Origin of the sequence: Janthinobacterium sp. SUN206 (assembly GCF_030587305.1) — a bacterium.
GTDB lineage: Bacteria > Pseudomonadota > Gammaproteobacteria > Burkholderiales > Burkholderiaceae_D > Janthinobacterium > Janthinobacterium kumbetense.
In genome coordinates this window covers 340,422-395,578 of sequence record NZ_JAPWIB010000003.1, presented here as the reverse complement: position 1 = coordinate 395,578, position 55,157 = coordinate 340,422, and the positions used below count along the sequence as shown (strand labels likewise).

Sequence of the window (55,157 nt, the reverse complement as noted above, 5' to 3'; positions counted from 1 at the left end):
GCCAGCGGCGCCAGGTGGGCGGCCAGGGCCTGCGCCGCCTGCTCGCCGGCGCGCATGGCGCGCGCATAGTTTTCAAAGTCGAGGAAACTGACGCCCGTCAAATCCGGCGCCACCAGGATATCCTGCGGCTGCAGCTCCTTGAGCGAGCGCTGCACGTTCTGTTCCGTGAGGATTTGCAGCATCTGCTGCGCCACGCCGATGGCGCTGCCCAGCTCTTTTTCCGGCGCCAGCGGCGTGCCCACGTTGACGGCGATGATGATGTCGGCGCCCATGGCGCGCGCCATGTCGACGGGCAGGTTGCGCACCAGGCCCCCATCGACCACCAGCCGGTTATTCACGCGCACGGGGGCAAACACGCCCGGCACGGCCAGCGAGGCGCGCATCGACAGGAACAGGGGCGTATCGACCAGTTCCACCAGTTCGCCATTGACCAGGTCCGACGCCACCGAGCGGAAAGGCAGCGGCAGCTGGCTGGCGGGGCGGTCGCGCATGCCGGCCGGCAGCAGCCGGTTCAAGGCCATTTCCAGCGCCGCATTGCTGGCCGCCGACGGCGGCGTGGAAATGCCGTTGCGGCTGGTGCCAAACTCGATGCGCGACGGCAGCAACAAATCTTCCTCGCGGCGGCGGAACGCCAGTTCGTCGCGCGGCGGCCGGTCGGCCACCACGCGCGCCCAGTTGGTCTCGCGCGCCATCTTTTCCAGGTCCGCCACGGAGGCGCCGGCCGCATACGCGCCGCCCACCACGCCGCCCATGCTGGTGCCGACCACCATGTCGATCGGCACATGCAGCTCCTGCAGCACTTTCAAGACGCCGATATGCGCTAGGCCGCGCGCGCCGCCGCCCGACAGCACCAGGGCGATGCGCGGACGCGCCGCGACGGGTGCGGGAACGGCCGACGTGGCGGCGGAGGTAGTGGGGGCGGCGGGAACGTCGGCGGCGGCAGCCGGCGGCAAGGCGCACAGCACCGCCACGCAGCCCGCCAGGACGGCACGAATCGAGAACATGAAGACTCCTGTGGCGATGGCGGCATGGCGCCATCGGCAAAATACGATAAAAACAGCGTTAATTCGGCGGCGGCACGCTGCTCACTTGCGGCGCCGGCATCATGGTCGCCGGCCGCTGCTGCTCCATCGGCAGCGGCGGCGGCACCAGGTTCGTGGCCGGCACAGGGGCCGCGGCCGGCGTCGGAGTGGCGGACACCTGCCCCGGCAAGGCCAGCGCCTTGTCGTCGGCCACCAGGTCGATGCGCTTGCTCACGCCGCCGTCGCGCAGCAGCACGTGGCGCGCATGTACTTCCAGCACCGTCACGCCGGGCACCACTTCGGCGCCTTCCGGCAAGGCCACGGAGGGCTTGCCGTCGGTCGAGATGATGGCCACGCTGCCGCGGCCATTGCCGGCGGCCACCACGCCCTTGAGCTGGTAGTTGCTGGCCGTGGCCACGCTGACCTGGCCGCCGAACAGCGAGGCGCCCGCCTCCACGCTGGCATCCTGCACCACCGGATTGGGGGGCGGATTGATGGGGCGCTGCGGCGCCTTGAACAGCTGCATGGCCCAATAGGCCAGCGACACGGACAGCGCCACGACGGCGAGCAAACTTGTAACTTGAGGCAAACGCTTCATGGCTTCCTTGGATACTTATCTTACAAGCTGATTGATTTCGATAATCGGCATCAGCACGGCCAGCACGATCAGCAGCACCACCACGCCCATCGCCAGGATCAGGGCCGGTTCCAGCAGGCCGGCGATGGTGAGCGTGCGGCGTTCCAGGTCCTGCTCCTGCGCGCTGGCGGCGCGTTCCAGCATGGCCGGCAGCTCGCCCGTGATTTCGCCCGCGCGTATCATGTGGATCAGCATGGGCGGAAAATGCTTTTGCGCCGACAGCGCGCGCGCCAGGCTGACGCCCTCGCGCACGGCGCCGCTGGCGTCAGCCACCAGTTCCTGCATCGCCACGTTGGTGAGCGTGTCGCGGCTGGTGTCGAGCGCGCGCAGGATCGGCACGCCGGAACCCGTGGTAATGGCCAGGGTGCTGGCGAAACGCGCCGTGTTCAGGCTGCGCTCGAACTTGCCGTACAGGGGCGCCGTCAGCAGCCAGGTATGCCAGCGCCGCTTCAGAGCAGGCTGCTGCAGCGCGCGGCGCCAGGCGAACCAGGCGCCGACGAGGACAATCGCCACGACGATGCCGTAGTTGCGCACGAAGTCCGACAGCGCCAGCATGATCACCGTCAGCATGGGCAGCTTCTGCTTGGTATTGGCGAATACGGAGACGATCTGCGGCACCACATAGGTGAGCAGGAAAATCACGATGGAAAACGCCACCACCGTGACGATGGCCGGATACGTGAATGCCAGCTTGACCTTCTGCACCAGCGCATTGCGCCGCTCGATATAGTCGGCCAGGCGCGAGAGCACGCGCGACAAATGGCCGATCTGCTCGCCCGACGCCACCAGCGCCCGGTAAATTTCCGCGAAATCGCGCGGATGGCGCGCCAGCACGTCGGAAAACGCGGCGCCGCCGATCACTTCCGAGCGGATCGAGGCGATCAGGTCGCGCAAGTAAGGCCGCTCGGCCTGTTCCAGCAGCGCGGAAAACGCCTGCTCCAGCGGCAGGCCCGCTTCCAGCAAACTGGCCAGCTGGCGCGTAAACAGCGCCAGCTCGGTGCTCGACAGGCGCTCGCCGAAGCCGCGCCGTTTGGTCACGCCGGCGGCGTCGACCTGCGCGGCGATCGGTTCGACGGCCAGCGGCACCAGGCCTTGCACGCGCAACTCGGCGCGCGCGGAACGGGGACTGTCGGCATTGAGCACGCCCTTGCGGGTGGCGCCTTGCGCGTCGACGGCTTCATAGCGGAATGCGGGCATGGTGGCGGGCCTAGTCTTTGGTCACGCGCAGCAACTCGGCCTGCGTGGTGGTGCCGTCGCGCAGCCAGCGTTCGCCGTCGTCGCGCATGCTCGTCATGCCGTCCTGCAGGGCCACGGCGCGCACTTCCGCTTCCGAGGCACGGTTGTGGATCTGCGCGCGGATCTGCTCCGTCGTGCGCAGCAGCTCGTACACGCCCACGCGGCCCTGGTAGCCCGTCTGGCCGCAATGCTCGCAGCCGACCGCCTGCCAGTACTGGCCGTCGAAGGTCTTGCAGGAACCGCACAGCTTGCGCACCAGGCGCTGCGCCAGCACGCCCAGCAGCGACGAGGACAGCAGGAACGGCTCGATGCCCATGTCCAGCAGGCGCGTGACGGCCGCCGAAGCGTCGTTCGTGTGCAGCGTCGCCAGCACCAGGTGGCCCGTCAAGGATGCCTGCACGGCGATCTGCGCCGTTTCCAGGTCGCGGATCTCGCCGATCATGATCACATCTGGATCTTGCCGCAAAATCGCCCGCAGCGCCTTGGCAAATGTCATGTCGATGCGCGGATTGACCTGCGTCTGGCCGACGCCGGCCAGGTCGTACTCGATCGGGTCTTCCACCGTCAGGATGTTCGTGGTGGTGGCGTTGAGCATCGACAGCGCCGCGTACAGGGTCGTCGTCTTGCCCGAGCCGGTGGGGCCCGTGACGAGCACGATGCCGTGCGGCTGCGTGATCAGGCCGTCGAACTGCCCCAGCATGGGCGCGCTCATGCCCAGGTGCTGCAGGTCGAGGCGCCCCGCTTCCTTGTCCAGCAAACGCAGCACGGCCCGTTCGCCATGCCCGGTGGGCAGGGTCGAGACGCGCACGTCGACGGGCTTGCCGCCCACGCGCAGGGTGATGCGGCCGTCCTGCGGCAAGCGCTTTTCGGCGATGTCGAGCTGCGCCATGATCTTGATGCGCGAAATCAGCGAACCGTGGATGGCTTTCCTGGGACGCACGACGTCGCGCAGGCTGCCGTCGATGCGGAAGCGCACGACGGACGTCTGCTCGAACGGCTCGATGTGGATATCGGACGCGCCTTCGCGCAGCGCCTGCGTGAGCAAGGCGTTGATCATGCGGATGACGGGCGCGTCGTCGGACGATTCGAGCAAATCCTCGATGGCCGGCACGTCCTGCAGCAGTTTTGTCAAATCCAGGTCGGCGTCGAATTCATCGGCCATCTGCGACGCGTCGCCGCCACCGCCCGCGTAGGCGCCGGCAATGGCCGCATCGAGGTCGCCGCGCGGCAGCACCGTCAGCTGGATCTGGCCGAAACGGCGCGACACTTCGGCAATCGCCGCCGGCGCCGTCGATGCGGCCACCAGCACCTCGACGGGGGCGCCGTCGACGGCGCCAGGCCGGGCCAGCAAGCCGAAATCGCGCGCGTAGGCGTAGGGAAGCAGATTACTCATGACTGTCCCATCACTTCTGCGGCTGTTGCTGCGGTTGTTGCTGATATTGCTGCAACAGCGACTGCGGCGGCGTGGCCGCGTTGGCCGGCGCGCCTGGCGGCGGCGTCGGCGCCGGCGGCACGGGGCGCGTCACCATGCTGCCGCCCACCGGCTGGCCATCCTGCAGGGCCGGCAGCACGGGCGTGCCCAGGTCTTTCAGCATCAGATTGCCCGATGCCGGCACGGCGGCCGTCTCGGCCGAGCGCATGTAGTCGTAGCGGTCGGCCGCCAGGCTGCCGCTCTGTTCCTTGTTGCGCACGATGACGGGGCGCAGGAAGATCATCAGATTGGTTTTCTTGCGCTCGCGCGTCTGGTACTTGAACAGGTTGCCGATCAGGGGAATGTCGCCCAGGCCGCGCACTTTTTCCGCGTTGTCGCCCGTGCTGTCCTCGATCAGGCCGCCCAGGACGATGATCTGGCCATCGTCGGCCAGCACATTGTTTTCGATCACGCGGTTGTTGATGGTGATGCCGCTGACGGCCGTCGAGGTGGACTTGTCCACGCTCGACGTCTCGTGATAGATGCCCAGCTTGATCGTGCCGCCTTCGGAAATCTGCGGACGCACCTTCAGGGTCAGGCCCACCTCCTTGCGGTCGATGGTCTGGAACGGGTTCGTGTTGGTGCCGGCCGTGCTGGTGTACTGGCCCGTCAGGATAGGCACGTTCTGGCCCACCTTGATGGTCGCCAGCTCGTTGTCCAGGGTGATCAGGTTCGGCGTCGACAGGATGTTCGCGTTGCCGTCCGATTCCAGCGCATGCGCCACGGCGCCCAGGCCCAGCGCGCCGTTGATCTGCTTGAAGATGCCCAGCGTCAGGCCGCCCGTCGGCAGCACCTTGCCGCCGCCCAGCGCCAGCTTGGCGATATTGTTGTCGGTGCCGCCGGCGAACGACTGCAGCGCGCCCACGCGGTAGCTGCTGCTGCTGTCGCCGGAAAGCCCCAGCCACTGCACGCCGAACTCGGAGGCCTTGGCCGACGTCACTTCGACGATCAGCGCCTCGATGTAGACCTGGGCGCGGCGCACGTCGAGCTGGTCGATCACGGCGCGCAGGTTGCGGTAGACGGCCTCGTTGCACGTCAGGATCAGGGTATTGGTGGAAGCGTCGGCCTGGATGAAGCCTGCCGCGCCGCCCGAGGACAGCTGCTGCGGCCCGTTGCTCAGCGAAGCACCGCCCGTGGTGCCGCTTTGCGTATTGCCGCCCAGGCCAGTGGTGTTCATGCCGCCGCCCTGGTTGTTCTGGTTGTTCGTATTCAGGCTGTTGTTGCCCGGCTGCTGCGCCGAAGCGGCCGTGCCGTCCGACGTCACCACCGAACGCAGGGTCTGCGCCAGCTTGGTGGCGTCCGCATTTTTGAGGTACACCACGTGCACGTTGCCCAGCTGCGTGGTGGGCTGGTCCAGCTTGGAAATGAGCGACTTGGCCAGGTTGGCGCGCGCCGCCGACGGCGCGCGCAGCACCAGCGAATTGGTGCGCGGGTCGGCAAGCACGGATACCTTGCCCGCGTCGGCCCCTGCGGCGGCGCCCGCATTACCGCCTTCCATCAGTTTATTCACCATCGAGGCCAGGTCGGAAGCGATGGCATAGCGCACGGGGATCACATCCAGGTCCGTCGAGGCGGGCACGTCGAGCGCGGCGATGATCTTCGCCAGGCGCTTGAGGTTATCCGCGTAATCGGTGATCACCAGCGAGTTGTTGCCCGGGTTGGCATTGATCGTGTTGTTCGGCGAAATCAGGGGGCGCAGCACGGCCAGCAGGTTGGCCGACGATTCGTAGTTCAGGTAAAACACCTGGGTGGCGATCTGGTCGCCCTTCACCTGGCTGCTGCCATTGCCCACCTGGGTCGGCACGGATTGCAGCTTGGCGTCCGCTTCCGGCACCACTTTCGCGTAGCCGTCGCCGGAAACCACCGCATAGCCCTGCAGGCGCAGGGCCGAGGCCAGCAGCGCGAAGGCTTGCGTCTTGCTGATCGATTTTTCCGACACCAGCGTGATCGTGCCCTTGACGCGCGGGTCGATGACGAAATTGATGTTGGTGTAATGGCCCACGGCCTTGATCACGGATTCGATGTCGGCGCCGACGAAATTGAGCGCCGCTTCATCGCCGGGCGCGGCCCAGACGGGCGCCGGCATGCCGGCCACGGAACAGCACAGCAAGGCGGCGGCCGACAGGCGACGCAGCGAAAAGGAGAAGGTATGGGGGCTCACGGATGGTTTTTTCATTGTCTGAACTCTAAGGCGATGATGTTTTTTTCGCTATTGCTACGGCGCTGTCCCAGCAAATTCAACAAACTCGCCAAGGTCTCTTCATATCCTGCTGCGGCCTGGGCCTGGCCGGAAAACTGCATGCGCCCCTGTTGCAGGCTGCCGCTGCCGTCGAGCAGCAGCGGTCCTTTGATGGAGCGCAAGGTCAACGTCGCCTGCTGCCCCTGCCAATCGAAATCGAGCTCGTAACTGCCCAGCGGACGCAAGGACGACAGGCGCGAAGCCATGTCCGTCATCTGCAGGGTCGTGCGGCCGACGGCGGAAAACTGCTGTTTTTCCAGCGCCAGCTGCAAGGTGCTCCACGACAGGCGCATACTGCCCGTCGGCGCCACGGTATTCAAGGGCGCGCCCAGGCCGCCCAGGCCGTCGGCCGGCAGCAGCAAGGCCGCCGGGCTGACTTGCCAGTGCGACCACGAGCCGCGCAAATTGACGGCCTGCGACAGCGCCTGCGCATTCTGCAATTCCACGTCCACCGATCCCCACAGCACGGACGGCGAAATGCGCCAGCTGAAGCGCCCCGGCAGCAGCGGCGTCACGGCGCCATTCGCGCTGGCCGCCCCGCCGATAAAGGCCGAGCCGCGCCACAGGGTACCTTGCGCGTCGCCCAAGGTCAAACGTCCGCCCGTCTGCTTTTCCACGAGACTGGCGACCCAGCCGGCCGGGAAAAACACCAGCAGGGTGACGCAGACGCTGACGATGATGGCCAGCAGCCAGCCTAGCAGGCGCATCATCGCGCCGCGCCCGGGCTCTGGTGCAGGGTCAGGCTGGCATCGACCAGTCCCGCCTTGCCCTGCGCCGTGATCTTCGCTTCCTGCACCGCCACGCGGCCTTCGCGGCGCAAGCCGTCCAGCCACAGCATGACGCTGGCGAACGGCACGCCGTTCAATTGCACGCGCGCGTACTCTCCCGTCAGCGACAGCGATTGCGGCGCCAGGCCGCGCGCCTTCAGGGACGCGTCGAGGCTGTCACGGCTCATGCTTGCCACCTGCACGGGCGCCTGGCGCGCCAGCTCGCCCGCTTCGCGCGCCAGCGCCTGCAGCTGGGCCGCGTTCTGGCGCAGCTCGGGCAAGCTCTTCTGCAAGGCGATGCGGCCCGTCCAGGCCGGCTCGAAGAATACGGCGTAGACGAGGGCCAGCCCCGCCACCACGCCGCCGATGCTCAAGAGCTTGCGCTCCTGCGGCGTGCGCTCGGCCCAGAAGGCCTGCACGGCCTGCTGCTGCCCCGCCCAGGCGGCGCGCGCCTTGTTGACTGCTGCACTCATGTTTTTGCTCCCGTGGCCGGCGTGATCTTCCACACGCCCGGCGCCGTTTCATTCAAGGCCAGCTTGCGCGCGGCCAGGCCGTCGCGCACCTGCGCCTGGGCGCTGGCGTCGACCATGTCCGGTTTCAGCTTGACGATCAGGCTGCGCTCGCGGTATTCCAGCGAGGCCACCACGCCGCGCCCGGCCAGGCCGCCCAGCGCCTCGCCCAGCGCCGCGCTCATGCTGGTGAAGTCATCCATGCTCGCTTGGCCGCCCTGCAGGCGGGCGGCGGCGATATTGCGCCGCATCTGCTCCGCTTCCAGGCCATACACGGGCGTTTCGTTCGGATACGCGGCCTTGAAGGTTTGCTGCATCGAGGTGCGCACGGTGGCGGCCTCGCGCTTCAAGCGCATCCATTCGATATTCATGCCGGCCAGGTTGACGATCACGGCCAGCAGCGCCAGGCGCAGCGGCCAGCGCCAGCGGCGCCATTCGGTGGCCGAACCCGTCGCCGTGCCCATGGCTGCGGCCAGGTCCAGTCCCGCGCCTTTGGCGCCGGCAATCCAGTGCGCCCAGTGGTCCGGTTCCACCGTCACGCCGTCCATGCCGGCGGCCAGTTGTTGATATTGCGCAAGCTCGGCCTGCGCCACGTAGACCGTCAGGGGCACATCGCCGGCAAACGCGCGCGTCGTCAGCAAGGCCTGTTGCGGCTGGGCCGGCAACACCAGGCCCAGGCCCTCTTGCGGCGCCTGGCGCAAGGCCAGTTCCAGGCCATCGCCGCTGGCTTGCAGGGCAGCCGTCACGCTGCCCGGCTGCAAAGGCAGGCACAGCTGCGACGGCAGCAGCGCCACCTTGCGCGCGCCCTGCGCCAGCAAGGCTTTCACGAGTACCTCGGCCCAGGCGCGCTGCGCCACGGCCACCGTGCGCATGCCGGCGGCATCGGGCGCGCCGGCGGCCAGCAGGCAATCCTGGGTGTCGCCGAGGATGTGTTCCTCCACCAGGCCCGGCAAGGCCGCGCGCAAGCGGGCGCCGGCCAGCGGCGGCGTTTTCAGGCGCAGCAGGGTCACGTCGGCCGCCGCCAGCAGCAGCACCACCTGCTTCGCGCCGGCGATCAGCTGGCCCAGGCTGCCCAGCGGCGCGCTGCCCTGCTGCAACAGGGCGCCGCCGTCGCCGGCCAGCACGAAGGAGCAGGCCGGCGCGCTGTCGGTGGAGGCCTTGGCCGGGTGACGGATATACAATATTGTCAAAGTGACTCGCTTTCAGCTGTTAATTTTCCCGCAACCAGACCAGGCTGGTGGTGCGCTGCGGATCCGTTTTTCGATTGATGAGCGCCACGGCATCGAGCGCGGCACGGTCCAGCCGCACGCGGATGACGGTAAGGAAATAGCGGCTCTTCACATCGAGTTCCACGCCTTCAATCAGTTCAGCATTAATATTATTCTGGAAATTTAACTTATCGACAAACTTTTTGCGCGGATTGCTCAAAGTCAGGGCACTGGCCTCGGACAGCGACATCATCGTCACGGCCGCCAGCACCTCGGCCGGGGCCGTGTTCACGTTGACCCCCGTGATTTCGGGCAAGATGATGACGACATCGCGCAGCTGCTCGATCATCTGCGGCGTATAGCCAGGCACGGCCAGCAAATCCTCGACCTGCGTGAACGCCACCGGCTCGCTGCCGCCGCCCGTGGCGGGCGTGGCAGCGGGCGTCTTGCCGTCGGTGCCGCTGGCGGTGCGCGGCTTCGGCCGCGCACGCAGCACGGCATCGGCCGTCGCTTGCGCCAGGCCGCTGTCGAGCTTCATGTTGGACAATAAACGCTGGTAGGCCAGCACCTGCTTCGGATTGATGCTGCCCGTGGCGTCGACCAGGTTGGTGATATTGAAGCGCGCCTGCGCATCGAGCGCGCGGCCCGAGACGGTGGCGTCGAATTTTTCCGTGTCGACCTTTTCGCGGTCCACGTAATCGTCGAGCCGCGCTTCCTCGATGGGAGTGGCCCACACGCCGTCGGCCGCCGTCAGCATGGGATTGTCCTGGCGCAACCAGAAGCGGGCGAAGTCGACCATGCCGCGCATGGCCCACTGCGTCTGCAGGCGCAAGCGCTGGTTTTCCATCGAGCGCACCTGCACCTGCTGCTGCCAGAACAGGCTGGCGACGACGGTGATGGCCAGCGCCGTCAGCAGCAAGGCCGTGATGACGGCCACGCCGCGCTGGCGCGAGGGGAACTTGAAGCGCGTCATCCCGGCCCCAATAAAAAGACTTTGGACAGGCCCGCGTCCTGGCCCGGCATTTGCAAGGTCACTTCCAGGCCCGGCACCTGGGTGGAGATGGTGGCGCCCGCCGTCAGCACGTTCCAGGCGCCATTGCTCCAGCCGCGCATGACCATGCTGTCAACGCCCTGCATCAGGGCCACGTCGGCGCTGGAGGTATCGGTATCGTCGCGCGCCGCCTGCCACAGGGTGTCGAGCACGGCCAGGTCGCGCGTGCCGTTCGACTCGCGCCGCGTCAGCACGCCGCCGCGCAGCCGGTAAGTGACCACTTGCAACTGTTGCGGCTCCTGCTCCGAGGCGGCCAGGCGCACCAGGGTCAGGCGGTCATTTTCCGCCGACAGGTTGATGCGGCCGTTCAGCAGGCTGTTGTTCAGCCCGGCGCCGGCCAGGTGGTCGCAATCGCTCTGCATCTGGGCAAACGCCAGCTGCATGCCGCGCGCCTGCTCCAGCTGGCTGGTCAGCACTTCGCGCGAGCGCATGATGCTGTCCAGGCCGCGCCAGCCCAGCACGGCGACCATGGCCAGGATGCCGATGGCCACGAGCAGCTCGATCAGGGTGAAACCCGCGGCAGGGACAGGGCGGCGCAGCATCAGTCGTTAAAGGAAAGCAAGACCAGGCGCACGATGCGCCGGGCCGGGTACTGTGCGTCATACACGTTGACGCGCACTTGGCGGATGCGGGGATTCGGCGTGGCCACCACTTCCTCCTCGCAAATGAGTTTTAAATCGCCCTGCGGGCAGTCGACCGTGCGCTTGCCCGTCTGCGGGAACGTCTTTGCCAGGCGCAGCCGCACCAAATGGTTTTCCGCCGACCAGGTGGCCATCATGGCGCTGCGCAAGCCGTCGCTGTTCTGCGTCAGGCTGCCGACGGCGCGCAAGGACGCGCCCAGGGCCGTGCCGACGATGACGAGGGCGACGAGGACTTCCAGCAAAGTGAAGCCGCGCTGGCGGCCATGACGTGGGAGCCGCATCATTGCTCGACCGTGAAGTGGCCGATGCCGTCGGCGCGGATGGCCACGCTGCGCTCGCCGCTGGCCAGGGTCAGGACAAAAGGCTTGTCGACCGGTTCGCGGCCGAAGATGATGCGCAGCGGCTGGGCCACGCTGTTCGAGGGCTGCACGCTGAGCAGCATGGGCGTGTTGGCAAACGCGCGCTCGCGCAGCAAATCGTCCTGCGTCACGGGTTGCCACAGCTTTTCATTGAGGACCAGGAAACGGTATTGATTTTCGTCAGCCTCGAACGCCACCTGCCGGCTGCGCACGATGGCTTCATCGCGCGCCAGCTGCAGCAGCAGGGCGATGCGTTCGGCTTCCTTTTGCAAGGCTTGCTGGCCATTCGGCATGGCGTTCAGCGACACCAGGCCCAGGGTCACGCCGATGATGACCATCACCACCAGCAATTCGATCAGCGTGAAGCCGCTGGCGCGTGGCCGGGGCGGTGCGCGACCGGTGGTCATGGCTGGCATGCAATGGAAAACTTACAGTTCCCAGGAACCGATATCGGCATCGTCGCCGCTACCGCCAGGCTGGCCGTCGGCGCCCAGCGAAATGATGTCGACTTCGCCTTTCACGCCCGGCGACAGGAACTGGTACGGGTTGCCCCATGGGTCCTTCGGCATTTTTTCCAGGTAACCGCCTGCCTTCCAGCCATTCGCGGCCGGTCCCGTGGTCGGTTTCTCGATCAGCGCCTGCAAGCCCTGTTCCGTCGTCGGGTAGCGCTGGTTATCCAGGCGATACAGTTTCAAGGCTTGCATCACGGTAGCGATATCGACTTTCGCCGCCGCCACTTTCGACTCGCCCGTGCGGGCGATCAGCTTGGGCACCACCAGCGACGCGAGGATACCCATGATCACCACCACGACCATGATTTCGATCAAAGTGAAGCCGCGCGCGCGGCGCTGGCGTATCGGATGGTTTGCTGCGTTTTGCATAAGAAAGAGAGAAGAAGGTGAGTAATGAGTGCAGAGTATAAAGCGGAAATATGACAAAGCCTGTCATATAGGGAAAAATTTGTGCGGGGGCTGTCAGGCCGGCAAGACCACTTCGCCGCAAACGGCGCAGCCGGGGTCGCGCGCGACGCGCATGCTGCTCCATTCCATGTGCAAGCCGTCGAGCAGCAGCAGCCGTCCGGCCAAGGACTCTCCCACGCGCATAATCAGCTTCAAGGCCTCGGCCGCCTGCATGGCGCCCACCACGCCCACCAGCGGCGCGAACACGCCCATGGTCGAGCACGCCTCGTCCATGAACTGCTGTTCCTGCGGAAACAGGCAGGAATAGCACGGTTGCGTGCCCGTGCGCGGGTCGAACACGCTCACTTGCCCGTCGAAACGGATCACGGCGCCCGACACCAGCGGCACCCTGGCCGCTACGCAGGCGCGGTTGACGGCGTGGCGCGTGGCGAAGTTGTCGGTGCAGTCGAGCACCACCGTGGCGGAGCAGACCAGTTCGGCCAGACGCGCGCCGTCGAGACGCTCCTGCAAGGCGACGATATCGATCTCGGGATTGATCCCGGTCAAGGTTTCGCGCGCCGACAGCACTTTCGGCTGGCCCACGCGCTGCGTGGTGTGGGCGATCTGGCGCTGCAGATTGGTCAGGTCGACCGTGTCGTCATCGACCAGGGTCAGCTTGCCGACGCCGCTGGCGGCCAAATACATGGCCGCGGGCGAGCCGAGTCCGCCCGCGCCGATCACCAGCACATGCGCGTCGAGCAAGGCTTGCTGGCCTTCGATGCCGATCTGGTCCAGCAGGATGTGGCGCGAATAGCGCAGCAGCTGATTGTCGTTCATGGCGGCGACTACGGTTTTTGCACAGGAATCTTCTTGTCGTCCGCCTTGATGTCGGAAGCGATTTCCGGCTTGGCGCCGATCTTCTCCACCTTCGCATCGGCCTTGGCCAGCTGCACCGGCAAGCCCTGGAAGTGGTTCAAGGCTTGCTGCAGCTGGAAATCGTCCTTGGCGCCGTATTCGAGGGGCTTGCGCTTTTTCGCCGTGGCGATCAGGCGCTGCTCTTCTTCCAGCTGATCCTGCATGCCTTCCATCGTCGGCTTGGCCGCTTCCGGCTTGCCATCGTTGCTGCTCAAGTGTTTTTCCAGGTCCGCCTCGCGGATGCGCAGGCTGTTCCAGCCATCGCCTTCGGCCGTTTCATCGACCAGCAAGTCGGGCACGATGCCGCGCGCCTGGATGGCCCGGCCTTTCGGCGTGTAGTAGCGGGCCGTCGTCAGCTTGACGGCCGTGTCGGCCGTGATCTGGCGCAAGGTTTGCACGGAACCCTTGCCGAACGTCTGCGTGCCGATGACGGTGGCGCGCTGGTAATCCTGCAGGGCGCCGGCGACGATTTCCGAGGCGGACGCGGAACCGGCGTTGACCAGCACCACCAGCGGCACGGTTTTCAGGGCGGCCGGCAACTTGGCCAGCGGGTCGGCCCTGGCGCCCGGTGCGGCATAGAATTCGCGGCGGCCATAAAACACCTGTTTCGACTCGGGCAACTGGCCCTTGGTGGAAACGATCACGGAATTGCCCGGAAGAAACGCTGTCGCCACGCCGATGGCGCCTGGCACGACGCCACCAGGATCGTTGCGCAAGTCCAGCACCAGGCCCTTGAGCTTGGGGTCTTGCGCATACAGCGCGTTGATCTTTTTGACCATGTCATCGACGGTCGGTTCCTGGAACTGGGCGATGCGCAGCCAGGCATAGCCGGGCGCGACCATCTTGGCCTTCACGCTTTGCACGCGGATTTCCTCGCGCACGATGGGGAAGACCAGCGGCTTGCTTTCGCCCTTGCGCGACATCGTCAGCACCAGCTTGGTGCCCGGCTGGCCGCGCATCTTCTTGATGACCTCTTCCAGCTGCAAGCCTTTCAGCGGGATATTGTCGAGGCGGGTGATCAGGTCGCCCGCCAGGATGCCGGCCTTGGCGGCAGGGCTGTCCTCGATGGGCGAGACGACTTTCACGTAGCCGTCTTCCATGCTCACTTCGATGCCGATGCCGACAAACTTGCCCTGCACGCTTTCGCGCATTTCCTTGAAGGCATTTTTATCGAGATAGACAGAATGCGGGTCCAGGGACGAGACCATGCCGGAAATGGCTTCCGTCAAGAGTTTCTTGTCTTCCACCTTCTCGACGTAATCGGACTTGATCAAGCCGAAGACGTCGGACAGCTGGCGCAGCTCGTCGAGCGGCAGCGGGGCATTCGTGATTTTTTGCGCCACGGCCGGGAACTGCAGCGACATGCCGATGCCGGCCAGGACGCCCAGACCGATCAGGCCGATACTTTTGACTTTGATACCCATGTATTCTTCGCAATCTACAAATTCGCTGCCGCAGCAATGGTGGGAACTGAATTAAAACTTCACCCAGGTGGCGGGGTCGAAGGCGCGGCCCTGATGACGCAATTCAAAGTATAGCCCCGATTCCTCGTTGCCGCCGCTGTTGCCCGCGCTGGCAATGGCGTCGCCGCCCTTGACGGCATCGCCCACGCGTTTCAGCAGCGACTGGTTATTGCCATAAATACTCATGTACTGGCCGCCGTGGTCGACGATGATCAGATTGCCGAAACCGCGCAGCCAGTCGGAAAACACGACACGGCCGCCGGCGATGGCGTGGATCTCGCTGCCTTCGCCCGTGCGGATGAACACGCCCTTCCAACTGGGGCCGTCACCGCGCTTGCTGCCGAAGCGGGCGGCGATCTTGCCCGCCACGGGGGCGCGCAGCTGCCCTTTCATGCTGGCAAAGGCGCCGGCCGGCGCGGCCGGGCCCAGGCTCGGGCGGTCCGGCTCCGGTTCCGGCTTGGGTTCCGGTTTCGGCGTCACCTTGGCCACTTGCGGCGGCTCGTCGTCGTCGATCGGTTCCAGTTTCACGGGCGGCGGTGGTGGCGTCTGCGGCTTGATCTTGCCCGATTTGTTTTGTTGTTCTTTCGCAAGACGTTCGCGTTCGGCCTGCGCCTGGGCAGCCTTGGCGCGCGCGGCCAGCAGGCGTTCGCGTTTTTCCGCCGCGATCTTGGCGTCGGCGGCCGCTTTGGCGGCGGCGCGTTGCTCGGCCAGCAATTGCTGGCGTTTCTTTTCGGCCGCGGCGGCGGCGGCTTGCTCTTCGATCAGTTTTGCCAGCTTGTCGACCAGGTTGCCCATGCGCTGTTCGTCGCGCTCGACATTGCCCACTTCCTTGCGCTGCGCCACCAGGCGCTGCGACAAGCTCGTCAGCAAGGCGGCGCGGCGCGCCTTCTCCTGCACCAGCAAGGCCTTCTGGTCGCGCTCTTCCTGCGCGATTTCTTCCAGCTCATCCTTGGCGTTCTGCACCTCCGCCTGGTTTTTCTCCACGGCCAGCAAGTTGGCGCGCAAGGCTTCCAGCAGGCGCGCCTGCGCCTGCGACACATACGCCATCAGTTGCAAGTCGCGGTTGATGCGGTTTGGGTTATCGCCCGACAAGAGCAGCTTGATGCGGTCTTCGTTGCCGGCGACATATTGTTCACGCAGCAACTTTGACAGCTGCGTCTTCTGTTTCTCGACGGTGGCCGTCAATTGCTGGTGCTCTTGCCCCAGCGCATTGAGTTTCACGCCCGTCTCGCTTTGTTCCTGCGCCAGGTCGCGCAGGGCGCGGTTGGCGTTGGAAATGGCCTCTTCCGACTCGGCCAGGGTATCGGCCGCGTCATCCTTGGCGCTTTCCGTGCGGCTGATGTCCCGCTTGAGCGCCGTCAGCTTTTGTTGCAATCCAGCACGTTGTGCTTCCGCGGCCGCCTTCTGCTTGCTGCGTTCGGTGGGCTTGGCGCCCTGCGCGGCACCGCTGGAAAGCAGCAGCGCCAGGCACAGCATGGCGCCGGCGCGCCACGCCGGCAGGGGTCGTTCAGCAGAGGGGGCGATGGCTGTGCCGCGGAAGAAAGACGACAAGTTACTTGGCCTTCCCTTGGTTCGCCACGGCAGCTTGCGCTGCCGCAATCGCTGCCGGGTCGCCCAGGTAGTAATGACGGATCGGTTTCAGGTCGGCGTCCAGTTCATACACGAGCGGCTGGCCGTTCGGGATGTTCAGGCCGACGATGTCGCTGTCGCTGATGCCGTCGAGCATCTTGATCAGCGCGCGCAAGCTGTTGCCGTGGGCCGAAATGATGATTTTCTTGCCGGCGCGGATGGCCGGAGCGATTTCCTCGTCCCAGGCCGGCATCACGCGCGCCACGGTGTCTTTCAGGCATTCGGTCAGGGGAATCGACGCTTGCGGCAAGCCGGCGTAGCGCGGATCGTTGAACGAGGCGCGGTCATCGTTCGCTTCCAGCGGCGGCGGCGGGGTGTCGTAGCTGCGGCGCCATACCAATACTTGCTCGTCGCCATACTTGGCGGCTGTCTCGCCCTTGTCCAGGCCTTGCAGGGCGCCGTAGTGGCGCTCGTTCAAGCGCCAGTCGTTCTTGATCGGCAAATACATCATGTCCATCTCGTCGAGCGCCAGCCACAGGGTGCGGATGGCGCGCTTCAGGACGGAAGTGTAGGCCACGTCGAACGTAAAACCTTCCTGCTTGAGGATCTGGCCGGCGGCCTTGGCTTCGTTGACGCCCTTTTCCGTCAGATCGACGTCGGTCCAGCCGGTGAAGCGGTTATCGAGGTTCCAGGTGGACTCGCCGTGACGCATGAAAACGATTTTGTACATAGTTCTATCTTCTCAAGGGGTTCAAATCAAAAAAGCAAAACGTAAAAAGACCTCGTCCAGCTTCTATTTTATAATGCGCGGATTGACTTAAACCATTGGACCCTACGTGAAATTCATTATCGACCACATTTTTCTGTTTGCCATCGTCATTATTTCCGGCGGCGCCCTCCTCTGGCCACTGCTGTCGATGCGCGGCAAGCGCGCGACCGTGCTGGAAGTCACGCAACTGATCAACCGTGGCAAGACTGTCATCGTCGACGTGCGCAGCGCGGAAGAATTCGCCACGGGCCACTTGCCTGACGCAAAAAATATTCCGCTGCCGGAACTGACAAAACGCCTGGGCGAGCTGGAAAAATTCAAAACGCGCCCCATTGTAGTGGTTTGCCAGAAAGGTTCGCGTTCGGCAACCGCCGTCGGCCTGCTGGGCAAAGCCGGTTTCGCTGAGGCAACGAGCCTGGAAGGCGGCCTCGACGAATGGAAAAAGCAAGGTTTGCCATTGAAAACCTTGTCGCTGGCGAAATAAGCCGGCCTTAACTGAAGGAATCATCATGACCGTACCCGTTATTGTTTACAGCACCGCCGTGTGCCCGTATTGCGTGCGCGCCGAGCGCCTGTTGGAAGCCAAGGGCGTCGCCGTGCAAAAGATCCGCGTCGACCTCGACCCGGAAGAGCGCATCAAGATGATGGAACGCACGGGCCGCCGCACGGTGCCGCAGATCTATGTGGGCGATACCCACGTGGGCGGATTCGACGATTTGTATGCGCTCGATCAAGCTGGCAAGCTGGACCCCTTGTTAAATGGCACGGCAGCCTGATATAAAGCGGGTTCGAGAAATTGCTTGGTTTTTTGTCGTATTGTTTTGATACAATTGCCCTCGCACCTGATCTGGCCGCGCCTATCCGGCGCGGTTTGAATACCGCAAGCACCATATTTGAACGGTGTGCCGTTCTTGTCCTTTACAACGAAAGCGTTCCATGTCTGACGAAAATCTGCAACCAGTCTTCCAAATCCAACGCGTCTACCTGAAAGACATGTCGCTGGAACAACCAAATTCCCCAGCTATTTTCCTGGAACAAGAAGCACCAGCCATCGAAGTGGCACTGGACGTGGGCGCTGCGCCTCTGGCCGACGGCATCTTCGAAGCCACCGTGACCATCACCGTCACCGCCAAAGTCGGCGAAAAAGTCGCTTTCCTGGTTGAAGGCAAGCAAGCCGGTATCTTCGAAGCACGCAACATTCCTGCTGATCAACTCGATCCACTGCTGGGAATCGGCTGCCCGAACATCATCTACCCTTACCTGCGCGCCAACATCGCCGACGTGATCACCCGTGCCGGCTTCCCGCCAGTGCACCTGGCCGAGATCAACTTCGAAGTGTTCTACCAACAACGTCTGCAAGCTATTGCTGACGCCGCAGCAGCTGCCCCGGCAGCCGACGCGACGACGCACTAAGCTTCAGGCAAGACCCCGCCAGCCGTCAAGGCTGGCCTGACACGGCGGCCTGGCCGCCGTGTTTCGTTAAGGTTCAAAAATATCATGTTGAAAAGTGCGCTCTTGAGCAAGTTCCGCTGGATGGCCGGCGCCGTGCTGCTGCTGGCGACCGCCGCCAGCCACGCCGTCGATTTCAAAACGGTGGGCGCGGCTCCCGTGATCCTGTACGACGCGCCATCCGCCAAGGGCGGCAAGCTGTACGTGGCACCACGCGGCATGCCGCTGGAAATCGTGCTCAGCTACGGCGAATGGGTCAAGGTACGCGACGCCAGCGGCGAAATGGCCTGGACGGAAGCCAAGGGCCTGTCCGCCAAGCGCAACGTCGTGGCGCGCGCCGCGAACCTCAAGGTTCGCGCCAGCCCCGACGACACCGCCTCCCCCATCATCCTCGTCGACAAGGGCGTGCTGCTGGAAATGAGCGAGCAACCGAGCTCCAACTGGGTCAAGGTGCGCCACAAGGATGGCCAAAGCGGCTACGTCAAGACCAGCGAAGTGTGGGGCCTGTAAGCACCGCCAGATTCATCCGGGCAGCGGCCAGCCGCGCCGCGCCCCTCCCCCTGCCAGACTGAGGTCGCATGCAAGTTTCTCCCGATACATCTCCCGCCGCCACGGCGCTCCCCCGCAAGATCACCATCCTCGGCGCCGGCGCCTGGGGCACGGCCGTGGCCATGGCCCTGGCCGGCCGCCACGACGTGCTGCTGTGGGGCCGCAACGGCGACGCCATGGCCGCCATGGCCGCCAGCGGCGAAAACAGCTATCTGCCCGGCTTCCCCTTGCCGCCGCAACTGCGCATCAGCGCCGATTTCGACGCCGCCGTCGCGCATGCCGGTGGCGAACACGGCATCCTGATCGCCGCCTGCCCCGTGGCGGGCTTGCGGCCCATGCTGCAGCAATTGAAAGACAAGGCCATCGGCAACCTGGTGTGGCTGTGCAAAGGCTTTGAAGGCGGCACGGGCTTGTTGCCGCACCAGATCGTGCAGGAAGTGCTGGGCGACAATATCCCCGGCGGCGCCCTGTCCGGCCCCTCGTTCGCGCAGGAAGTGGCGCGCGGCTTGCCGTGCGCGCTGACCATCGCCTCGCACAGCGCGGCCTTGCGCGGCGCCGTCGTCTCGGCCTTGCATGGCGGCACCATCCGCGTGTATGCGAGCGACGACCTGGTGGGCGTGGAAGTGGGCGGCGCCGTCAAGAATGTGCTGGCGATCGCCACCGGCGTGGCCGACGGCCTGGGCCTGGGCTTGAATGCGCGCGCCGCGCTGATCACGCGTGGCCTGGCGGAAATCACGCGCCTGGGCACAGCCCTGGGTGGACAGACGGAAACGTTCATGGGCTTGACGGGCATGGGCGACCTGATTCTGACGTGCACGGGCGACCTGTCGCGCAACCGCCGCGTCGGCCTGGGTCTGGCGCAAGGCAAGGCGCTGGACACCATCGTGGCCGAGCTGGGTCATGTGGCCGAAGGCGTGCCGTGCGCCAAGGCCGTGCGCGAACTGGCGCGTCGCATGGGCGTCGAGATGCCGATCACCAACGCGGTGGCCGGCGTGCTGTTCGATGGCGATTTACCGCACGTGATGGTGCAGCAGCTGCTGTCGCGCGATCCGCGCGCCGAAGCGGCTTGAGCGCCAGAAAAAACCTAACGTCCCGCCTTGTGCATGAGTATGGTCAGTAATAACAGGCTGTCTTCGCGCGCTTCCAGGGCGTGCGCCTGGCCGCCGAGCAGGTACAACATCTGCCCCGGCCCCAGCAGGTGCACGCCGCCATGCGCCGTCACCGCCACCTGCCCTTGCAGGCACAGCAAGGTGATTTCGCCGAGCACATGATGCTCGGGCATGGTCTTGCCCTTGGGCATGCACATGCGGATCAGTTCCAGCTCATCCGTCTTGGCCAGCGCGATGGCGGAAAACTGCGACAGGTCGTCGCCGTCCCTGCGCAGCACCTCGATCACCTGTCCTGAACTTGCGTGTTCCAGTGCCATCATGTGCTCCTTCCGCAATTACTCGGTGACTTCCTCCGGCTCTTTCGCGCCGCGCATCCACTCGACCAGCGGCCACGCATCCTTCAAGCCTTCCGCCAGGGTCGGCAGCAGTTTCTCGGGGGCGTTCACGGGCAGCGGTATTTCGGTCCAGACAAAAAAGCTCTTCAGCTTGATGAATTCGATATGTTCGGCGTCCGCCTCGAAACCCTTGGGCGGGCGCTGCAGCTTGCCCTCGTTCTGGATGGTGCCGAAACGGGCCTTCAAGCGCTTATTTTTCAACACTTTGGAAAACCCTGGCGCGTCGTTGACCATGTGTTCGCGCAGCGCCTTCAGGCGGCCTGGCGGCGGCATGTATTCGCCGGCGCCGAACAGCAAGTTGCCCTGGCCATCGATCTGCAGGTAATACGTGGGACCGCCCGCCTTGCTGGGACGGCGCATGTCGTTCGGCGCGATGGCGGCCGAAAAGCGCGTCTTATACGGGCTTTTATCGTGGGCGAAACGCACGTCGCGGTTGATGCGGAACAAGGCCTTCTTCGGATTGCAGTACTTCACGGCCGGGTCGAACTTGCCGAGTTCAGCAATAAGTGACGTCACCAGCGCGAGAAATTCCTCGCGCAGGATGTCGTAGCGGGGCTTGTTCATGACAAACCAGGGACGGTTGTTGTTGTCGCTCAGTTCACGTAAAAATTGGGTCAAGTCACGCACATGCATGTGTCAAATTCCGATCAGCAACTATTTGGAAAGCTCTTTCGGGAGGGGGCGCTTGCCCACCATCACGTCGAGCGCCGCTTCGCGATTCTTGCGCAGCACCGTCATTTTAGCTTTTCCGCCGGGCGGCAGTTGGGCGATCAGGTTCAGCATTTCCGTCGTGTCGCCGACGGGCTTGCCTTCCACCGTCAGCAGGATGTCGCCGGGCACGATGCCCGCCTTGTCGGCCGGGCCGTTGCGCACCACGCCGGCGATGATGGCGCCGCTGCTGCGCTGCAAGTTGAAGCTTTGCGCCAGCTCGGGCGTGATGTCCTGCGTTTCCACGCCGATCCAGCCGCGCACCACATGGCCATCCTTGATGATGGCCTCCATCACGGTTTTCGCCGTCGAGACGGGAATGGCGAAGCCGATGCCGACGGAGCCGCCGCTTTGCGAGTAAATCGCCGTATTGATGCCGATCAAGTTGCCGCGCGTATCGACCAGGGCGCCGCCCGAATTGCCGAAGTTGATGGCCGCATCCGTCTGGATGAAATTTTCAAAGCTGTTGATGTGCAGGTTGTTGCGGCCCAGGGCGGAGATGATGCCCATGGTCACCGTCTGGCCCACGCCGAACGGATTGCCGATGGCCAGCACCACGTCGCCCACGCGCGCCAGTTCCGACTGGCCCAGCACGATGACAGGCAGCTTGTCGAGGTTGATCTTGATCACGGCCAGGTCCGTTTCCGGGTCCAGGCCCACCACCTTGGCGGGCGCCTTGCGGCCATCCGTGAGCACCACTTCGATTTCGTCGGCGCCTTCGACCACGTGGTTGTTGGTCAGCACATAGCCTTCATGGCTGACGATGACGCCCGAACCGAGGCTGTTTTTCAAGTCGTCGTCATCCTCGCCGTCCGGGTCGCGGTCGCCGAAGAAACGTTTGAAGAAGGGATCGCGCGCCAGCGGATGGGCGCCGCGCTTGGGTACTTGCAGGGTGAGGATGTTGACGACGGCGGGCATGGCGCGCGCCGCCGCGTCGCGGTAGGAACCGGGCGCCAGACTGCTGGACGCCGTTTCCACCACGGGCACCGGCTTGGAGGGAGAACCCAGTTGCTGTACCCGGCTGGCCGGGCGCAGCGCGCCGTACACAAAGTACAGCGCCAACGCGATCGTCACGGTTTGCGCAAACAATAACCAGAATCGTCGCATAACACTCCACCCAGGTCAGCCGGCCGGTGCCGGAACGACTTATTTTGCCAGATCGTTGCTATTCTGTCCGTTCTTCTGCAGGGAGTCGCGGATTTCACGCAGCAGCACGATGTCTTCCGGCGTGGCCGGTGCCGGCGCCGGCGCGACTGGTTCGCTGCGGCGGGCCTTGTTCATCAGGCGCACCATCTGGAAGATGATGAAGGCCAGAATGACGAAATTGAGCAAAATGGTGAGGAAATTGCCGTAGGCCAGCACGGCGCCCGCCTTTTTCGCTTCCACCAGGGTCAGGGTCGTCGCCTGGCCATTCAGGGGCAGGTAGTAATTGGCGAAATCGAGGCCGCCGAAAATGCGGCCGATAGGCGGCATGATCACGTCTTGCACCAGGGAATCGACAATCTTGCCGAAGGCACCACCGATAATGACACCGACCGCCAGATCGACGACGTTACCCTTCATTGCAAATTCTTTAAATTCTTGCATCATTGCCATGAAATTTCTCCTTCGGATATGTATAAAAAACATGCCGATCATACTATTGATTCCCGGGCACACCAACTTGTGGTTGCCGGCGAGACCAATTCCGGCACAGCCGCGCGCATCTAGTTCGAAAGAACTAGCCACCTCCTGCAAAAGTATATAAATTATGGTACAAGCAACGTTTTTGTTTTATTCGTTGTTTGCTTCACTTATAATTTGCGGTTGCCAGAAGCGGCTTTTTCGCTTCCGGATAATCAACAAGAAACTGGCATGGGCTGCGCCATAGTCCGAAGTTCCGCAGGGATGTTGCCACTTTACCGTACAAAGATGCGGGTTGCGGCAATCAGTGGAAAAGAACTTCGGCGACGGGTTTTTCGCGGCTGCCACTCATAATAAAGATTCGCATTTTGACTGATTGGGGTTTGCATGAGTAACGAAAAGCAGGTCGATTCAGGCCGTCGCGGCTTGCTCGTCGCCACGTGCGCGGCGGGCAGTGTAGTTGGATTGGCAACCGCGGGAGCCTTGGTAAGCACCTTCCAGCCGTCGGAGCGCGCGAAAGCGGCTGGCGCGCCGGTCGAAGTAGACATCACCACCTTGCAACCCGGCGAAATGCGCACCGTCGAATGGCGCGGCAAGCCGGTCTGGATCCTGAAGCGCACGCCGGAAATGATCGCGTCGCTCAAGCAAACCGATGGCAAGGTCGCCGATGCCAATTCCCAACGCAATCCCGCCGAATTCACGCCCGAATACTGCATGAACGAGGCGCGTTCCATCAAGCCTGAAATTCTCGTCGCCGTCGGCATCTGCACCCACCTGGGCTGCTCCCCTTCCTCGAAATTTACCCCCGGCCCGCAACCGTCGCTGCCCGATGACTGGGAAGGCGGCTTCCTGTGCCCTTGCCACGGCTCCACCTTCGACATGGCTGGCCGCGTGTTCAAGAACAAGCCGGCGCCGGACAACCTGCAAGTGCCGCGCCATATGTACCTGAGCGACACCAAATTGCTGATAGGTAAAGACGAGAAAGGCGAGGCTTGATCATGGCTGCTTTCAAAGAAACGAAATTCCCGGCAGACGCTCCCGTCGCCGAAAAAGCGCTGGGCTGGGTCGATGACCGCTTTCCCCTGACCAAGCTGTGGAACGATCAATGGGGCAAGTACTACGCCCCGAAAAACTTCAACTTCTGGTACATCTTCGGTTCGCTGGCCATGCTGGTGCTGGTACTGCAGATCGTCACCGGCATCTTCCTGACCATGCACTACAAACCGGATGCGGCCCTGGCCTTCAATTCCGTCGAGTACATCATGCGCGAAGTGCCGTGGGGCTGGCTGGTGCGCTACATGCACTCGACGGGTGCCTCGGCCTTCTTCATCATCGTCTATCTGCACATGACGCGCGGCCTGCTGTACGGCTCGTACCGCAAGCCACGTGAACTGATCTGGCTGTTCGGTTTCGCCATCTTCCTGTGCCTGATGGCCGAAGCGTTCTTCGGCTACCTGTTGCCATGGGGCCAGATGTCGTACTGGGGCGCACAAGTGATCGTCAACCTGTTTGGCGCCATCCCGCTGATCGGCCCTGACCTGTCGCTGTGGATCCGCGGCGACTACGTCGTTTCCGACGCGACCCTGAACCGCTTCTTCGCCTTCCACGTGATCGCCATCCCGCTGGTACTGCTGGGCCTGGTTGCAGCGCACTTGATCGCCCTGCACGAAGTCGGTTCGAGCAATCCGGACGGCATCGAAGTGAAGGAAAACCTGGGCGCCGACGGCCACCCGGTCGATTCGATTCCTTCGCATCCGTACTACACCGTGCACGATTTGTTCGGCGTCTCGATCTTCCTCGTCATTTTCAGCGCCGTCGTCTTCTTCGCGCCGGAAATGGGCGGTTATTTCCTGGAATACAACAATTTCCTGCCGGGCGATTCGCTGAAGACCCCGCTGCACATCGCGCCAACCTGGTACTTCACGCCGTTCTATTCGGTGCTGCGCGCCACCACGGCCGACTTCATGTACGTGCTGATGGGTGTCGTGGCCGCCTACGTGGTGTTCATCTGGCTCAAGTCGCGCCTGTCGACGACGGTCAAGTCTGCCATCGCCGGCATCGCCATCGTCGCCATCATCGGCATGCTGCCGCAGGTGCTGGACGCGAAATTCTGGGGCGTGGTGTTCTTCGGCGGTTCCGTCGTGATCCTGGCCTTCCTGCCATGGCTCGACCATTCCCCGGTGAAATCGATCCGCTACCGTCCGAACTGGCACAAATATGTGTACGCCATCTTCGGCCTGTCGTTCCTGATCCTCGGCTACCTCGGGACCCAGGCGCCAACGGATACGAAGACCATCGTGTCGCAAGTGTGCACCCTGATTTACTTCAGCTTCTTCCTGTTGATGCCATGGTGGAGTGCAATGGGCAAGTTCAAGACCGTGCCGTCGCGTGTGACGTTTCACCCGCACTAAGCCGCTCTCACGCCACGCTCAAAGGACATACATCATATGAAGATTGCAAAAAAACTGCTCGCCATCCTGGCCCTCGTGCCCGCCATGGCTCTCGCCAGCGAAGGCGGCTTTCCGCTGGACAAGGCTCCTGACCGCCAGACCAACATGGCAGCGCTGCAACACGGCGCCAAATTGTTCGTCAATTATTGTCTGAATTGCCACGCCGCCGTGTCGATGCGCTACAACCGCCTGCGCGACCTGGGCTTGACAGAAGACCAGATCAAGCAGAATCTGTTGTTCTCCGGCGATAAAGTCGGCGACTTGATGACGACGAGCCTGGCACCGCAGGACGCCAAGGCCTTCTTTGGCGTCGTACCGCCGGATTTGTCGGTAATTTCGCGCGCGAAATCATCTTCCGCTGGCACAGGCGGCGACTACCTGTATACTTACCTGCGTACGTTCTATAAAGACGACACTCGTCCGACCGGCTGGAACAACATGGTCGTGCCGAATGTTGCCATGCCGCATGTATTATGGGAATTGCAAGGTGTCCAGTCTGCCAAGTTCGTGGAAGAGAATGATCCGCACGAAGCTGGCAAGAAGATCCACAAATTTGCCGGCTTCGAGCAGGTCAAGCCAGGTACGTTGAACAAGATCGAGTATGACAATGCGGTAGCCGACCTGGTCGGCTACATGGAGTGGATGGCCGAACCGGCACAGCAGACACGCAAGCGCCTGGGCGTGTGGGTGCTGCTGTTCCTGTCGGTCTTTGCTCTGCTGGCATGGCGCCTTAACGCGTCGTTCTGGAAGGAAGTCAAATAAGTGAGGCGCCGGCCATAGGCCGGTTTATGCCTGTTTCTGCGTTGTCCGCATGAGTGGACAAGCGACCTGGGGTGAGCCGTTCGCGGCTTCACCCCCTTTGTTTCTAAGGAACTATAAAAAATGATGGTTCTCTATTCGGGTACAACCTGCCCATTTTCGCAACGCTGCCGCCTGGTCCTGTTTGAAAAAGGCATGGACTTCGAAGTGCGCGACGTCGACCTGTTCAACAAACCGGAAGACATTTCGACCATGAATCCGTATGGCCAGGTGCCTATCCTGGTCGAACGCGAACTGATCCTGTATGAATCGAACATCATCAACGAGTACATCGATGAGCGCTTCCCGCATCCGCAACTGATGCCGGCCGATCCGCTGATGCGCGCCCGCGCGCGCCTGATGCTGTTCAATTTCGAAAAAGAACTGTTCGTGCACGTGCACGTGCTGGAAAGCGAACGCGCCAAGAGCAACGACAAGGCCCACGACAAGGCACGCGCGGAAATCCGCGACCGCCTGACGACCCTGGCGCCGCTGTTCCTGAAAAACAAGTACATGCTGGGCGACGAATTCTCGATGCTCGATGTGGCTGTCGCGCCGCTGCTGTGGCGCCTGGACCACTACGGCATCGAACTGTCGAAGACGGCCGCACCGCTGATGAAATACGCCGAACGCATCTTCTCGCGTCCTGCGTACATCGAAGCGCTGACGCCATCCGAAAAAGTGATGCGTCGCTAAAAGATATCCCCATAAAGCTACTGCGCAGCCCGCTCTTGACCTGGCGTTACTCGCCGTACTTCAGTACGGCTGCGTTACTGAGGCCAATATCGGGCTTGCTCGCTACGCTTTCTGGGGCATCTTGGGCCATGTGTTAAAGTTGCTTTTTGCGCTGTCCCAGTCTTTTGAACTACCGGTGCGCCCGCCTCATGCTGACGGGGGCGCTCCCGCCTCACCGTGCCTACCATGTCTGAAATCTCAACCAAACCTTATATGCTGCGCGCCATCTACGAGTGGTGCACCGACAGCGGCTACACGCCTTATCTCGCGGTCAAAGTCGATTCGCGCACCACGGTACCGATGGAATACGTGAAAAAGGGCGAAATCGTGCTCAACATCAGCTTCGGCGCCACCAGCGGCCTGAAGATGGACAACGACGCCATCCGCTTCCACGCCCGCTTTGGCGGCGTCTCGCGTGAAATCTACGTGCCGGTCGACAACGTGATGGCCATCTACGCCAACGAAAACGGCCAGGGCATGGCTTTCGAGCCCGTGCTGGGCAACGATGACCCGGACGCGCAACCGACGGACAGCCCGGCCTCCGCCGACGTCCCGCCACCCGTGCTCGCCCCCGCCGCCAGCGGTCCCACCCTGTCGTCCGTGCCGACCAGCTCCCCCGAACAACGCGACAGCGCCACGCCCGGCGACGACGAGCCACCAAAAAAAGGCGGCCGCCCGACCCTGACACGCATTAAATAGCGTATAATTCGCAACGCGCAGTTTTTGCCGACTTAGCTCATTTGGTAGAGCAGTTGATTTGTAATCATCAGGTGGCCAGTTCGAAACCGGCAGTCGGCACCAAGACATCCAGCAAAAAGCCCAGCCTTTCAGGTTGGGCTTTTTGCTTTCTGGGCCATAAGCTACTCTTTGGGCTAACGTTATGCAATAGGCGTGTATGTGGTTGCCCATGCCAAAAGCTGCTGCATATCCGATAGATGTATTTGATGTATTTCGGTAGCAAAACATTAGGTGGTGATCTAACGTGAATTCACGTATCCTTATTGTAACTATCTTTACATCCCGTAGAATTGATCGCTCTAACATTTGAGCTAAGCGAACAGTGACTACTGTTAATACATACTGGACGAGGTGATATTCCGCATGGCTACTGTCGTGAGTTACCCAAAAATCAGCCGCAACACGTGGTCGAAACTTCGTGTCAGATTTAAAAAATCTATTCCCGCTGTCGTCACGCCAGCTTTCGTAAGTTCGATCGTAACAATGGCTGATGCATCGGCAGTGTCGAATGTCATTAAGCCGCTTCAAGTACTTGGCTTGCTTGATGATCAGCGGAAGCCGACTGATCTAGCGTCGCAATGGCGTCATGATGACGAGTATCCTACGGTCTGTAAAACGATACGCGAACGCATCTATCCCCAAGACTTGCTCGATACTTATCCCGGTGGCGAAGCTGTGGATAAGCCCGGAATTATTAGATGGTTCATGAAATCGGCAGGTGTCGGTGATGCCGCCGCAAAAATGTTTGCTGATACTTATTCCATACTTGCTCAGGCAGATGCGGCTCAGCTTGAAGAGATGGCAGCAAATTCGACCTCAACCAAGAAACGCGGCTCCACTAGTCAAGCTGCGCGCAAGTCGACAACCGCACAAGCAAAAGAATCAGTTCCCACATCGCTTAATATTTCCCCAGCACCTACCCCGCCAATACATCATAAGCCGTTAGGTAAGTTTCCTGCAGTACATATAGATGTTCAAGTGCATATATCACCTGAGACATCGGCTGAGCAGATTGATAGGATTTTTGAGAGCATGGCGAAGCATCTCGGTAACTTCACTGGCTGACATGAAACCAAGCGATGCAATTCGAAGTTCAATGCAAGTAGCGCTTGAACTGAAGAGGACAATTGACGAGAACATTAAGCCACCTTCCGCGATTGCAGCATCTCGGGACGAACCCGTCATTTATATGGCTCTCGTGAACGGTACCCGTGGATACATTGAACGGGTAGCGCACCAAGCAAACGGTTGCTATGCCCAAGGCTGGTACGATGCTAGCGCAGTTATGCTAAGAAGACTTCTAGAGACACTTATTATTGAATGCTACGAGGCGCATAAAATAGCGGATCGGATCAAAGACAGCACGGGAAACTATTTTTTCCTAAGGGACTTGGTGGACCACCTGCTGGCGGAACCTGCTTGGACCTTAGGGCGAAACGTCAAAACTGTTTTACCTAAGCTTAAAGAACTGGGTGATAAGAGCGCTCACAGTAGGCGCTTCAATGCTCATAGGGAAGATTTGGATAAGGTATTGGATGCTCTACGAGATACTGTACAGGAACTTGTGAGTCTAGCTCAGTTGCGGCGCTAACCTTCGATGTCATGCAGTAAAAAACAGATCATGCATGCACGAACGCAATGTTACTTTCGATCCAGCATTCCCTTCATCACACACTTCGAAGCGCTCTCCAGTTGCAAGAGCCTTTTAAGAACGCATCAGTGAAAAACTGATTGCCCACCATATTTCACCAGATGATCAGCTACTCAGAAGGCTCACCGGATAGCATGCGGATAGACAGAGAAATTAATTAAATAGCTCTAAGCCATTGATTGTTATTTATTCCAGTCGAAAGCCAAGTCAACAAAGATTTGTAATCATCAGGTGGCCAGTTCGAAACCGGCAGTCGGCACCAGAATTCAGCAGTAAATCAAAGGGTTACCCGCTTCGGCTGGTAGCCCTTTTTTCTTTTCCCACGCCCGCGGAATTCGGCTGGTAGCCCTTTTTTCTTTTCCCACGCCCGCGGAAGCCATCCGGAACACTGGCACGCATCGTCATCCAGGTTGACGCATTGCTGCACCGCGCCATGACGTCCGGCACATTTAGGCGCAAGATGAGCACGTGCTTGCGCAAAGCAGGCTCCCGATGTCTGGCTTGCCTACCTGGGGAAATATCATGTCCGCACACACTTACAAGCTGATCGAGCTGGTCGGCACGTCGACCGAGAGCAGCGATCAGGCGATACGCGATGCCATTGCCAAGGCGGCGCTGACGGTCAAGCACATGGACTGGTATGAAGTGACCGATTCGCGCGGCCATATCGTCGATGGCAAGGTGGCGCACTTCCAGGTCACGCTCAAGGTCGGCTTCCGGCTCGAATAAAGGGATCGAGTAAAGGGATCGAGTAAAGCAAGCGGCGCGCTCAGCGCCGCCCGGCCGCTCCCCGGCTTTCCAGCCATTCCCGGCCGCCGGCCTCCAGCGCGGTCTCGATGACCTTGTCCGGCAGGCTGTAGACGGTCGCCCAGCTGGCCCGGCCATCCTGCGTGTTGGCGGGAAAACTGTGCGTCTCGATGGGCCAGTGGTATTTGCGTTTGAGCGCCTTGACGATGGCGGCCAGCGAGACGCGGCCTTGCAGTGGTTCGGCGCCGGACTGGTCGCGGTTCGACAGCAGCACGGCCAGGACCTGGCCGCGGCCCGTGCGCGCGCCGGGGAAGGTGGGGGTTTTGTTTGCCATGGTCTATTTTACCGGGCAATGATCGGACGAGAGGCGATGTGCCGCACCTTTGATCCGGCGCAAGCGCCGCAGCGGCTTTGCGTCCACGATGGGCATTTCGCCAGGCGTGCCGGCGCCCCTCCGGCAGCCTGGGCCTATCATCATGGGGCACAGGAGCCTATCATGCACAGCCTGAACATCCACGCCATGCAATGGCAACCCGTCGCCGATATTTCCGCCGTCAATCCGCTGCTGCCCGACGATCTCGCCTGCTTTCGCGAACTGCGCGACGTGCTGCAACGCTACGGCGCGCTCGACCGCTTCGGCATTTCCCTGATCCACCGCCATTTCGACATCGCCGACGACGAAGAGCTGATGGAGTACACGGATGCGGAAGCACGCATCTTGACGGTCAAACCTGTCAAGAAAAGCGACATCGACTGGAACCACACGACGATTACCAACTGGAAATTGACGGAAGGCGAGGAAGTGGCGCGCATCGGTTGCGGCTGCGCACGCAATTCGGGCGGCCACCTGGGCTATCACCGGGGTACCTGAGGCTGGCCGACGGCGCCCGCCAAGCGGCGTCGGCCTTTCTTACACTTCACTTCATCCAGCTCAGTCCGCTTTGCGCAAGCACTTGATTCCGTGTGATATTTTTGTGTGGCACGCAAGCTGCTTATCCCTGTCTACGAGATGAATCCAGGCAAGTCATTCTGGATTCTTTGTCCCCCGGATTTTCCGAGACTGACCACGACAAGAGGCTGCGATGAACGTTGATCACACACGAAGCAAGATTCTGGGCTGGCTGGGCGCACTGGCGGCGGCGAGCCTGCTGGCCAGCGGCCAGGCGCAGGCCGGCGCGTACGGCCTGGCCGTCAATGAGTTGAACAATTTCCGCATCACCACCAGCGCCGGCGCGCTGTCGCTGGCCGGCGCCAACCGCAATGCCAGCGACAGCGCTTTTTTTGAAGGCGGCGTGGCCGTCAATCCGCGCGCCGTCAATACGGGCCCGGCCGCCAACGCCGACGTGCCGCAAGTGTGCTCGGGCGGCGGCTGCAGCGGCTTGCCGCAAAACCACTACGCCCCCAGCCCCAGTTCCACCCTGGAATTTGCCCGCGGCGATGCGCATGCCTTCGGCAACATGCTCAATGGCGGCGCCAGCGTGAGCGCCGTGGCGGAAGCCCAGCGCAACACGATCGGCGCCGCCACGGCCACGGCCGGCGACACGCTGACCGGCTCCGTCAACCTGACCCTGTCGAGCGCCGGCTTCATCACCTTCAGCTTCATGGGACGGCGCGACCTGCGCACCAGCGTGACGACCATGGGCGACAAGTCGAACGTGTCGATCATGGATATCTTCAATATCTCGTGCAACAGTTCCAGCCCCGCCGGCTGCCTGTCGCACGCGAATGCCGATGGCGTGATCTTCCAGTTCGCGCCCGATGGCGATGCCAATAATGGCAGCGACATCAATGGCAACCATGGTGCCGGCAGCCTCGACCCGTTCAGCCTGAACATGACGGCCGGCACCAACGACCCCGCCACGGGGCGCGCCTTCACGAATGGCTTCGCGATGTTTTCCCTGACCTCGAATTTCGCCCTGCCGGCCGGCAGCTATACCTTGAATTTTTCCAAGTCCACGCGCACCGATATCGTCGTCATCGATCCGCCGCTTGCGGTACCGGAGCCGGGCACGCTGTTCCTGCTGGGCATGGGCTTGGCGGCCCTGGCTTTTACGCGGCGCCGCCAGCCGTAATCATCCACAGCATGAAAAACACGCGGCGCCTCATGGGCGCCGCGTGTTTTTTGCATCAGTCGAGGCGTTTTAACCGAGCCGCGCCAGCGCCTGGCGCGCCAGCTGCAGTTGCTGCAGATAATAGCGGTGCAGCATGGCCGGATCGCTCAAGTCGCGCCCCAGTACCAGGCGCAGCTCGCTGGCGGGGCAGTCGCCTGCCCGGGTTTCTACTGGGGTTTGCACCTGCGTCCCCAACTGGCGGGCCAGCTGGCGTGCCGCCTGCTCCTGCGCGGGCCGGTACTCGACGCGCGTGCGCGCCACCTGGAAGCCGGTTTCATTGGCCAGGCGCACCACTTGCACGGGAGCGCCGGCCAGGCTGCGCGCCAGGGCGGCGGCCAGGCCGGGCACGCCGTTGCCATTCACAATTTCCAGGCGCGGACGGGGCGCGGCAGCGGCCGGCATGGACCGCTCGGCCGTGACAGCGGGCACGCTGCGCGCGGCGGCCGGCACGCGCTGCAAGCGGGCCATGCCGTCGCCTTGCGTGATCTCGATGCGCGCCATGGCGGGCGCATCCGGCAGCGGCGCGGCCACGGGCACGCCCGGCGGCGGCGCCGCGTTGCGCAAGACAGCCATGTCGCTCCGTAAATCATGTTCCTGCAGGCTCTGCGCCTGGCGCCGCATGACGGCCGCGCGCGCGTGCTGTCCCAGACGTTCGAGCACTTGCGCCAGGTGCTGCCAGGCCAGCGCATTGAGCGGATCGAGCAGACACGCCTGTTCCAGCGCAGTCAACGCTTGCGCATCGCGCCCGCGCAAATAGTAGGCGCGACCGAGATTGCTGAACAGATACGCCTGTTGCGGCTGCGGCGCACCGGCTTCCTGCGTCAGGGCCAGCCACTGGGCGATCGCCGCGTCGTGCTCGCCCCGCTGCGCGTGCAGCACGGCCAGGCCGTTGCGCGCATTCACATGGCGCGGCGCGGCGCGCAAGGCTTGCGCATAGGCCGCTTGCGCGGCCGACAAGTCGCCCCGCTCGAAATGCTGGCGCCCCGCCGCATAGGCGGTATCGGCGTCCGGCCACTGCGGCAACGGCGCGTGGGCCGGCGGCGTGGTACAGGCGGCCAAGCCCAGGCAGGCAGAGGCGGTGGCCAGGCGGGAAATCGTCAAGCGCATGGTAGCTCCTTTCAGCGGTTGGCCATGGCCGGCACGAGCACGCGATAGACTTCGATCACGGCCGGCCCCATGAGCACCAGCATGAGGGTGGGAAAGACGCAAAAGATCAGCGGGAACAGCAGTTTCAAGGCGATCTTCGCGGCAGCCTCCTCGGCCAGCAGGCTGCGCTTACCGCGCAGGTTTTCCGAGTGCACGCGCAGCGAATCGCCCATGCTGGTGCCGAAGCGTTCCGACTGGATCAGCATGGCGACGAGGGTGTCGACATCTTCCACGCCGCTGCGCAAGGCCAGGTTGCGCAGCGCCTTTTCCTTGGAAAAGCCGGCGCGCATTTCCATCAGCACCAGTTGCAATTCCTGCGCCAGCACCACGCTTTTGATGTGGATTTCGCCCGACACCTTCACCAGCGCGCGCTCCAGGCTCAGGCCCGCTTCCACGCACACGGTCAGCAAGTCGAGCGCATCGGGGATGTTTTCAAAGATGTCGCGCTGGCGCCGCTTGGCCGTGCTGGCCAGCACCAGGTTGGGCAGGTAATAGCCGACGGTGGCGCTGACGCACAGCAGCAGCAATAGCACGCTGCGCAGCTGCGCCGCCATGGCGCTGGCCGCATACAGCCCCAGTACGGTGGGAAACAGCAGGGCCAGCACGGTCTTTGCCGCAAAGTACAGGGCCGGCGCGCTGGCCTGGCGCCAGCCCGCGTTCATGAAGCGCGTGCGCAGCGGCGAGCGCTCCCAGCCCTCTTCCGGCAGCGACAGCTTGCTGAACGGCTGCGCCACGCGCGCCACGCGCTCCACCCAGCCCGTGTCGGCCACCGCCTCGCTGGCGGCCGGCGCCATGGCACCGAACAGGCGCTGGCGCAAGGCGCCGGGAAAGAAGATCAGCCACGCCAGCAGGGCCAGCGCCACCACCACGGCGAAGACGATCAACAGGAACAGCAGTTGCGGGCCAGTCATGGCATTTCCTCCGATTGATCGACTGACAAAACGTTCAGGGCTAGGCGTGTCGCCGAAGGCAGTACGACAGTACGACAAGGCGATGCAACAACGCCATGGACTTTTTTTCAGGCGATCTCTTAGATGCGGATGCGGATGACGTTGCGCATCCAGACGACGCCCAGCGCCACCATGCCGGCCGCGTACCACAGCAGCTTGATGCCGCTGGGATCCGTCCACAGCAGGCTGATGTATTGCGGGTTGACCAGCGCCATCACGCCGATCATCACCACCGGCATCAGCCCCAGCACCCAGGCCGACATGCGCCCCTCGGCCGACAGCACGCGCACCTGCCCCAGCAGCTTCAGACGGGCGCGGATGATGCGCGCGATGCTGACCAGCACTTCGGCCAGATTGCCGCCCGATTCGCGCTGCACCAGCACGGCGATGACGAGGTAGCGCAAGTCCGTCAGCGGAATGCGCGCGGCCAGATTTTGCAGCGCCTCGTTCATCGGCACGCCGTAATTGATCTCTTCGTGCGCCATCTTGAATTCGCCGCTGATCGGCTCATTGAGTTCATCGCCCACCATCTGCAGCACATTCGAAAACGAGTGCCCGGCGCGCAGCGCGCGGGCCAGGAAATCGGCCGCTTCCGGCAATTGCGCCTCGATCTTTTTCAGCCGCGCCGCGCGCGCGCGCAGCACGACCATGCACGGCCCGCCGCCCGCCACGCCCAGCAGCAGCAAGGCGCCCGGCAGCGGCATGGGCCAGATGGCCAGCCACAGCAGTGCCAGCAGCAGCAAGCCGCCCGCGCCGCCCAGGAACTGCGCCACCGACCAGGACAAGCCCGATTGCAGCAGCAGGTGGTCGAGCTTTGCCGCCTGCGGCAGGCGCCGCAGCCAGCGCTCCAGGCCAGGCGAACGCGCATAGCGGCGCTGCTTGAGGATGGAAACCCGCTCGCCGCCGGCCTCGCCGCGCGCCGCCATCAGCCGCAAGCGCCGGTTGATGCGCCGCGCCGCGCTGCCGTGCGTGCCCGCCCACCACAGCCAGGCGCCTTCCACCATCAGGATGCAGGCGGCGAACAGCAGCACGGCAAAGCCGTAGAACACCAGGTCCATGATGCTTCCTTTATTCGTAGATGCGGTCCGGATCGAATACCGTATCGGGCACGGGCGCGCCGAACATGCGCAAGCGCTCCGTGAAACGGGGCCGCACGCCGGTGGCGCAAAAGTGGCCCAGCACCTTGCCTGCGGCATCGACACCCGTCTGCTCGAAGCGGAAGATTTCATGCATGGCGATGATGTCGCCCTCCATGCCCGTCACTTCCTGCAGGCTGACCAGCTTGCGCGCGCCGTCCGTCAGGCGCGACACCTGCATCACCACCGTCACGGCCGAACAGATCTGCTGGCGCGTGGCGCGCGGCGTCAGGTTCACGCTGGCCATGCCGACCATGTTTTCCAGCCGCGCCAGCGCATCCCTGGCCGTATTCGAGTGAATGGTCGCCAGCGACCCTTCATGGCCCGTGTTCATCGCCTGCAGCATGTCGAGCGCCTCGGCGCCGCGCACCTCGCCCAGGATGATGCGGTCGGGCCGCATGCGCAGCGCATTGCGCACCAGCGCGCGCTGGCTCACTTCTCCCTTGCCCTCGATATTCGGCGGGCGCGTTTCCAGGCGCACCACGTGCGGCTGGCGCAGCGCCAGTTCGGCCGCATCCTCGATGGTGACGATGCGCTCGCTGCCGGGAATGAAGCCGGACAGCACGTTGAGCAGGGTCGTCTTGCCGCTGCCCGTGCCGCCCGAGATCAGGATGTTGACCTTGGCCTGCCCCAGCGCCTGCAGCACCTGCACCATGGGCGGCGTCAGGCTTTTGTAGTCGAGCAGATTGGCGATGCTCAAAGGCTGCACGGCAAAGCGCCGGATCGACAGGATCGGGCCATCGACGGCCAGCGGCGGAATGATGGCGTTCACACGCGAGCCGTCCGGCAGGCGCGCGTCGACCATCGGGCTCGATTCGTCGACCCGCCGTCCCACGCGCGAGACGATCTTTTCGATGATCTTCATCAGGTGCGCATTGTCGTGGAAGGTCACGTCCGTCAGCTGCAGCCGCCCGCCCCGCTCCACATACACCTTGTCGCAGGTGTTGACGAGGATATCGGACACGCTGGCATCGGCCAGCAACGGTTCCAGCGGGCCGAAGCCCAGCATCTCGTGCTGGATGTCGAGCACCAGGCTATGCCGCTCGTGCTGATTCAGGACGATGCGCTCTTCCTCGATCACGCGCTGCACCAGCAGCGCCAGCTCGTGCTTGAACTGCTCGGCCGTCAGGCGTTTCAGGCGTTCCAGGTCGATACGGTCGAGTATCGTCTGGTGCATGGTCTTTTTCAGTTCCTGGTAGGCGTGCAGCGCCAGCGCCCCTTGTCCATTCGTGGCGGGGCGCACCGTTTCATTCGCCGCCAGGCGTTCGCGTAAAGTCATCTCGGCTCCCATGATGGCTCCCGGCGGGAGCCTTGACATCCATCCCCGTCCTAAGCCTCGCTGCGGCTGAACAGGCGGTCGAACAGGCCGCGGCTTTCCGTCACGCGGCGCGCCGTCACCAGTTCCACCAGTTCGGCCAGGCTGCGCGCCACGGCGCTGGTGCGCGACAGCTGCAGCAGCGGAATGCCCTGGTTGACGGAATCGGTGGCGGCGATGTAATCGTTGGGCACCGTGTGCACCACTTCCGCGCCCAGCGCCTGCTCCAGGTCCGCCAGGCGCAGGCGCCCGCCCTTTTCATAGCGGTTGACGATCAGGCGCAAGCGCTCGCCCGGATAGCCGAGCGAGCGGAAGATATCGAGCAGGCGGCGCCCGTCGCGGATGTCGGGCAAGGCCAGCTGCAGCACCGGATAGATGGCGTCGGCGTTGTCGAGCGCGCGCAGCGACAGCGCATCGATCTGGCGTCCCACGTCGAGCACGATGTAATCGTAGTGCTGGCGCGCCACGGCCAGGATGCGGTCCATGTGCTCGGGCTGCATGTCGACCTTGTGCGCCGGGTCGTCGGCCGCCGCCAGCACGCCGAAGTTCGGCGTGATGTGCACCAGGCACGAGGCGAGAAAGGCGCCGTCCATGCGCGCGATCTGCGCGCAGATGTCGGACAGGGTCATGGCCGGCTTCTGGTCCGAGACATACAGAGTGGCGTCGCCGAACTGGCCGTGCAAGTCGATCAGCAGCACCTTGCAGCCGGCCAGGCTGGCCAGCGCGTAGGAAAAATTCGTCGACAGGAAGGTGGCGCCGCTGCCGCCCTTGCACGAGATGAAGGCGAGCACTTTACCGTCGCGCATCTGCGTCACGCCGGCCTGGATATCGACCCGGTCCATCGCTTCGTGGAAGGCCTTGTGCACCAGCGGCAGCTGCAGCACTTCGCGCATGCCGGCGCGCATGGCGCGAATCAGCACATCCTGCTGCTGGCCGCGCGTGAGCAGCATCAGCACGGCCAGCGGATACTGGCGCGCCAGGCGCTCGAGCAGGTCGGCTTCGTCGGCATCGATGCCGCTGGCGTCGACGATCACCAGCTCGGGCGCTTCGGGCAGCATGCGCTCGACGGCGTCGCGCAAGCCGCTGCGCCGGTCCAGCAGCCGCAGCACGGGCATGCGGGCCGCGCCTTGCGCCGCGATTTCATCGTGCAGGCCGGCGTCGCGGGTAATCATCAAGGCTTTCATCACCCCTCCTTCATTCAAGGCACTACATTCGGCTGCGCCGACGCACTGGCGCTCATGGACAAAAGCCGGGATTGTCCGCATAGCCCAGCGACTCGGCCACCGCCATGGTGGTCCCGCTGGGCAAACGTATGGCGCCTGCGCCGGAGGGAAACATCATCCCCAGCAGCGGCAGGATGGGCCGGTACGGCACGCGCTCGCAGCGCGCGCCGACGCCGGGCTGGCACAGGCGTGCGCGCACGAAGCGGATGCAGCTGGCGCCGTGCGGATCGTCCAGGCAATTGATGCGGTTGCGCTGCGGGCATCCCGGCAGCACCGTCACCGGCAGTACCGCCAGCGCGGCGCCGCCAGCGCTCTCCGACAAGTAATCGATGCGCACATGCGCGTCGCCGAGGCCGCCGCCCAGCGGCAGCGTGCCCGGCGTGGCGCGCAGCACGGCGTGCGTGCGCAAGGCTTGCAAGGCGCCGGCATCGCTGAAATCGGTGACGGCGGCGGCGCGCGCCGCGCGCCGGGTAATTTCATGCACCATGTTCCACATGTACACGGCGCGCGCCACTTCCAGCATGGCGAACAGGAACAGGAAGAACAGCAGCGCCAGCATGGCGAATTCGACGGCGAAGACGCCGCGCTGGCGCTGCCGGCGGAGGTGCGGGTTAATGGACATAGCGCAATGTCGCGTTGGCGCGCAGCGGGATCGGCGCCAGTTGCGGCAGCCACTTGCGGGTCAGCGCAGGCAGGAAATCGACCGGCATGTCGGCGGTGACCTTGATGCGCACCTGCAGCGGCGCCGTCGCGTAGCTGCCGCAGCCATAGGAATCGTCGGCATACACGCAGTCCACGTTGACCCTGGCGGCCTCCATGCCCGGCCAGCTTTCCGCCATCGCCTCGACCACCATCTGCCGGGCCAGGGCGGCGCCCTGGTTCGCCGTGCCGATGCTGCCCATCTGCGGCAGCGGCATGGTCGCCATGTAGCGCGCCGCATCGTGCGCGCTTTTTTGCAGGGCCGTGTACACCAGCAGCGCGCGTCCGAACAGCAGCACGAAAGGCAGCAGCGCCATGAAAAACAGCAGGATCAGCGCCAGCTCGATGGCGGCGACGCCGCCCTGGCGCCGCGCGGCGCGGCGGAGCGGCCTCATTGCAGCAGCTCCGCGGGGCCGGCCAGCGCGCCCTCGTCCACCAGCCCGTCAAATTCGGCGCTCAGTACGCCATTGCCGGCCGGCGCCGTCATGAAGAAGCGGCCGATGCCGCGCACCCGCGCCAGCACGTCGCTGCCGGACGGCACGGGGCAAGCCAGCAGGGGAATGTGCAGCAGCCGGCGCTGCGCCACGCCCGTGTTGCCGGTCGGCGCCGTCTGGAAGCCCAGCGTCTGGTAGGGCGGCGTGGCAGGGTAGCCGGACTTGGCGGCCGGCGCGGCCGGGCTGGCCGGATACAGCCTGGGCCAGTCGCTGGTGGCAAACGGCAGATAGCCGCCGGCCGGCTTCGGGTTGCTGTACCTGGCCGCCCTGGAAAACGACCACAGCGGTCCATAACTGCCGACGGCGGGCGGCGTCGCGTTCGATTCCGGATCGGCCACGGACAGCAGCGGGTTGCCCGTGCTCAGGGCGCTCGGCGCGTCGGGCGTGTTCATCATCCACCAGCTCGGGGCCGTATTCGGATAGGCGCGGATATTCGTGTCGGGCGGCGCCGTGACGGCATGGCAGCCGCTGCCCGCATGCTGGTTGAAGCGCGCGTTGAAGGCCGTCCACAGCGCGGCGGGAAAAGGCCGGTGCACATGCACCTGGGCGCTGCCGATGCGCGGATACAGCACCGTGCCGCTGCAGACGAACGGCAGCACGCTCGCTTCGCCGACCTGCTGCGACGGCCCCACCACGCCCGGCTGGCCCAGCGGATTGAGCACGAAGTGTTCAGCCGCGGGGCCATGCGGATTGAGTTTGAACAGGTTATACGCCACGCCGCGGCGAAAGCCATACTCCAGCAACTCGACGGCCGGCAGCAGCGCCGCATTCGTGCGCGGACTGGCCGCGCTGGCCGACAGCGCGCAGATGGCCAGCGGCATCAGGCGCAAGCTGGTGCGCCCCGCCACGGCGCGCGCGCCCGTGTCCAGGGTGCGCAACGCCGGCGACCAGGCACCGAGAAATGCCGTCGCCACCCGTCCCAGCGAGGGTGTATTGGCCTGCGTATCGACGCGCACGAACAGCGCCGTGGCGGCGTCGGGCACGGCGCCAGCCGCATGCCAGCCGCTGGCAGGCGCGTCGGGCGTACTGGCGAAGCGGATGCTGGCGTCCGACAAAGTCGCGCCCTGCATGCGGCGGCGCCATGCGCTGCGGTCGGCCGCACTGCCCTTGGCTTTTTCCACGGCGACGAGCAAGCCCTCGGGCGTGCCCACCAGTTCCGCGGCGGCCGCCATCGCCGCATTGTCGGCCAGGTTCTGCAGCTCCGTCTTGCGGCCGATGACTTGCCCCACATCAAGCGCCAGGCCGATAAAGCCCAGCACCACGATGAGCAGGATGGAAAAGGCGATCAGCATCGCCCCGCGCTGGTGCTGGCGTCTATTTGCCACTGCCGCCTCCCAGCATGAATTGCACCGGTTGCGGCGCCTGGGCATTCGGTTCGGCGAACGAGGCGCGGTAGCGCTGCATGACGGCGTGCGCGCTGGGTCCGTCGAGGCCATCGGCCGGCCGGCGATTGCCCGCGCCGGCCGGATCGCGCACCTGCTGCGCCATGGACAGGCGCACGGCGTCGCCGAAGCGCCGGTCCAGCTGCGGCGTGCTGCCGTGCGCGCAGGCTGCCAGCTGCAAGGCCAGGGCCAGGGCGGCGCAGCGCCGCAGCGACGTCAAGAACGAGTTCGGCATGGCGTATCTCCCCGTCTCATTTCAACTCGAAACCGTTGGCCGCGCGCGGCGGCGGCACGGACGGCGGCGCGCCTTCCATCTTGCCGCCCAACATCAAGTCCATGCGCGAAGGCGGCGCCAGCTGCGCCGTCGGCAGCACGGCATCGGCCGGCAAGGGTTTGACCAGATGCGCGGTAATGACGAACAGCAATTCCGTGCGGTCGTGCTGGAAATCCGTGCTGCGAAACAGCGCACCGAGGATGGGCACTTCGCTGAGCCAGGGCACGCCCGTGATATTGCTCACCTGGTTATTCTTGATCAAGCCGCCGATGGCGTAGCTCTGGCCGTCGTACAGCTGCACCGTGGTCGAGGCGCGCCGCGTGGTGATGACGGGCAAGATCGAACGCCCGCTGACGCCGGCGGCGGAAATGCCCACGCCCTCGCGCGACAGTTCCGACACTTCCGGCGCCACCTTCAGATTGATGCGCCCGCCCGACAGCACGGTGGGCGTGAAGCGCAGGCCGACGCCGTATTCGCGCTCTTCCAGCGTGATCTTGTTGTTGTCCTGGCCGACGGGAATGAAGATCTTGCCGCCGGCCAGAAAACTGCCCTCTTGCCCGCTGATCGCCATCACCGTCGGTTCGGCCAGGATGCGCACCAGGCCATCCTGTTTCTGCGCCTCGATGGTCAGCTGCTGGCGGCCATTCGACTTGCGCACGTCGAGCAAGCCATTGGCCGTGCCGCTGAGGAAGTTCGACAGCAAGGTGGTGGCCCAGCTGCCGGACGCGAGGCGCAGGGTGGCGCCCACTTCCAGCCGCTCCAGCAGGGACTTCGACACTTCGGCAATCTGCACGGCCAGCATCACCTGCTGCGGCGCGCTGACGTCGAGCATGTTGATGATGCGGCTGTGCGCGCCGCCCGCGCCGCTGGCGGGCGGCATGGCGGCCCCATCGGCCGGCTTGGGCAGCGCCAGCGCGACCGTGGCGCGGCGCACGTAGGCGTGCGCCAGCTCGACGGCGCGCAGCACGGCGCCCGCATCTTGCACCGTGCCCGACAGCACCAGGGTATCGGCCACGGCCGTGACGCGGATGGCTTTTTCTTCCGGCATCAGCGCCGCCAGGGTCGTTTGCAGGCCGGCCGGGTCCATGCTGACGCTGACGTTCACCACGCTGCACACGCCGCTGCGTCCCTGGATGATCATATTCGTGCTGCCCACGTCGACGCCGACCACGTACAAGGTGTCGGGCGCAACCAGCATGGCTTGCACCACGGCCGGGTTGCCGACACTGCGCTGCTGTACCGCCTCGGGCAGGCGCAGCATGCTCGACTTGCCCACCTGCAGCTGCAAGTGGCCGGGCGAAGCCGCTTCACCGCCGCAGCGCGGGCCAGGATCGGCCGCCGCGCCGGCAAGCGGCGACAGCAGGCAGAACATTATCAGCAGGGCGCGGTTCATGAGCGTGTCCATGGTTGAGCAAGGCAAAGGCCAAAAGGCTAAAAACATTCGCGCGACTGGCGCGTCCCGTCGATGACGCCGCTGCACAGGCGCTGCGGCGCCGGCGGCGCCTTCGCCACGCGCACGGGACGCGGCGCGGCGGCCAGCACGGGCGCGGCGGCAGGAGGAGCCGGCTCGGCGTCATGCGGTCCGCCCAGCAGGGTCAGCTTGGTGGCGCCCGCCGTCACGCCCGGCTGCGGGTCGACCTGGTTGCGCAGCACCAGCGACAGGCTGCCCACGCTGCGCGCCAGGTCCAGGTTTTCCGCCTGTTCCGGCGTCACTTCCAGGGTCACCGCATTGACCACGCGCGGCTTGGTCTCGTCGCGCCCCACTTCCTGCGCCACGGCCAGCACGAGGATGCGTTCGAGGACGATCTTGGAAATGTTGCGGCTTTGCGGAAACGCGCGGTCGCCGGCATCCTGCTGGGTGCTCACGATGATGTCGACATAGTTGCCCGGCAAGGCGAAGCCGGCCACGCCGATCACATCGTTGACGCGCACGGTGATGGCGCGCCGCCCTTCCGTGATCAGGGCCGACAGGCCGCCCAGGGTGCCGGCCGGCGCCAGCTTGGCTTCGCTCAGCGGCTCGCCGCGCAGCACGCTGGTTTTCAGCACCCGTCCCGCCAGTGTGGCCGGGTCTTGCAGCGCGCCCTGCGGCAAGCTTTCCGCCGGCCATTCGGCCAAGCGCAGCATCTCCGGCGTCAGGCGCTGGCCCAGGTTGACATCGCTGGCGGCCACGACGATCTTGCCCTTGCCGGCCGGCGTCTGGCGCAGCAGCCAGTGCGAGGCCAGCAGCACGGCCAGCAGGCCCAGCACGACCGCCAGGCCCATCATCAGGAGGGCGCGCCGGTTCTTCATGCGATGCGCTCGCACAGGCTGGCGGCCGGCATGTCGCAGCTGGCGAACAGGCTGCTCCAGGCCTGTTCCAGGGCGGCCACCGTCAGGCGCGCCTCGCTGCCGGCAAAGCCGGCGAAGTCGCCTATGCGCGCCAGCAATTCCTGCGGATAGCTGGCCAGCAAGGGCCGCCCCTGCGCGCCATGCAGCTGCAGCAGATGGTTCAGGGCTTGCTCGTCGATGGCCATGCCCGCCAGCCGGCATTGCTGGCGGAACAGAGCGCGATAGGCGCTCTCGGTCAGCGGCCCCACCTGCACCTTGTAGCCGATGCGGCGCAGCAAGGCGGCGTCAAACAGCTCGTCCGGCGGCACGTTCGTGGCCAGCACGAGGGCATTGTCGAACGGCACGCTGATCTGCACGCCGCCTGGCAAGCCCAGCTGGTCGCTGCCGCGCGCCAGCGGCTGCATCAGCCGCGTCAGCAATTCTTGCGCCCCCAGGCGCTGGCGGCCCAGGTCGTCGATGATCAGCATGCCATTGTTGGCGCGCACATGGGGCGGCGCCTGGTAGCAGCCGCCGCTGGCGTCATGGCGCAGCTCCAGCATGCCGGCGTCGAGCTCGGCGCCCACGTGGATCACGGGACGCTGGCACAGCACCCAGCGGATGTCCGTGCTGCGCCGCTCCAGCGCCTGGCGCGCATGGCTGACGTGCTGCGGCGCGGGCGGCAGGTGCTGGGCCGGGTCATACAACTGGATGATGTCCTGGCCGACGACGATGGCGTAGGGCACGGCGACCAGCCCGTGCAGCAATTGTCCCAGCTGCAGCGCCAGGGTCGACTTGCCGCTGCCGGGCGGACCGTACAGCAGCAGCGAGCGTCCCGAATGCAGGGCCGCTCCGACCACGTCGAGCATGCCCGGCCCCGCATGGGCGCCCCCCAGCACGGCGGCCAGGTCGTCGCTGCCGACGCGCTGTTCCTGCGCCAGCCACGACTGGCGCGCCACCATGGCACGGTACGCTTCCAGGGTGACGGGAGCGGCGCCGATATACGCGCAGCGCTCGAGGAAGGCGCTGGCGCGCTGCTTGCCGGCGCCCGTCAGCTGGTACTGCACGTCGATATCGGATTCGCCGCGCCAGGCCACCTCGGCCATCTGCTCCGTCACCATGAAATCGAGCACTTCGCGCAAGACATTGATCGACAGGCGCAAGCGCGTCGTCAGCGCGGACAGGTGCGTCTTGCCGCCCACAAACATCAGCTTGGCGATCAGCTCGACCACCAGCGGCCGCTCGAGTCCCGTTTCACGCAAGCTCTTCGGTTGCGGCGGCAGGGGCGGCATCAGGTTCGCGTCGGCAGGGCGCGGCGCACTCTCGGTGCTCAGGGAATAGTCGACCTCGGTCATGCTGCGTCTCCAAGCCGGTTAAGAGGGCATTCAACAGAATTCATTCTAGCGAGCGGAGACTGGCGCCCATTGATCAAGAGCAATGAATACCAATCAGAAATAATGACGCCCCTGCACCGTCAGGCAGCCCAGGGCAATGGCCAGGCCGTACGGCATGTTGCCCACGCTGGCCTGGCTGCCGAGTGCAGTTGGCGCCAGGGGAATGCCGGCCATGCGCGCGATCATCGGCCACAGCAGCTGGCGCAGATTGCCCAGGCAGGCGCGCCACTTGCCCTGCCAGGTGATCATCAGCACGGCCATCACGCCGCCCAGGACGAACGTGGCGAAACAGATCTGCAGCACGGGCCAGGGACCGGCAAAGGCGCCCGCCATGGCGATCAGCTTGACGTCGCCGGCGGCCATGCCGCGCAGCACATACAAGGGTAAAAAGAGGAAAAAACCCGTCGCCATGCCGCCCAGCCACACGGGCAGTACGCTGTGCGGCCACAGCCACAGGTGCAGGGCCAGGGCGGCGAGGATGCCGGACAACACCACACCATTCGGTATCTTGCGGCGGATCAAATCACTGACGGCGGCCCCCGTCACGAAGCACAGCAACAGCAAATCGCACAAGGCGGTTGCAGGCATGGCACACCTCCCGAAAAAAAACCCGCCACTGGACTAAGTAACCCCCAGTAAATTATTGTGATTTCTGACTTCCATAACCGGCGCTCTGCGGCGTTGCCAGCTGCTAGCAGTGCTCGCACTGCGTCGCAGCAGGCGCCTTGCATAGCATCCGGTTCTGTTTGTCATAAATTCACAATAATGTCCCGAGGATTACTTCGCCAGCGGCGGGCACCCGCTTAGGGCGTCAACACCAGGTTCGACGAAATGTCGGTGAGGACGGCCAGCAAGTTGGTCTTGATCAGCAAGAAACCGGCCGTGATGGCGGTAGCCATCAAGGCCGCAATCAAGCCGTATTCGATTGCCGTAATGCCATCCTCATCCTTGACAAACTGCTGTACTGCCGACAGGAAGGTATGCATGACAAGCTCCCAAAAGTGAATCACAAGTCCCTGGCGCAATCGGGTGTGAAACATTGCCCATTCCTGCTAATATGTTTCCTGCCGTAAATTTCTGCGCCATTGCATTGACTATAAAGCGTCCACGTTTTGGCAAATTGACGCGCCACAAGTTTCCATATGGAAATTATCAAACCCTGTCGACATGTCGGCTGACGCAAACAAATGTTGCGATCTGGATTGAAAGCCTTCGTCAGGGCAAGTTTTTTGCAATGCAGTGCATGAATCTCATGTATTTACATGAAATATTGCATACGTTAATTGCCTATTAGGCAAAAAGACATTATCCTGCTTAGCTCTTCTTTGGAAAGGCCTCTCGCCCGGCGGTACAGAGCGTCATGCCACCAAATAAATCTTGGCTTCTTGTAGACGGACGCGAACATGCTCTTGCTTGATGCAATGCTGGTATGACGACACTTGTGTGACTACTTTCCAGAGATCGACAATGGATTCCCTACTGAAACACATGGTGGACATGACCGGGCACCGCGACCACACGATGCTCGACATCTCCGTGATCTCGGCGGTCCAGGAACTCGCTGCCGCATCGCAGACCCGTGTGCTGGCCCTGACCACCGTGCGGGGCCAGGTGTTCGTGCGGTCGCGGGCCATCATCGTGGCGGGCAGCGTGGCCCGCATGGAAGAGCATACCGATCCTACCCTGCCGGGCGAACCGCTGTCGGACTACCCGGCCCTGGCCGCCTGCATCAAGCGCCATGAAGCGAGCGCCGACACCCTGTGCGCCGACGGCCGCCACCTGCTGTGGCTACCCATCTGGATCGGCGACCAGGTCACCACCTGCCTGGAAATCACCAATCCCACGCCCTACACGGGCGCCACCATCCAGGTGATCGGCGGCATCGTCAGCGTGTACCGCAATTTCCAGAACCTGCTCGACTACAGCGAACGCGATTCGCTCACCGGTTTGTTGAATCGCAAGACCTTCGACGACCAGCTGGCAAAAATCCTGCAAAGCCGCGGCGAACCGGAAGCGGAAAAGCCGCGTCCCGTGGATGAAGAACGGCGCCACCATACGGACACGGAACGGCAATGGCTGGCCGTGATCGACGTCGATCATTTCAAACTGGTCAACGATAAATTTGGCCACCTGTATGGCGATGAAGTGCTGATCCTGATCGCCAACCAGCTGCAATCGTCGTTCCGCTCGCAAGACCGCATCTTCCGCTTCGGCGGCGAGGAATTCGTCGTGCTGCTGCGCTCGATCACACTGGAAAATGCGCAGAAAATCATCGACCGCTTCCGCACCAATGTCGAAGCGCACGACTTCCCGCAAGTGGGCAGAGTGACCGTCAGCGTGGGTTTCGTCAGCATCAACGCCTACGAGGCGCCCGTCATCATCCTCGGCCGCGCCGATCAGGCCCTGTATTACGCGAAAAGCCATGGCCGCAACCTGGCGTGCCACTATGACGAGCTCGTCGCCAAGGGCTTGCTGACGACGATCACCTCGAACGATACGGCGGAATTCTTCTAGGCATCCGCGAGGGAAAGAAAGCGCATGGGATCGACCTGCCACTTGGCAGCCGACTCATGGCCGACGATCTTGTCGGCGCCGCCAAAGCCGAAGCCGCGCGACAGGTCGACCGTTTCCGGCTTGATGTAGGTCTTGCTCTTCGTACTGAAAAACACATTCACCTTCGGCGCCAGCAGATTGCTTTCGTGCGCCTCGATGACGACGGCCAGGCGGCCCGATTCCAGCATCACCATGGTGCCTACCGGATAGATACCCACGCAGCGCATGAAATCCTGCGCGAACACGGGATTGAAGTGGAATTTGCTCCACTCGTAGATCTTGCGCAAGGCTTCGGCCGCGGGAATGCCCTTGTGATAGCTGCGGTCGGATGTCAGCGCGTCATACACGTCGACGATGGCGGCCATCTGCGCCAGTTCGCTGATGGCGTCGCCGGCCAGCTGGTCCGGATAGCCGCTGCCGTCGCGCCGTTCGTGGTGGTGCAGGGCGATATCGAGCGGTATCGCGCCCACCTCGGGCGACTGGCGCAGGATGTCGTAGCCGTCGCGCGGATGGCGCTTGATCAGGGTAAATTCTTCCGGCGTCAACGGACCGGGCTTGTTCAGTACGCTGTCGGGCACCAGAGCCTTGCCCGTGTCGTGCAGCAAGCCGCCGAGGCCCGCCTGGTGCGTGGTCGTGGCATCGATGCCGCGCGAGCGGCAAAACGCCACCAGCAGCGCGCACACGCTGACGGAATGCAAAAAGGTGTAGTCATCCTTGGTCTTGATGCGCAACAAGCCGACGAGGGCGCCGGGATTGCGCAGGATCGATTCGGTGATGTCCTGCACCGTGTGCTGCACGCGGTCGAGCTCGACCGCCTTGCCCAGGCGCACGTCGGCCATCACCGTGCGCACCAGGCTGGTCGCCTGCCGCCGCACCTGCGTGGCGCGCGCCAGTTCCATGCCCAGCGACACGCGCGTGACCACTTGCAGCGGCGCGGCGATCTGCACCAATTCGCGCTCCGTCTCGGCGCGCGCCTGCGCCACGGTGGGCGCGTCCTGCACGTCGAGGCCCTTGCCGCTGTCGATCACCACGTCGTGGATGCCGGCCTGCATGATCTTGCGGATTTCATCGTCGCTGCGCAACAGGAAACGGTTGCGCACGAATGGATGCGTCATCCAGTCGCAACTGAGGTCATGGATGTACATGCCCACTTTTAATTGAGACGAATCAACTTTCTTGAGCATGCTGTCATCCCACAAATACGCGACTGGAGCACCGAAGGCGCTAGAATGAGTATAACAAAATTGTTATTCTGCTGGCCGCGTTCGGCGCCGTGGCGCAACACCCGGTTTTTTCCGCTCAACGCACCGCTTCTGGGACCCATGGAACTGCGCCAATTACGCTACTTTGTTGCCATCGTCGACCACGGCTCGCTGTCGCGCGCAGCCCTGATCCTGCACGTGGCGCAGCCGGCCCTGACGCAGCAGCTGCGCCAGCTGGAAGAGGAACTGGGCGTGCAGCTGCTGCACCGCTCGGCGCAGGGCGTGCTCAGCACGGATGCGGGCAAGGTGTTTTACGAACATGCGCAAGCGATCCTGAAACAGGTGGCCGACGCCCGCTCGGCCGTCACGCAAAGCGCCACGCGGCCGTCCGGCAATGTCACCCTGGGCTTGCCGCACAGCATATCCGGCGCCCTGGCCCTGCCCCTGCTGCTGGCCGCGCGCGAACGCTATCCCGAAATCACCCTGCAACTGACGGAAGAAATCACGGGCAACCTCAATGAACAGCTCAAATCGGGCCGCATCAACCTGGCCGTGCTGTTCGACGATGGCCAGCTCACGCCCTTTGCCTGCAGCCCGCTGGTGGAAGAGGAGATGCGTTTTATCTGCCGCAACGATTCGCCGTTCGCGCCCGCCGGCCATGCCGTGTCGTTCCAGCAAGCCTTGAGCGCCACACTGATCCTGCCGGGCCTGCAGCATGGCGTGCGCCCGCGCATCGACAGCCGCGCGCGCGAGCTGGGCCTGGAAACGGCGAACGTGATCGAGATCAACTCGATCGCCATCCTGAAATCGGCCATCCTGGCCGGCATGGGCGCCACCATCCTGCCGGCCGCGCCCCTGCTGGCCGAGCTCGACAGCGGCGCCATGCGCAGCTACGCCATCCACAGCCCCGTGCTGTCGCGCACGGTGGCCCTGTGCGCCTCGAAAAACATTCCCCTCACCAATGCGGGCAACGCCGTGAAAAACCTCGTGCTGCAAGTGGCCGCCGAACTGTGCGGCAGCGGGCGCTGGGTGGGGGCGCATGTGCTATCGCCCATGGCATAAGTATTTCTTATACCCCCATCGGCAAAGCGTATTTGCCCCCTTTCCTGACTCGTTCTACACTGACCACATTAACTATTTTAAATTTAAAATAGTTATGTGCCGCCCACTCGCGGCCATCCCGTCTGCACAGCGCGCGCCTTACCGGGCGCGTCCCTTGTACAGCCGATATCTGAAACACCCTTTTGGAGACAGCCATGTCCGTGACCACGGAAAACGGCTCCGCAGCGTTCGCTAGAAACGCCGGTGCCGCGCCATCTACGCCCCCCGACACATCCCGCTTGACCACCGTCAGCCTCGACGACAAATACACGGCCACTTCCGGCGCCATCTTCCTGTCCGGCATCCAGGCCCTCGTGCGCCTGCCCATGATGCAGCGCTTGCGCGACCAGGCCGCTGGCCTCAACACGGCCGGCTTCATCTCCGGCTACCGCGGTTCGCCCCTGGGCGGCCTCGATGAAAACCTGTGGAAAGCCAAGAAACAGCTGGAAGCGCACCACGTGCAGTTCGTGCCCGGCGTCAACGAAGACTTGGCCGCCACGGCCGTCTGGGGTTCGCAGCAAGTCGACCTGATCGGCCCGGCCAAGTACGACGGCGTGTTCGCCATGTGGTACGGCAAGGGCCCGGGCGTGGACCGCTGCGGCGATGTCTTCAAGCACATGAACCATGCGGGAACGTCAAAACTGGGTGGCGTGCTGCTGGTGGCCGGCGACGACCATGGCGCGTATTCATCGACCCTGCCGCACCAGTCCGACCATTTGTTCTCCGCGTCAATGATCCCCGTCCTGTATCCGTGCAACGTGCAGGAATACCTGGACCTGGGCATCCACGGCTGGGCCATGTCGCGTTTTTCCGGCTGCACGGTGGCCTTCAAGGCGCTGGCCGACACGGTCGAATCGTCGGCCTCCATCGATGCCGACCCGTTCCGCGTGGAAGTCAAGATTCCGCAGGATTTCGTCATGCCCGAAGGCGGCCTGAACGCGCGCCTGTCGAGCATCCCGCTGGGCCAGCAGGCGCGCAACCAGGAAGCGCTGATGCAGGACTACAAGATCTATGCGGCCCTCGCCTACGCGCGCGAAAACAAGCTCAACCACACTACCATCGACAGCCCGAACGCCAAGCTGGGCATCATCGCCTCCGGCAAATCCTACCTGGACGTGCTCGAAGCCCTGGAAGAACTGGGCATCGACGAGCAGATGGCGGCCGGCGTCGGCATGCGATTGTTCAAGGTGGCCATGCCGTGGCCGCTGGAGCCGGACAGCGTACGTGAGTTTGCGCAAGGTCTCGATGAAATTCTCGTGGTAGAAGAGAAGCGGCAAATCGTCGAATACCAGTTGAAAGAGCAACTTTACAACTGGCGCGACGACGTGCGCCCACGCGTCATCGGCAAGTTCGACGAAAAAGGCGAATGGGTGGCGCCGCGCGGCGAATGGCTGCTCACGTCCAAGGCGGACTTTTCCGTCTCGCAAGTGGCAAGAGTCATCGCCAGCCGCATCGCGCGCCTGATTTCCGACCCCGTCACCTGCGACCTGATCAAGGCACGACTGAGTTTCCTCGACGCCAAGGACGCGGTCTTGAAAAAGGCCGTGAACACGCCGTTCCGCCCCGCCTTCTACTGCTCCGGCTGCCCACATAACACGTCGACCAAGGTGCCGGACGGCAGCCTGGCGCTGGCCGGCATCGGCTGCCACGTGATGGCCACGTCGATCTACCCGGAAATGAACAAGCTGACCACGCACATGGGCGGCGAAGGCGCGCCATGGATCGGGCAAGCGGCGTTTTCCGAATTGCCGCACGTGTTCCAGAACCTGGGCGACGGCACGTATTTCCACTCGGGCTACCTGGCCATCCGCGCCGCGCAGGCGGCCAAGGTGAACATCACCTACAAGATTCTCTACAACGACGCCGTCGCCATGACGGGCGGCCAGCCCGTGGACGGCTTGATTACCGTACCGATGATGGCGCAGCAAGTGGCGGCCGAAGGCATCGCCCGCATCGCCCTGGTCACGGAAGATTTATCGCGCTACAGCGACCGCAGCAACCTGCCCGCCCACCTGACCTTGCACGACCGCAAGGACATGGATGCCGTGCAGCGCGAATTGCGCGAAGTACCAGGCGTGTCCGTGCTGATCTACGACCAGACTTGCGCGGCCGAGAAGCGCCGGCGCCGCAAGAAAGGCGAATATCCGGATTTGCCTAAGCGCATGGTCATCAACGACGCCGTCTGCGAAGGCTGCGGCGATTGCGGCGTGCAATCGAACTGCGTGTCGATCTTGCCGAAAGAGACGGAATTTGGCCGCAAGCGCACCATCGACCAATCCTCGTGCAACAAGGATTACTCGTGCGCCAAGGGTTTCTGCCCCAGCTTCGTCACCGTCGAGGGCGGCAACCTGAAAAAAACCAAGACGGGCGCAAGCAAAACGGACGAAACGGACAACTTCGGCCCCCTGCCGGAACCGGTCCTGCCCGGCTGCGACGCGCCGTACAATATCCTGATCAACGGCATCGGCGGCACGGGCGTCATCACCGTGGGCGCGCTGATGGGCATGGCGGCCCACCTGGAAGGCAAGGGCGCATCCGTGCTGGACATGACGGGCATGTCGCAAAAGAACGGTTCCGTCACCTCGCACGTGAAAATCGCCAGGTCTCCCGCGCACATCCGCGCCCAGCGCATCGCCACGGGCGAAGCGGACCTGATCCTGGGCTGCGACATGCTGACGGCCGGCGCGCAGGATGCCGTGTCGAAAATGCGTCCTGGCCGCAGCCTGGCCGTCGTCAACCTGCATGAGCAGCCGCCGGGCACGTTTGCGCAAAATGCCGACTGGCAATATCCGACGGCGGAAGTGCGCCAGCTGATCGAGGAATCCGTGGGCGGCGCAGACGCAGCCGACTTCATCGACGCCACAAAACTGGCCACGGCGCTGATGGGCGATTCGATTGCCGCCAACCTGTTCATGCTCGGCTACGCGTGGCAAAAAGGCCGCATCCCGCTGACGGAAGCGGCCTTGCTGCGCGCCATCGAACTCAATGGCGTCGGCATCGAGTCGAACAAGAAAAGCTTCCTGTGGGGCCGCCGCGCCGCCGTCGACGTACGCCGTGTGACGCAAATCGCCACACCGTCACAAGCGATCATCGTGCAAATGCCGCAAAGCCTCGATAGCGTCATCAAAAAACGCGTGGAGTTCCTCACGGCCTACCAGAACGCCCCGTATGCGGACGGTTATTTGACCCTGGTCAAACAGGTGCGCGACCGCGAAAACACCTTGGGACTGGGCCAAAAGTTGTCGACGGCTGTCGCCAAGAGCTATTTCAAGTTGCTGGCCTACAAGGATGAATACGAAGTGGCGCGTTTGTACACGGATGGCCGTTTCGTGGAGCAATTGCAGCAGCAATTCGAAGGCAATTTCTCCGTGAAATTCAACCTGGCGCCGCCGCTGTTTGCGAAAAAGGATGCCAAGGGCCACCTGGTGAAAGCGGAGTTCGGCTCCTGGATGTGGCGCGCCTTCAAGCTGCTGGCGAAAGCCAAGGGGCTCAGAGGCGGCACCTTCGACGTCTTCGGTTATACGGCCGAGCGCAAGATGGAACGCGCGCTGATCGTCGAATACCGCGAATTGCTGGCCGGCATGCTGGTCAACTTGACGGCGGACAACCTGGCCACTTGCGTGGAACTGGCGACCCTGCCCGAAAAAATCCGCGGCTTCGGCCACGTCAAGGAAGCGGCCGTCGCCACGTATCGCCAGGACAAGGCGAGATTGCTGGCCAAGCTGGCGGACGGCAGCAAGCACGCGGCGTAAGCCGGTCAGCGGGGCTTGAAATGAAAACGCAGAGCCTCGGCTCTGCGTTTTTTTCATTCAGGGCAGCGCCCCACCGTCGCCCCCGGCAACAGCACCGGTTGCCAGATTTCCTGCAGCCGTTCCGGCGGCGTGCCGGCCAGCAGGGATTGCAGCATTTCCACCATCTTCGCGCCGGCGCGGCGCAGGTCGGGCTGGTCGATGGTGGTGACGTTGATGCCGATCAAGGTGTCTTCCACATTGCCCCAGACGATGACGGAGATTTCCTTGCCGATCTCGATGCCCGCATCCATCAGCGCGCGCACCACGCCCACGCCGGACAAGTGGTTGTCGACGATGACGGCCGTGGGACGGGGCGAGCAAGCCAGCAATTGCTGCATGGCCTGGTAACCGCTGCGGCGGTCGAAAGTATTGTCGAGCAAATAGTGGGGATCGACCGGCAAGCCCGCTTGCGCCATGCAGCGGATAAAGCTTTCCTTGCGCTCATAAGCAAAATGCAGCTCCAGCGGCGCGCTCAGCAGGGCGATGCGCTGGTGGCCATGCGCCGCCAGGAACGACACGGCCAGGTCGATGCCCGTGTCGTTGTCGTAATCGAAATATGCATACGGCGCGTCGATGCGCGTGCGGCCATTCGCGACAAAGGGAAAACCCACTTTCGTCAAATACGCGATGCGCTCGTCGACCACCTTGGTGCGGCCCACCACGAGGCCATCGACCTGGCGCCCGCGCACCATGGTTTCATACGAGGGCTGTTCATTCTGCGGCGACACGGGGGCGATGATCAAACTCATCTTCGACGCTTCGACGGCATCCGACATGCCATTCACCACGGAAAGAAAGACGCTGTCGCCCAGGTCGCTGGGCAGCAGCGGATAGATCATGCCCAGCACATTGGTGCGGCCGACGGCCAGGCTGCGCGCCAGCGGGTTGGGCCGGTAGCCGACTTTCTTGGCGGCGGCCAGGACGATTTCACGGGTGCGGGAATTGACTTCCGGATAGCCGTTCAACGCCCTGCTGACTGTCGTTTTCGACATGCCGAGGGCAATTGCGAGGCTCTTGAGATTCATGTTAACTACCTGTCTGTATGGCAAAAGAAACCAACTCTGACCGTCAATTATAGCCCAGAGCGCCAAACAGACCGCGCATTCGCGTGCGCAGACACGGTAGAAAAACAACAACACATTGACTATTTAAAAAGCAACGTTTTAAATGCGACCACGTTTGCCCTCTTCTTGGCACGGCATCCGTGATGGCAGACAAACAAGGGCCACAAGCGACAGCGGGTACTCACTTTGACAACTATCTCGCCAGCGCCGGCATGCCGCTGCGGCAACACGCAGCGCGCACGATAGCATTATCAAGAAAACATAATTCACTGGAACTGTGCGAGAATTTGTCCTACTCTTGATTCAGGTAAAGATTACCGCCTGGCATGTTCGGACAATGATGCCTGGCGCAGCACATCGGTCCGGGCTTCCCCCATCCCTGCACGCCTGGACATACTCTCAAAGGTGAACAATGTGGTCACGCTAAGCTCCGTCAACAACTTGCAAGCCTCGCTGGCCACGGCGCAACGCCGGGTCGAACAAGGCCAGAACCAGGTACAGCGCGACAGCGAACAACTGGCGCAAAGCCGCCAGCTGCTGGCGAAGGAACAGGAATCGCTGAGCCAGACCCAGCGCAGCAGCCAGCAAGCCCAGGCCGATGCCCCGGCCGCCGTCAAGGCGCCGCAGCTGGACCAGGCGATCAAGGTGGCCGTGCCGCAACAAGCCATCCCCGCCGCGCCGAAAAGCACGCCCCAGCTGAACGGCTATGGCCAGACGGTGGGACGCCTGATCGACGTGACGGCGTAGGGCGAGCCTACTTCGCCATTTCCTCTTCCAGCATCGCCAGCCACCACTTATTTCCCTTCTTCGGCTGCGCCAGGTCGACCGCCTCGCCCATCTGCGGCGTGGCCAGGTTCACGCCCTGCTTGGCCGCCAGCCCCGCGATGCGGTCGAACGGTTCATGCCAGGCGTGCAGCCCCAGGTCGAAGGTGCCGTTATGCACGGGCATCAGCCACTTGCCGCGCAAGTCCAGGTGGGCTTGCAAGGTCTGTTCCGGCTGCATGTGCACGTCCGGCCACAGCTTGTCGTAGGCGCCCGTCTCGATCATGGTCACGTCGAACGGGCCGTACTTGTCGCCGATCTGCTTGAAACCGTCGAAATAGCCGGAGTCGCCGCTGAAAAACACGCGCACCTCCGGCGCGTCGATGACCCACGACGCCCACAGGGTTTGATTGCCGTCAAACAAGCCGCGTCCCGAGAAATGCTGCGACGGCGTGGCGACGAGTTTCACACCGGCAATCGTCGTGCCTTGCCACCAGTCGAATTGCCGCACCTTATCCTTCGGCACGCCCCATGCCACCAGGGTATCGC

58 protein-coding genes and 1 tRNA gene (2 of these 59 cut by a window edge) are annotated in these 55,157 nt (G+C 63.6%); 20 read left to right on the top strand and 39 right to left on the bottom strand.

Annotated features, from left to right (window positions below; genetic code table 11):
• The 17 genes from O3300_RS18775 to gpmA all read right to left on the bottom strand — a co-directional run.
• Positions 1–1,004: the 5' end (the start) of a patatin-like phospholipase family protein gene (locus O3300_RS18775; RefSeq protein WP_305053791.1), read on the bottom strand. 1,252 nt of this gene lie to the left of the window's left edge; 1,004 of the gene's 2,256 nt are visible here — the first part of the coding sequence; it begins with the start codon at positions 1,002–1,004; its stop codon lies beyond the left edge, outside the window.
• Positions 1,005–1,062: 58 nt separating this feature from the next.
• Positions 1,063–1,620, bottom strand: a complete 558-nt coding sequence (locus O3300_RS18770; protein ID WP_305053790.1) for a type II secretion system protein N — start codon at positions 1,618–1,620, stop codon at positions 1,063–1,065.
• A gap of 15 nt (positions 1,621–1,635) precedes the next feature.
• A complete protein-coding gene (gene gspF, locus O3300_RS18765; RefSeq protein WP_305053789.1) occupies positions 1,636–2,856 on the bottom strand; it encodes a type II secretion system inner membrane protein GspF in 1,221 nt (406 codons plus the stop codon).
• Between the two features lie 10 nt (positions 2,857–2,866).
• Positions 2,867–4,288, bottom strand: coding sequence for a type II secretion system ATPase GspE (gspE, locus tag O3300_RS18760; RefSeq protein ID WP_077398708.1), 1,422 nt, complete (start codon positions 4,286–4,288; stop codon positions 2,867–2,869).
• Between the two features lie 10 nt (positions 4,289–4,298).
• Positions 4,299–6,542 carry a type II secretion system secretin GspD gene (gspD, locus tag O3300_RS18755; protein ID WP_305053788.1) on the bottom strand — a complete coding sequence of 748 codons (2,244 nt, stop codon included), beginning with the start codon at positions 6,540–6,542 and terminating at the stop codon, positions 4,299–4,301.
• The gene (locus tag O3300_RS18750) at positions 6,539–7,315 is read right to left on the bottom strand and encodes a type II secretion system protein N (protein ID WP_305053787.1); all 777 of its coding nucleotides are present in this window, start codon (positions 7,313–7,315) and stop codon (positions 6,539–6,541) included. The genes gspD and O3300_RS18750 overlap by 4 nt, the downstream gene beginning before the upstream one ends.
• On the bottom strand, positions 7,312–7,845 hold the full coding sequence (gspM, locus tag O3300_RS18745; RefSeq protein ID WP_251349449.1) for a type II secretion system protein GspM: 534 nt from the start codon (positions 7,843–7,845) through the stop codon (positions 7,312–7,314). Before gspM ends, O3300_RS18750 begins: the two co-directional genes overlap by 4 nt.
• Positions 7,842–9,071, bottom strand: a complete 1,230-nt coding sequence (gene gspL, locus O3300_RS18740) for a type II secretion system protein GspL (protein WP_305053786.1) — start codon at positions 9,069–9,071, stop codon at positions 7,842–7,844. The genes gspM and gspL overlap by 4 nt, the downstream gene beginning before the upstream one ends.
• 19 nt (positions 9,072–9,090) lie before the next feature.
• Positions 9,091–10,062, bottom strand: a complete 972-nt coding sequence (gene gspK, locus O3300_RS18735) for a type II secretion system minor pseudopilin GspK (protein ID WP_305053785.1) — start codon at positions 10,060–10,062, stop codon at positions 9,091–9,093.
• Positions 10,059–10,682 (bottom strand): type II secretion system protein J, encoded by a 624-nt coding sequence (locus O3300_RS18730; protein ID WP_099665805.1) that lies wholly within the window; start codon positions 10,680–10,682, stop codon positions 10,059–10,061. The genes gspK and O3300_RS18730 overlap by 4 nt, the downstream gene beginning before the upstream one ends.
• Positions 10,682–11,065: a type II secretion system minor pseudopilin GspI gene (gene gspI, locus O3300_RS18725; RefSeq protein WP_034783570.1), complete on the bottom strand. Its 384-nt coding sequence runs from the start codon at positions 11,063–11,065 to the stop codon at positions 10,682–10,684. The genes O3300_RS18730 and gspI overlap by 1 nt, the downstream gene beginning before the upstream one ends.
• The gene (locus O3300_RS18720) at positions 11,062–11,556 is read right to left on the bottom strand and encodes a GspH/FimT family pseudopilin (RefSeq protein WP_051959291.1); all 495 of its coding nucleotides are present in this window, start codon (positions 11,554–11,556) and stop codon (positions 11,062–11,064) included. Before O3300_RS18720 ends, gspI begins: the two co-directional genes overlap by 4 nt.
• A 12-nt stretch (positions 11,557–11,568) precedes the next feature.
• Positions 11,569–12,021: a type II secretion system major pseudopilin GspG gene (gene gspG, locus O3300_RS18715; protein ID WP_035823835.1), complete on the bottom strand. Its 453-nt coding sequence runs from the start codon at positions 12,019–12,021 to the stop codon at positions 11,569–11,571.
• A 93-nt stretch (positions 12,022–12,114) separates the two neighbouring features.
• The gene (locus O3300_RS18710; protein ID WP_305053784.1) at positions 12,115–12,876 is read right to left on the bottom strand and encodes a molybdopterin-synthase adenylyltransferase MoeB; all 762 of its coding nucleotides are present in this window, start codon (positions 12,874–12,876) and stop codon (positions 12,115–12,117) included.
• Between the two features lie 8 nt (positions 12,877–12,884).
• Positions 12,885–14,378, bottom strand: coding sequence for a S41 family peptidase (locus O3300_RS18705; protein ID WP_077398692.1), 1,494 nt, complete (start codon positions 14,376–14,378; stop codon positions 12,885–12,887).
• A 51-nt stretch (positions 14,379–14,429) separates the two neighbouring features.
• The gene (locus O3300_RS18700) at positions 14,430–15,893 is read right to left on the bottom strand and encodes a murein hydrolase activator EnvC (RefSeq protein WP_099665807.1); all 1,464 of its coding nucleotides are present in this window, start codon (positions 15,891–15,893) and stop codon (positions 14,430–14,432) included.
• Between the two features lie 76 nt (positions 15,894–15,969).
• Positions 15,970–16,716, bottom strand: a complete 747-nt coding sequence (gpmA, locus tag O3300_RS18695; RefSeq protein ID WP_176381555.1) for a 2,3-diphosphoglycerate-dependent phosphoglycerate mutase — start codon at positions 16,714–16,716, stop codon at positions 15,970–15,972.
• A 106-nt stretch (positions 16,717–16,822) separates the two neighbouring features.
• Between gpmA and O3300_RS18690 the strand changes: the two genes are divergently transcribed.
• From O3300_RS18690 to O3300_RS18670, 5 genes are all read left to right on the top strand, one after another.
• The gene (locus O3300_RS18690; RefSeq protein WP_289899574.1) at positions 16,823–17,239 is read left to right on the top strand and encodes a rhodanese-like domain-containing protein; all 417 of its coding nucleotides are present in this window, start codon (positions 16,823–16,825) and stop codon (positions 17,237–17,239) included.
• A 25-nt stretch (positions 17,240–17,264) separates the two neighbouring features.
• Positions 17,265–17,531, top strand: coding sequence for a glutaredoxin 3 (gene grxC / locus O3300_RS18685; RefSeq protein ID WP_070220900.1), 267 nt, complete (start codon positions 17,265–17,267; stop codon positions 17,529–17,531).
• Positions 17,532–17,691: 160 nt separating this feature from the next.
• On the top strand, positions 17,692–18,168 hold the full coding sequence (gene secB / locus O3300_RS18680) for a protein-export chaperone SecB (RefSeq protein WP_077398684.1): 477 nt from the start codon (positions 17,692–17,694) through the stop codon (positions 18,166–18,168).
• 84 nt (positions 18,169–18,252) lie between these two features.
• On the top strand, positions 18,253–18,714 hold the full coding sequence (locus tag O3300_RS18675; protein WP_099665810.1) for an SH3 domain-containing protein: 462 nt from the start codon (positions 18,253–18,255) through the stop codon (positions 18,712–18,714).
• Between the two features lie 68 nt (positions 18,715–18,782).
• Positions 18,783–19,823 carry an NAD(P)H-dependent glycerol-3-phosphate dehydrogenase gene (locus O3300_RS18670; protein ID WP_289918530.1) on the top strand — a complete coding sequence of 347 codons (1,041 nt, stop codon included), beginning with the start codon at positions 18,783–18,785 and terminating at the stop codon, positions 19,821–19,823.
• Positions 19,824–19,837: 14 nt separating this feature from the next.
• Here the strand turns inward: O3300_RS18670 and O3300_RS18665 are convergent, their stop codons facing one another.
• Genes O3300_RS18665 through mscL form a run of 4 tightly spaced genes read right to left on the bottom strand, consistent with a single transcriptional unit; the run spans position 19,838 to position 22,561 of the window.
• The gene (locus tag O3300_RS18665; RefSeq protein ID WP_289899575.1) at positions 19,838–20,182 is read right to left on the bottom strand and encodes a cupin domain-containing protein; all 345 of its coding nucleotides are present in this window, start codon (positions 20,180–20,182) and stop codon (positions 19,838–19,840) included.
• 15 nt (positions 20,183–20,197) lie between these two features.
• Positions 20,198–20,890, bottom strand: a complete 693-nt coding sequence (locus O3300_RS18660) for a DUF2461 domain-containing protein (protein WP_230540257.1) — start codon at positions 20,888–20,890, stop codon at positions 20,198–20,200.
• A gap of 21 nt (positions 20,891–20,911) precedes the next feature.
• A complete protein-coding gene (locus tag O3300_RS18655) occupies positions 20,912–22,072 on the bottom strand; it encodes a Do family serine endopeptidase (protein WP_305053783.1) in 1,161 nt (386 codons plus the stop codon).
• Between the two features lie 39 nt (positions 22,073–22,111).
• Positions 22,112–22,561 (bottom strand): large conductance mechanosensitive channel protein MscL, encoded by a 450-nt coding sequence (mscL, locus tag O3300_RS18650; protein WP_046681989.1) that lies wholly within the window; start codon positions 22,559–22,561, stop codon positions 22,112–22,114.
• Between the two features lie 414 nt (positions 22,562–22,975).
• Here mscL and petA point away from each other — a divergent pair, with 414 nt between their 5' ends.
• The 9 genes from petA to O3300_RS18605 all read left to right on the top strand — a co-directional run bounded on the left by petA (position 22,976) and on the right by O3300_RS18605 (position 29,689).
• On the top strand, positions 22,976–23,584 hold the full coding sequence (petA, locus tag O3300_RS18645; protein WP_034783594.1) for a ubiquinol-cytochrome c reductase iron-sulfur subunit: 609 nt from the start codon (positions 22,976–22,978) through the stop codon (positions 23,582–23,584).
• Between the two features lie 2 nt (positions 23,585–23,586).
• A complete protein-coding gene (locus O3300_RS18640; RefSeq protein ID WP_099668284.1) occupies positions 23,587–24,999 on the top strand; it encodes a cytochrome bc complex cytochrome b subunit in 1,413 nt (470 codons plus the stop codon).
• Positions 25,000–25,035: 36 nt separating this feature from the next.
• On the top strand, positions 25,036–25,800 hold the full coding sequence (locus O3300_RS18635) for a cytochrome c1 (RefSeq protein ID WP_251349459.1): 765 nt from the start codon (positions 25,036–25,038) through the stop codon (positions 25,798–25,800).
• 120 nt (positions 25,801–25,920) lie between these two features.
• Positions 25,921–26,532: a glutathione S-transferase N-terminal domain-containing protein gene (locus O3300_RS18630; protein WP_010394154.1), complete on the top strand. Its 612-nt coding sequence runs from the start codon at positions 25,921–25,923 to the stop codon at positions 26,530–26,532.
• A gap of 225 nt (positions 26,533–26,757) precedes the next feature.
• Positions 26,758–27,270 carry a ClpXP protease specificity-enhancing factor gene (locus O3300_RS18625; protein WP_099665815.1) on the top strand — a complete coding sequence of 171 codons (513 nt, stop codon included), beginning with the start codon at positions 26,758–26,760 and terminating at the stop codon, positions 27,268–27,270.
• 26 nt (positions 27,271–27,296) lie between these two features.
• A tRNA-Thr gene (locus tag O3300_RS18620) sits at positions 27,297–27,372 on the top strand.
• Positions 27,373–27,672: 300 nt separating this feature from the next.
• On the top strand, positions 27,673–28,374 hold the full coding sequence (locus O3300_RS18615) for a DUF5343 domain-containing protein (RefSeq protein ID WP_305053782.1): 702 nt from the start codon (positions 27,673–27,675) through the stop codon (positions 28,372–28,374).
• Between the two features lies 1 nt (position 28,375).
• A complete protein-coding gene (locus tag O3300_RS18610; protein WP_305053781.1) occupies positions 28,376–28,900 on the top strand; it encodes a DUF4145 domain-containing protein in 525 nt (174 codons plus the stop codon).
• A 582-nt stretch (positions 28,901–29,482) separates the two neighbouring features.
• Positions 29,483–29,689 (top strand): dodecin, encoded by a 207-nt coding sequence (locus O3300_RS18605; RefSeq protein ID WP_071325761.1) that lies wholly within the window; start codon positions 29,483–29,485, stop codon positions 29,687–29,689.
• A 40-nt stretch (positions 29,690–29,729) separates the two neighbouring features.
• Here O3300_RS18605 and O3300_RS18600 read toward each other — a convergent pair whose 3' ends face one another.
• Positions 29,730–30,041 (bottom strand): hypothetical protein, encoded by a 312-nt coding sequence (locus O3300_RS18600; protein WP_077398664.1) that lies wholly within the window; start codon positions 30,039–30,041, stop codon positions 29,730–29,732.
• Positions 30,042–30,203: 162 nt separating this feature from the next.
• Here O3300_RS18600 and O3300_RS18595 point away from each other — a divergent pair, with 162 nt between their 5' ends.
• Together O3300_RS18595 and O3300_RS18590 are read left to right on the top strand one after the other, a co-directional pair.
• Positions 30,204–30,578, top strand: a complete 375-nt coding sequence (locus tag O3300_RS18595) for a hypothetical protein (protein ID WP_099665817.1) — start codon at positions 30,204–30,206, stop codon at positions 30,576–30,578.
• A 211-nt stretch (positions 30,579–30,789) separates the two neighbouring features.
• The gene (locus tag O3300_RS18590) at positions 30,790–31,779 is read left to right on the top strand and encodes a PEP-CTERM sorting domain-containing protein (RefSeq protein WP_305053780.1); all 990 of its coding nucleotides are present in this window, start codon (positions 30,790–30,792) and stop codon (positions 31,777–31,779) included.
• Positions 31,780–31,848: 69 nt separating this feature from the next.
• Here the strand turns inward: O3300_RS18590 and O3300_RS18585 are convergent, their stop codons facing one another.
• The 14 genes from O3300_RS18585 to O3300_RS18520 all read right to left on the bottom strand — a co-directional run bounded on the left by O3300_RS18585 (position 31,849) and on the right by O3300_RS18520 (position 45,121).
• On the bottom strand, positions 31,849–32,925 hold the full coding sequence (locus O3300_RS18585) for a tetratricopeptide repeat protein (protein ID WP_305053779.1): 1,077 nt from the start codon (positions 32,923–32,925) through the stop codon (positions 31,849–31,851).
• A gap of 11 nt (positions 32,926–32,936) precedes the next feature.
• Complete coding sequence (locus O3300_RS18580; RefSeq protein WP_251349463.1) at positions 32,937–33,875, bottom strand: type II secretion system F family protein; 939 nt, start codon at positions 33,873–33,875, stop codon at positions 32,937–32,939.
• Positions 33,876–33,994: 119 nt separating this feature from the next.
• On the bottom strand, positions 33,995–34,972 hold the full coding sequence (locus O3300_RS18575; RefSeq protein ID WP_099665821.1) for a type II secretion system F family protein: 978 nt from the start codon (positions 34,970–34,972) through the stop codon (positions 33,995–33,997).
• Positions 34,973–34,982: 10 nt separating this feature from the next.
• Positions 34,983–36,329 carry a CpaF family protein gene (locus O3300_RS18570; protein WP_099668285.1) on the bottom strand — a complete coding sequence of 449 codons (1,347 nt, stop codon included), beginning with the start codon at positions 36,327–36,329 and terminating at the stop codon, positions 34,983–34,985.
• Between the two features lie 50 nt (positions 36,330–36,379).
• Positions 36,380–37,549: an AAA family ATPase gene (locus O3300_RS18565; RefSeq protein ID WP_099665822.1), complete on the bottom strand. Its 1,170-nt coding sequence runs from the start codon at positions 37,547–37,549 to the stop codon at positions 36,380–36,382.
• Positions 37,550–37,601: 52 nt separating this feature from the next.
• Entirely contained in the window at positions 37,602–38,210 is a 609-nt protein-coding gene (locus tag O3300_RS18560; RefSeq protein WP_099665823.1) for a TadE/TadG family type IV pilus assembly protein, read from the bottom strand.
• Positions 38,200–38,682 carry a TadE/TadG family type IV pilus assembly protein gene (locus O3300_RS18555; protein ID WP_099665824.1) on the bottom strand — a complete coding sequence of 161 codons (483 nt, stop codon included), beginning with the start codon at positions 38,680–38,682 and terminating at the stop codon, positions 38,200–38,202. The genes O3300_RS18560 and O3300_RS18555 overlap by 11 nt, the downstream gene beginning before the upstream one ends.
• Positions 38,679–40,106 carry a pilus assembly protein TadG-related protein gene (locus O3300_RS18550; protein WP_305053778.1) on the bottom strand — a complete coding sequence of 476 codons (1,428 nt, stop codon included), beginning with the start codon at positions 40,104–40,106 and terminating at the stop codon, positions 38,679–38,681. The genes O3300_RS18555 and O3300_RS18550 overlap by 4 nt, the downstream gene beginning before the upstream one ends.
• Positions 40,096–40,398 carry a hypothetical protein gene (locus O3300_RS18545; protein WP_305053777.1) on the bottom strand — a complete coding sequence of 101 codons (303 nt, stop codon included), beginning with the start codon at positions 40,396–40,398 and terminating at the stop codon, positions 40,096–40,098. Before O3300_RS18545 ends, O3300_RS18550 begins: the two co-directional genes overlap by 11 nt.
• Before the next feature lie 16 nt (positions 40,399–40,414).
• Complete coding sequence (locus O3300_RS18540) at positions 40,415–41,830, bottom strand: type II and III secretion system protein family protein (protein ID WP_305053776.1); 1,416 nt, start codon at positions 41,828–41,830, stop codon at positions 40,415–40,417.
• A 38-nt stretch (positions 41,831–41,868) separates the two neighbouring features.
• The gene (gene cpaB / locus O3300_RS18535) at positions 41,869–42,726 is read right to left on the bottom strand and encodes a Flp pilus assembly protein CpaB (RefSeq protein WP_305053775.1); all 858 of its coding nucleotides are present in this window, start codon (positions 42,724–42,726) and stop codon (positions 41,869–41,871) included.
• On the bottom strand, positions 42,723–44,096 hold the full coding sequence (locus O3300_RS18530; protein WP_077398639.1) for an ATP-binding protein: 1,374 nt from the start codon (positions 44,094–44,096) through the stop codon (positions 42,723–42,725). The genes cpaB and O3300_RS18530 overlap by 4 nt, the downstream gene beginning before the upstream one ends.
• A 93-nt stretch (positions 44,097–44,189) precedes the next feature.
• Positions 44,190–44,723, bottom strand: a complete 534-nt coding sequence (locus O3300_RS18525; protein ID WP_099665829.1) for a prepilin peptidase — start codon at positions 44,721–44,723, stop codon at positions 44,190–44,192.
• Between the two features lie 215 nt (positions 44,724–44,938).
• Positions 44,939–45,121: a Flp family type IVb pilin gene (locus O3300_RS18520; RefSeq protein ID WP_034752975.1), complete on the bottom strand. Its 183-nt coding sequence runs from the start codon at positions 45,119–45,121 to the stop codon at positions 44,939–44,941.
• Between the two features lie 481 nt (positions 45,122–45,602).
• Between O3300_RS18520 and O3300_RS18515 the strand changes: the two genes are divergently transcribed.
• Positions 45,603–46,649, top strand: coding sequence for a GGDEF domain-containing protein (locus tag O3300_RS18515; protein ID WP_099665830.1), 1,047 nt, complete (start codon positions 45,603–45,605; stop codon positions 46,647–46,649).
• Here O3300_RS18515 and O3300_RS18510 read toward each other — a convergent pair.
• Entirely contained in the window at positions 46,646–47,872 is a 1,227-nt protein-coding gene (locus O3300_RS18510; protein WP_099665831.1) for an HD-GYP domain-containing protein, read from the bottom strand. The two genes, O3300_RS18515 and O3300_RS18510, sit on opposite strands and share 4 nt — an antisense overlap.
• A 138-nt stretch (positions 47,873–48,010) precedes the next feature.
• On the opposite strand from O3300_RS18510, the gene O3300_RS18505 reads away from it, so the two are divergent.
• Together O3300_RS18505 and O3300_RS18500 are read left to right on the top strand one after the other, a co-directional pair.
• Entirely contained in the window at positions 48,011–48,952 is a 942-nt protein-coding gene (locus O3300_RS18505; RefSeq protein ID WP_289899589.1) for a LysR substrate-binding domain-containing protein, read from the top strand.
• Between the two features lie 194 nt (positions 48,953–49,146).
• The gene (locus tag O3300_RS18500; protein WP_305053774.1) at positions 49,147–52,743 is read left to right on the top strand and encodes an indolepyruvate ferredoxin oxidoreductase family protein; all 3,597 of its coding nucleotides are present in this window, start codon (positions 49,147–49,149) and stop codon (positions 52,741–52,743) included.
• Positions 52,744–52,796: 53 nt separating this feature from the next.
• On the opposite strand, the gene O3300_RS18495 is transcribed toward O3300_RS18500, so the two are convergent.
• A complete protein-coding gene (locus O3300_RS18495) occupies positions 52,797–53,807 on the bottom strand; it encodes a substrate-binding domain-containing protein (RefSeq protein ID WP_077398629.1) in 1,011 nt (336 codons plus the stop codon).
• A 453-nt stretch (positions 53,808–54,260) separates the two neighbouring features.
• Here O3300_RS18495 and O3300_RS18490 point away from each other — a divergent pair, with 453 nt between their 5' ends.
• Positions 54,261–54,593 (top strand): hypothetical protein, encoded by a 333-nt coding sequence (locus O3300_RS18490; RefSeq protein ID WP_305053773.1) that lies wholly within the window; start codon positions 54,261–54,263, stop codon positions 54,591–54,593.
• Between the two features lie 7 nt (positions 54,594–54,600).
• Here the strand turns inward: O3300_RS18490 and O3300_RS18485 are convergent, their stop codons facing one another.
• Positions 54,601–55,157, bottom strand: partial view of an MBL fold metallo-hydrolase gene (locus O3300_RS18485; protein WP_305053772.1) — the 3' portion only. It continues 487 nt past the right edge of the window; only the last 557 of its 1,044 coding nucleotides appear in the window; its start codon lies off the right edge, out of view; its stop codon occupies positions 54,601–54,603.

What these genes read in the sequence shown, in the direction of transcription:
- O3300_RS18770 (WP_305053790.1), bottom strand. Translation starts at nt 1,620, where the DNA reads ATGAAGCGTTTGCCTCAAGTTACAAGTTTGCTCGCCGTCGTGGCGCTG.
- gspF (WP_305053789.1), bottom strand. Translation starts at nt 2,856, where the DNA reads ATGCCCGCATTCCGCTATGAAGCCGTCGACGCGCAAGGCGCCACCCGC.
- gspE (WP_077398708.1), bottom strand. Translation starts at nt 4,288, where the DNA reads ATGAGTAATCTGCTTCCCTACGCCTACGCGCGCGATTTCGGCTTGCTG.
- gspD (WP_305053788.1), bottom strand. Translation starts at nt 6,542, where the DNA reads ATGAAAAAACCATCCGTGAGCCCCCATACCTTCTCCTTTTCGCTGCGT.
- O3300_RS18750 (WP_305053787.1), bottom strand. Translation starts at nt 7,315, where the DNA reads ATGATGCGCCTGCTAGGCTGGCTGCTGGCCATCATCGTCAGCGTCTGC.
- gspM (WP_251349449.1), bottom strand. Translation starts at nt 7,845, where the DNA reads ATGAGTGCAGCAGTCAACAAGGCGCGCGCCGCCTGGGCGGGGCAGCAG.
- gspK (WP_305053785.1), bottom strand. Translation starts at nt 10,062, where the DNA reads ATGACGCGCTTCAAGTTCCCCTCGCGCCAGCGCGGCGTGGCCGTCATC.
- O3300_RS18730 (WP_099665805.1), bottom strand. Translation starts at nt 10,682, where the DNA reads ATGCTGCGCCGCCCTGTCCCTGCCGCGGGTTTCACCCTGATCGAGCTG.
- gspI (WP_034783570.1), bottom strand. Translation starts at nt 11,065, where the DNA reads ATGATGCGGCTCCCACGTCATGGCCGCCAGCGCGGCTTCACTTTGCTG.
- O3300_RS18720 (WP_051959291.1), bottom strand. Translation starts at nt 11,556, where the DNA reads ATGCCAGCCATGACCACCGGTCGCGCACCGCCCCGGCCACGCGCCAGC.
- gspG (WP_035823835.1), bottom strand. Translation starts at nt 12,021, where the DNA reads ATGCAAAACGCAGCAAACCATCCGATACGCCAGCGCCGCGCGCGCGGC.
- O3300_RS18710 (WP_305053784.1), bottom strand. Translation starts at nt 12,876, where the DNA reads ATGAACGACAATCAGCTGCTGCGCTATTCGCGCCACATCCTGCTGGAC.
- O3300_RS18705 (WP_077398692.1), bottom strand. Translation starts at nt 14,378, where the DNA reads ATGGGTATCAAAGTCAAAAGTATCGGCCTGATCGGTCTGGGCGTCCTG.
- O3300_RS18700 (WP_099665807.1), bottom strand. Translation starts at nt 15,893, where the DNA reads ATGCTGTGCCTGGCGCTGCTGCTTTCCAGCGGTGCCGCGCAGGGCGCC.
- gpmA (WP_176381555.1), bottom strand. Translation starts at nt 16,716, where the DNA reads ATGTACAAAATCGTTTTCATGCGTCACGGCGAGTCCACCTGGAACCTC.
- grxC (WP_070220900.1), top strand. Translation starts at nt 17,265, where the DNA reads ATGACCGTACCCGTTATTGTTTACAGCACCGCCGTGTGCCCGTATTGC.
- secB (WP_077398684.1), top strand. Translation starts at nt 17,692, where the DNA reads ATGTCTGACGAAAATCTGCAACCAGTCTTCCAAATCCAACGCGTCTAC.
- O3300_RS18675 (WP_099665810.1), top strand. Translation starts at nt 18,253, where the DNA reads ATGTTGAAAAGTGCGCTCTTGAGCAAGTTCCGCTGGATGGCCGGCGCC.
- O3300_RS18670 (WP_289918530.1), top strand. Translation starts at nt 18,783, where the DNA reads ATGCAAGTTTCTCCCGATACATCTCCCGCCGCCACGGCGCTCCCCCGC.
- O3300_RS18665 (WP_289899575.1), bottom strand. Translation starts at nt 20,182, where the DNA reads ATGATGGCACTGGAACACGCAAGTTCAGGACAGGTGATCGAGGTGCTG.
- O3300_RS18660 (WP_230540257.1), bottom strand. Translation starts at nt 20,890, where the DNA reads ATGCATGTGCGTGACTTGACCCAATTTTTACGTGAACTGAGCGACAAC.
- O3300_RS18655 (WP_305053783.1), bottom strand. Translation starts at nt 22,072, where the DNA reads ATGCGACGATTCTGGTTATTGTTTGCGCAAACCGTGACGATCGCGTTG.
- mscL (WP_046681989.1), bottom strand. Translation starts at nt 22,561, where the DNA reads ATGGCAATGATGCAAGAATTTAAAGAATTTGCAATGAAGGGTAACGTC.
- petA (WP_034783594.1), top strand. Translation starts at nt 22,976, where the DNA reads ATGAGTAACGAAAAGCAGGTCGATTCAGGCCGTCGCGGCTTGCTCGTC.
- O3300_RS18640 (WP_099668284.1), top strand. Translation starts at nt 23,587, where the DNA reads ATGGCTGCTTTCAAAGAAACGAAATTCCCGGCAGACGCTCCCGTCGCC.
- O3300_RS18635 (WP_251349459.1), top strand. Translation starts at nt 25,036, where the DNA reads ATGAAGATTGCAAAAAAACTGCTCGCCATCCTGGCCCTCGTGCCCGCC.
- O3300_RS18630 (WP_010394154.1), top strand. Translation starts at nt 25,921, where the DNA reads ATGATGGTTCTCTATTCGGGTACAACCTGCCCATTTTCGCAACGCTGC.
- O3300_RS18625 (WP_099665815.1), top strand. Translation starts at nt 26,758, where the DNA reads ATGTCTGAAATCTCAACCAAACCTTATATGCTGCGCGCCATCTACGAG.
- O3300_RS18615 (WP_305053782.1), top strand. Translation starts at nt 27,673, where the DNA reads ATGGCTACTGTCGTGAGTTACCCAAAAATCAGCCGCAACACGTGGTCG.
- O3300_RS18610 (WP_305053781.1), top strand. Translation starts at nt 28,376, where the DNA reads ATGAAACCAAGCGATGCAATTCGAAGTTCAATGCAAGTAGCGCTTGAA.
- O3300_RS18605 (WP_071325761.1), top strand. Translation starts at nt 29,483, where the DNA reads ATGTCCGCACACACTTACAAGCTGATCGAGCTGGTCGGCACGTCGACC.
- O3300_RS18600 (WP_077398664.1), bottom strand. Translation starts at nt 30,041, where the DNA reads ATGGCAAACAAAACCCCCACCTTCCCCGGCGCGCGCACGGGCCGCGGC.
- O3300_RS18595 (WP_099665817.1), top strand. Translation starts at nt 30,204, where the DNA reads ATGCACAGCCTGAACATCCACGCCATGCAATGGCAACCCGTCGCCGAT.
- O3300_RS18590 (WP_305053780.1), top strand. Translation starts at nt 30,790, where the DNA reads ATGAACGTTGATCACACACGAAGCAAGATTCTGGGCTGGCTGGGCGCA.
- O3300_RS18585 (WP_305053779.1), bottom strand. Translation starts at nt 32,925, where the DNA reads ATGCGCTTGACGATTTCCCGCCTGGCCACCGCCTCTGCCTGCCTGGGC.
- O3300_RS18580 (WP_251349463.1), bottom strand. Translation starts at nt 33,875, where the DNA reads ATGACTGGCCCGCAACTGCTGTTCCTGTTGATCGTCTTCGCCGTGGTG.
- O3300_RS18575 (WP_099665821.1), bottom strand. Translation starts at nt 34,972, where the DNA reads ATGGACCTGGTGTTCTACGGCTTTGCCGTGCTGCTGTTCGCCGCCTGC.
- O3300_RS18570 (WP_099668285.1), bottom strand. Translation starts at nt 36,329, where the DNA reads ATGACTTTACGCGAACGCCTGGCGGCGAATGAAACGGTGCGCCCCGCC.
- O3300_RS18565 (WP_099665822.1), bottom strand. Translation starts at nt 37,549, where the DNA reads ATGAAAGCCTTGATGATTACCCGCGACGCCGGCCTGCACGATGAAATC.
- O3300_RS18560 (WP_099665823.1), bottom strand. Translation starts at nt 38,210, where the DNA reads ATGTCCATTAACCCGCACCTCCGCCGGCAGCGCCAGCGCGGCGTCTTC.
- O3300_RS18555 (WP_099665824.1), bottom strand. Translation starts at nt 38,682, where the DNA reads ATGAGGCCGCTCCGCCGCGCCGCGCGGCGCCAGGGCGGCGTCGCCGCC.
- O3300_RS18545 (WP_305053777.1), bottom strand. Translation starts at nt 40,398, where the DNA reads ATGCCGAACTCGTTCTTGACGTCGCTGCGGCGCTGCGCCGCCCTGGCC.
- O3300_RS18540 (WP_305053776.1), bottom strand. Translation starts at nt 41,830, where the DNA reads ATGAACCGCGCCCTGCTGATAATGTTCTGCCTGCTGTCGCCGCTTGCC.
- cpaB (WP_305053775.1), bottom strand. Translation starts at nt 42,726, where the DNA reads ATGAAGAACCGGCGCGCCCTCCTGATGATGGGCCTGGCGGTCGTGCTG.
- O3300_RS18530 (WP_077398639.1), bottom strand. Translation starts at nt 44,096, where the DNA reads ATGACCGAGGTCGACTATTCCCTGAGCACCGAGAGTGCGCCGCGCCCT.
- O3300_RS18525 (WP_099665829.1), bottom strand. Translation starts at nt 44,723, where the DNA reads ATGCCTGCAACCGCCTTGTGCGATTTGCTGTTGCTGTGCTTCGTGACG.
- O3300_RS18520 (WP_034752975.1), bottom strand. Translation starts at nt 45,121, where the DNA reads ATGCATACCTTCCTGTCGGCAGTACAGCAGTTTGTCAAGGATGAGGAT.
- O3300_RS18515 (WP_099665830.1), top strand. Translation starts at nt 45,603, where the DNA reads ATGGATTCCCTACTGAAACACATGGTGGACATGACCGGGCACCGCGAC.
- O3300_RS18510 (WP_099665831.1), bottom strand. Translation starts at nt 47,872, where the DNA reads ATGCTCAAGAAAGTTGATTCGTCTCAATTAAAAGTGGGCATGTACATC.
- O3300_RS18505 (WP_289899589.1), top strand. Translation starts at nt 48,011, where the DNA reads ATGGAACTGCGCCAATTACGCTACTTTGTTGCCATCGTCGACCACGGC.
- O3300_RS18500 (WP_305053774.1), top strand. Translation starts at nt 49,147, where the DNA reads ATGTCCGTGACCACGGAAAACGGCTCCGCAGCGTTCGCTAGAAACGCC.
- O3300_RS18495 (WP_077398629.1), bottom strand. Translation starts at nt 53,807, where the DNA reads ATGAATCTCAAGAGCCTCGCAATTGCCCTCGGCATGTCGAAAACGACA.